Source organism: Pseudoxanthobacter soli DSM 19599 (genome assembly GCF_900148505.1).
GTDB lineage: Bacteria > Pseudomonadota > Alphaproteobacteria > Rhizobiales > Segnochrobactraceae > Pseudoxanthobacter > Pseudoxanthobacter soli.
The window spans coordinates 1-56,478 of the sequence record NZ_FRXO01000010.1 but is presented as its reverse complement, the minus strand read 5'-3'; the positions used below and the strand labels follow the sequence as shown (position 1 = coordinate 56,478).

At 67.8% G+C, this 56,478-nt stretch carries 49 protein-coding genes and 2 tRNA genes (1 of these 51 only partly in view); 23 read left to right on the top strand and 28 right to left on the bottom strand.

What is annotated here, in order from left to right:
* Positions 1–84 carry the beginning of a hypothetical protein gene (locus BUF17_RS18630; protein WP_073631542.1) on the bottom strand. It extends 294 nt beyond the left edge of the window, so only the first 84 of its 378 coding nucleotides appear in the window; its start codon is at positions 82–84; the stop codon falls past the left edge of the window.
* Here BUF17_RS18630 and BUF17_RS18625 point away from each other — a divergent pair.
* The 3 genes from BUF17_RS18625 (at position 74) to rpoH (ending at position 3,624) form a co-directional block, all read left to right on the top strand.
* A complete protein-coding gene (locus BUF17_RS18625) occupies positions 74–1,171 on the top strand; it encodes an RluA family pseudouridine synthase (protein ID WP_244530952.1) in 1,098 nt (365 codons plus the stop codon). The genes BUF17_RS18630 and BUF17_RS18625 overlap by 11 nt on opposite strands.
* 306 nt (positions 1,172–1,477) lie before the next feature.
* Positions 1,478–2,398, top strand: a complete 921-nt coding sequence (locus BUF17_RS18620; RefSeq protein ID WP_073631540.1) for a GGDEF domain-containing protein — start codon at positions 1,478–1,480, stop codon at positions 2,396–2,398.
* Positions 2,399–2,718: 320 nt separating this feature from the next.
* Entirely contained in the window at positions 2,719–3,624 is a 906-nt protein-coding gene (gene rpoH / locus BUF17_RS18615) for an RNA polymerase sigma factor RpoH (RefSeq protein WP_073631538.1), read from the top strand.
* 164 nt (positions 3,625–3,788) lie between these two features.
* Here the strand turns inward: rpoH and BUF17_RS18610 are convergent, their stop codons facing one another.
* The 3 genes from BUF17_RS18610 to BUF17_RS18600 all read right to left on the bottom strand — a co-directional run bounded on the left by BUF17_RS18610 (position 3,789) and on the right by BUF17_RS18600 (position 6,167).
* On the bottom strand, positions 3,789–4,190 hold the full coding sequence (locus BUF17_RS18610) for a DUF1398 domain-containing protein (protein ID WP_073631536.1): 402 nt from the start codon (positions 4,188–4,190) through the stop codon (positions 3,789–3,791).
* Between the two features lie 105 nt (positions 4,191–4,295).
* Positions 4,296–4,748, bottom strand: a complete 453-nt coding sequence (locus BUF17_RS18605) for a MarR family winged helix-turn-helix transcriptional regulator (protein ID WP_073631533.1) — start codon at positions 4,746–4,748, stop codon at positions 4,296–4,298.
* Positions 4,749–4,865: 117 nt separating this feature from the next.
* Positions 4,866–6,167: a DUF3422 family protein gene (locus BUF17_RS18600; protein WP_073631531.1), complete on the bottom strand. Its 1,302-nt coding sequence runs from the start codon at positions 6,165–6,167 to the stop codon at positions 4,866–4,868.
* Between the two features lie 521 nt (positions 6,168–6,688).
* Here BUF17_RS18600 and BUF17_RS18595 point away from each other — a divergent pair.
* Entirely contained in the window at positions 6,689–7,705 is a 1,017-nt protein-coding gene (locus BUF17_RS18595) for a glucokinase (protein WP_073631529.1), read from the top strand.
* A 31-nt stretch (positions 7,706–7,736) separates the two neighbouring features.
* Here the strand turns inward: BUF17_RS18595 and hrpB are convergent, their stop codons facing one another.
* From hrpB to BUF17_RS18580, 3 genes are read right to left on the bottom strand one after another with little or no spacing between them, the layout of a single operon-like run.
* Positions 7,737–10,229, bottom strand: coding sequence for an ATP-dependent helicase HrpB (hrpB, locus tag BUF17_RS18590; RefSeq protein WP_073631527.1), 2,493 nt, complete (start codon positions 10,227–10,229; stop codon positions 7,737–7,739).
* Positions 10,229–11,137 carry a PhzF family phenazine biosynthesis protein gene (locus BUF17_RS18585; protein WP_073631525.1) on the bottom strand — a complete coding sequence of 303 codons (909 nt, stop codon included), beginning with the start codon at positions 11,135–11,137 and terminating at the stop codon, positions 10,229–10,231. The genes hrpB and BUF17_RS18585 overlap by 1 nt, the downstream gene beginning before the upstream one ends.
* Before the next feature lie 44 nt (positions 11,138–11,181).
* A complete protein-coding gene (locus tag BUF17_RS18580) occupies positions 11,182–11,943 on the bottom strand; it encodes an NUDIX hydrolase (RefSeq protein WP_073631523.1) in 762 nt (253 codons plus the stop codon).
* 382 nt (positions 11,944–12,325) lie between these two features.
* Between BUF17_RS18580 and BUF17_RS18575 the strand changes: the two genes are divergently transcribed.
* Positions 12,326–13,057 carry an LOG family protein gene (locus tag BUF17_RS18575; RefSeq protein ID WP_073631658.1) on the top strand — a complete coding sequence of 244 codons (732 nt, stop codon included), beginning with the start codon at positions 12,326–12,328 and terminating at the stop codon, positions 13,055–13,057.
* A 203-nt stretch (positions 13,058–13,260) separates the two neighbouring features.
* Positions 13,261–13,352: transfer RNA gene (locus BUF17_RS18570), tRNA-Ser, on the top strand.
* 103 nt (positions 13,353–13,455) lie between these two features.
* Here the strand turns inward: BUF17_RS18570 and BUF17_RS22740 are convergent.
* Both BUF17_RS22740 and BUF17_RS18565 read right to left on the bottom strand, forming a co-directional pair.
* Positions 13,456–15,102, bottom strand: coding sequence for a hypothetical protein (locus tag BUF17_RS22740; protein ID WP_139282599.1), 1,647 nt, complete (start codon positions 15,100–15,102; stop codon positions 13,456–13,458).
* Positions 15,103–15,251: 149 nt separating this feature from the next.
* Positions 15,252–15,695: a helix-turn-helix domain-containing protein gene (locus BUF17_RS18565; protein ID WP_073631521.1), complete on the bottom strand. Its 444-nt coding sequence runs from the start codon at positions 15,693–15,695 to the stop codon at positions 15,252–15,254.
* A 118-nt stretch (positions 15,696–15,813) separates the two neighbouring features.
* Here BUF17_RS18565 and BUF17_RS18560 point away from each other — a divergent pair, with 118 nt between their 5' ends.
* Entirely contained in the window at positions 15,814–17,004 is a 1,191-nt protein-coding gene (locus tag BUF17_RS18560) for an MFS transporter (protein WP_244530951.1), read from the top strand.
* Positions 17,005–17,070: 66 nt separating this feature from the next.
* On the opposite strand, the gene BUF17_RS18555 is transcribed toward BUF17_RS18560, so the two are convergent.
* A complete protein-coding gene (locus BUF17_RS18555; RefSeq protein WP_073631518.1) occupies positions 17,071–17,541 on the bottom strand; it encodes an Lrp/AsnC family transcriptional regulator in 471 nt (156 codons plus the stop codon).
* 125 nt (positions 17,542–17,666) lie between these two features.
* Here BUF17_RS18555 and BUF17_RS18550 point away from each other — a divergent pair, with 125 nt between their 5' ends.
* Positions 17,667–20,054, top strand: coding sequence for a transketolase (locus BUF17_RS18550; RefSeq protein ID WP_073631516.1), 2,388 nt, complete (start codon positions 17,667–17,669; stop codon positions 20,052–20,054).
* Positions 20,055–20,148: 94 nt separating this feature from the next.
* On the opposite strand, the gene BUF17_RS18545 is transcribed toward BUF17_RS18550, so the two are convergent.
* Both BUF17_RS18545 and BUF17_RS18540 read right to left on the bottom strand, forming a co-directional pair.
* Positions 20,149–20,835: a DUF899 domain-containing protein gene (locus BUF17_RS18545; protein ID WP_073631514.1), complete on the bottom strand. Its 687-nt coding sequence runs from the start codon at positions 20,833–20,835 to the stop codon at positions 20,149–20,151.
* Positions 20,813–21,124 (bottom strand): hypothetical protein, encoded by a 312-nt coding sequence (locus BUF17_RS18540; protein ID WP_073631512.1) that lies wholly within the window; start codon positions 21,122–21,124, stop codon positions 20,813–20,815. The genes BUF17_RS18545 and BUF17_RS18540 overlap by 23 nt, the downstream gene beginning before the upstream one ends.
* A gap of 103 nt (positions 21,125–21,227) precedes the next feature.
* On the opposite strand from BUF17_RS18540, the gene BUF17_RS18535 reads away from it, so the two are divergent.
* Together BUF17_RS18535 and BUF17_RS18530 are read left to right on the top strand one after the other, a co-directional pair.
* Positions 21,228–22,448 carry an HTH domain-containing protein gene (locus BUF17_RS18535; protein WP_073631510.1) on the top strand — a complete coding sequence of 407 codons (1,221 nt, stop codon included), beginning with the start codon at positions 21,228–21,230 and terminating at the stop codon, positions 22,446–22,448.
* Between the two features lie 141 nt (positions 22,449–22,589).
* The gene (locus BUF17_RS18530) at positions 22,590–23,327 is read left to right on the top strand and encodes a Vgb family protein (protein ID WP_139282598.1); all 738 of its coding nucleotides are present in this window, start codon (positions 22,590–22,592) and stop codon (positions 23,325–23,327) included.
* Between the two features lie 156 nt (positions 23,328–23,483).
* Here BUF17_RS18530 and BUF17_RS18525 read toward each other — a convergent pair whose 3' ends face one another.
* From BUF17_RS18525 to BUF17_RS18495, 7 genes are all read right to left on the bottom strand, one after another.
* Positions 23,484–23,993, bottom strand: coding sequence for a phage holin family protein (locus BUF17_RS18525; RefSeq protein WP_073631508.1), 510 nt, complete (start codon positions 23,991–23,993; stop codon positions 23,484–23,486).
* Between the two features lie 378 nt (positions 23,994–24,371).
* Complete coding sequence (locus tag BUF17_RS18520; protein WP_073631654.1) at positions 24,372–24,728, bottom strand: DUF883 family protein; 357 nt, start codon at positions 24,726–24,728, stop codon at positions 24,372–24,374.
* A gap of 409 nt (positions 24,729–25,137) precedes the next feature.
* Complete coding sequence (gene gatB, locus BUF17_RS18515) at positions 25,138–26,607, bottom strand: Asp-tRNA(Asn)/Glu-tRNA(Gln) amidotransferase subunit GatB (protein WP_073631505.1); 1,470 nt, start codon at positions 26,605–26,607, stop codon at positions 25,138–25,140.
* Positions 26,608–27,245: 638 nt separating this feature from the next.
* On the bottom strand, positions 27,246–28,514 hold the full coding sequence (locus tag BUF17_RS18510) for a porin (RefSeq protein WP_073631503.1): 1,269 nt from the start codon (positions 28,512–28,514) through the stop codon (positions 27,246–27,248).
* A 710-nt stretch (positions 28,515–29,224) separates the two neighbouring features.
* Positions 29,225–31,894 carry an alanine--tRNA ligase gene (gene alaS, locus BUF17_RS18505; protein ID WP_073631501.1) on the bottom strand — a complete coding sequence of 890 codons (2,670 nt, stop codon included), beginning with the start codon at positions 31,892–31,894 and terminating at the stop codon, positions 29,225–29,227.
* 285 nt (positions 31,895–32,179) lie between these two features.
* A complete protein-coding gene (gene recA / locus BUF17_RS18500; protein ID WP_073631499.1) occupies positions 32,180–33,262 on the bottom strand; it encodes a recombinase RecA in 1,083 nt (360 codons plus the stop codon).
* Positions 33,263–33,437: 175 nt separating this feature from the next.
* The gene (locus BUF17_RS18495; RefSeq protein ID WP_073631497.1) at positions 33,438–36,260 is read right to left on the bottom strand and encodes an ATP-binding response regulator; all 2,823 of its coding nucleotides are present in this window, start codon (positions 36,258–36,260) and stop codon (positions 33,438–33,440) included.
* 296 nt (positions 36,261–36,556) lie between these two features.
* On the opposite strand from BUF17_RS18495, the gene BUF17_RS23415 reads away from it, so the two are divergent.
* Positions 36,557–37,264 (top strand): flagellar biosynthetic protein FliO, encoded by a 708-nt coding sequence (locus tag BUF17_RS23415; RefSeq protein WP_073631496.1) that lies wholly within the window; start codon positions 36,557–36,559, stop codon positions 37,262–37,264.
* Positions 37,265–37,496: 232 nt separating this feature from the next.
* Here the strand turns inward: BUF17_RS23415 and dksA are convergent, their stop codons facing one another.
* Entirely contained in the window at positions 37,497–37,913 is a 417-nt protein-coding gene (gene dksA / locus BUF17_RS18485) for an RNA polymerase-binding protein DksA (protein ID WP_073631494.1), read from the bottom strand.
* A 311-nt stretch (positions 37,914–38,224) separates the two neighbouring features.
* On the opposite strand from dksA, the gene BUF17_RS18480 reads away from it, so the two are divergent.
* Both BUF17_RS18480 and BUF17_RS18475 read left to right on the top strand, forming a co-directional pair.
* A complete protein-coding gene (locus BUF17_RS18480) occupies positions 38,225–38,770 on the top strand; it encodes a SixA phosphatase family protein (RefSeq protein WP_073631491.1) in 546 nt (181 codons plus the stop codon).
* Positions 38,771–38,985: 215 nt separating this feature from the next.
* Entirely contained in the window at positions 38,986–39,573 is a 588-nt protein-coding gene (locus BUF17_RS18475; RefSeq protein WP_073631489.1) for a DUF1131 family protein, read from the top strand.
* 159 nt (positions 39,574–39,732) lie between these two features.
* On the opposite strand, the gene gatA is transcribed toward BUF17_RS18475, so the two are convergent.
* From gatA to BUF17_RS18460, 3 genes are all read right to left on the bottom strand, one after another.
* Positions 39,733–41,211, bottom strand: a complete 1,479-nt coding sequence (gene gatA / locus BUF17_RS18470; RefSeq protein ID WP_073631487.1) for an Asp-tRNA(Asn)/Glu-tRNA(Gln) amidotransferase subunit GatA — start codon at positions 41,209–41,211, stop codon at positions 39,733–39,735.
* Between the two features lie 97 nt (positions 41,212–41,308).
* On the bottom strand, positions 41,309–41,596 hold the full coding sequence (gatC, locus tag BUF17_RS18465; RefSeq protein WP_073631485.1) for an Asp-tRNA(Asn)/Glu-tRNA(Gln) amidotransferase subunit GatC: 288 nt from the start codon (positions 41,594–41,596) through the stop codon (positions 41,309–41,311).
* Between the two features lie 218 nt (positions 41,597–41,814).
* Positions 41,815–42,525: a metal-dependent hydrolase gene (locus BUF17_RS18460; protein ID WP_073631483.1), complete on the bottom strand. Its 711-nt coding sequence runs from the start codon at positions 42,523–42,525 to the stop codon at positions 41,815–41,817.
* 479 nt (positions 42,526–43,004) lie between these two features.
* Between BUF17_RS18460 and ruvX the strand changes: the two genes are divergently transcribed.
* Together ruvX and cbiB are read left to right on the top strand one after the other, a co-directional pair.
* A complete protein-coding gene (gene ruvX / locus BUF17_RS18455) occupies positions 43,005–43,493 on the top strand; it encodes a Holliday junction resolvase RuvX (RefSeq protein WP_073631482.1) in 489 nt (162 codons plus the stop codon).
* A 162-nt stretch (positions 43,494–43,655) separates the two neighbouring features.
* The gene (cbiB, locus tag BUF17_RS18450) at positions 43,656–44,630 is read left to right on the top strand and encodes an adenosylcobinamide-phosphate synthase CbiB (protein ID WP_073631480.1); all 975 of its coding nucleotides are present in this window, start codon (positions 43,656–43,658) and stop codon (positions 44,628–44,630) included.
* Between the two features lie 36 nt (positions 44,631–44,666).
* On the opposite strand, the gene BUF17_RS18445 is transcribed toward cbiB, so the two are convergent.
* The 4 genes from BUF17_RS18445 to cobU all read right to left on the bottom strand — a co-directional run bounded on the left by BUF17_RS18445 (position 44,667) and on the right by cobU (position 47,965).
* A complete protein-coding gene (locus tag BUF17_RS18445; protein ID WP_073631478.1) occupies positions 44,667–45,059 on the bottom strand; it encodes a VOC family protein in 393 nt (130 codons plus the stop codon).
* 69 nt (positions 45,060–45,128) lie between these two features.
* Complete coding sequence (locus BUF17_RS18440) at positions 45,129–45,851, bottom strand: helix-turn-helix transcriptional regulator (RefSeq protein ID WP_073631476.1); 723 nt, start codon at positions 45,849–45,851, stop codon at positions 45,129–45,131.
* A 24-nt stretch (positions 45,852–45,875) separates the two neighbouring features.
* Positions 45,876–47,351, bottom strand: a complete 1,476-nt coding sequence (locus BUF17_RS18435; protein ID WP_073631652.1) for a cobyric acid synthase — start codon at positions 47,349–47,351, stop codon at positions 45,876–45,878.
* Positions 47,352–47,383: 32 nt separating this feature from the next.
* The gene (gene cobU, locus BUF17_RS18430) at positions 47,384–47,965 is read right to left on the bottom strand and encodes a bifunctional adenosylcobinamide kinase/adenosylcobinamide-phosphate guanylyltransferase (protein WP_084564928.1); all 582 of its coding nucleotides are present in this window, start codon (positions 47,963–47,965) and stop codon (positions 47,384–47,386) included.
* A gap of 204 nt (positions 47,966–48,169) precedes the next feature.
* Between cobU and BUF17_RS18425 the strand changes: the two genes are divergently transcribed.
* Both BUF17_RS18425 and BUF17_RS18420 read left to right on the top strand, forming a co-directional pair.
* A tRNA-Asn gene (locus BUF17_RS18425) sits at positions 48,170–48,245 on the top strand.
* Between the two features lie 432 nt (positions 48,246–48,677).
* Positions 48,678–50,606 carry an acyltransferase family protein gene (locus tag BUF17_RS18420; protein WP_073631474.1) on the top strand — a complete coding sequence of 643 codons (1,929 nt, stop codon included), beginning with the start codon at positions 48,678–48,680 and terminating at the stop codon, positions 50,604–50,606.
* On the opposite strand, the gene BUF17_RS18415 is transcribed toward BUF17_RS18420, so the two are convergent.
* Positions 50,603–51,523 carry an AraC family transcriptional regulator gene (locus BUF17_RS18415; protein ID WP_342186225.1) on the bottom strand — a complete coding sequence of 307 codons (921 nt, stop codon included), beginning with the start codon at positions 51,521–51,523 and terminating at the stop codon, positions 50,603–50,605. The two genes, BUF17_RS18420 and BUF17_RS18415, sit on opposite strands and share 4 nt — an antisense overlap.
* Positions 51,524–51,629: 106 nt before the next feature.
* Here BUF17_RS18415 and BUF17_RS18410 point away from each other — a divergent pair, with 106 nt between their 5' ends.
* The 6 genes from BUF17_RS18410 to BUF17_RS18385 all read left to right on the top strand — a co-directional run bounded on the left by BUF17_RS18410 (position 51,630) and on the right by BUF17_RS18385 (position 56,236).
* Positions 51,630–52,460, top strand: a complete 831-nt coding sequence (locus BUF17_RS18410) for an SDR family oxidoreductase (protein WP_073631649.1) — start codon at positions 51,630–51,632, stop codon at positions 52,458–52,460.
* A 35-nt stretch (positions 52,461–52,495) separates the two neighbouring features.
* Entirely contained in the window at positions 52,496–53,161 is a 666-nt protein-coding gene (locus tag BUF17_RS18405; RefSeq protein ID WP_073631470.1) for an HAD-IA family hydrolase, read from the top strand.
* A gap of 125 nt (positions 53,162–53,286) precedes the next feature.
* A complete protein-coding gene (locus tag BUF17_RS18400; RefSeq protein ID WP_073631468.1) occupies positions 53,287–54,081 on the top strand; it encodes a class I SAM-dependent methyltransferase in 795 nt (264 codons plus the stop codon).
* Between the two features lie 156 nt (positions 54,082–54,237).
* Positions 54,238–54,840: a peptide deformylase gene (gene def / locus BUF17_RS18395; protein ID WP_073631466.1), complete on the top strand. Its 603-nt coding sequence runs from the start codon at positions 54,238–54,240 to the stop codon at positions 54,838–54,840.
* 76 nt (positions 54,841–54,916) lie between these two features.
* The gene (locus BUF17_RS18390; RefSeq protein WP_073631464.1) at positions 54,917–55,414 is read left to right on the top strand and encodes a hypothetical protein; all 498 of its coding nucleotides are present in this window, start codon (positions 54,917–54,919) and stop codon (positions 55,412–55,414) included.
* A gap of 84 nt (positions 55,415–55,498) precedes the next feature.
* Entirely contained in the window at positions 55,499–56,236 is a 738-nt protein-coding gene (locus tag BUF17_RS18385) for a phosphatase PAP2 family protein (RefSeq protein ID WP_073631462.1), read from the top strand.
* Positions 56,237–56,478 lie beyond the last annotated feature (242 nt).

Genomic DNA, 56,478 nt, shown 5'->3' with positions numbered 1-56,478 from the left:
CAGGCGCTTCTGCAGCCGTTCGGCGGCAGGGTCGAGCGGCTTCTCGGGGGCGTCTGCGGAATCGGAGTCTTTGGTGAGCGGCATTGCTGAAAGTGGGTCCGGCAACGATCTTGCGCAGGATCGCGTGTTTGAGGACTGGGACGAGGACGGCGAAGACGCCTCGGGCCGGCAGATCGAGGTCACGGTCGACGACGCGGCGGCCGGCGGTCGGATCGATGCCGTTCTGACGGCGCTGCTCGCGGAAGCGATGGGCGCCGAGGCGCCGAGCCGTGCCCGAATCCAGGCGCTGATCCGCGCCGGCAATGTCGGCATCGACGGGCGGACGATAGGAGAGCCGGGACGCCGGGTCAACGCGGGCGCCCGGATCGCCGTCGAGATGCCGCCGCCGGAACCGGCCGAGCCGGAGCCCGAGCCGATCCCGCTCGACATCGTCTATGAAGACGAGGCCGTGATCGTGCTCGACAAGCCGGTCGGGCTTGTGGTGCACCCCGCCGCCGGCCACGCCCGGGGGACGCTGGTGAACGCCCTGCTCGCCCATTGCGGCGACCGCCTTTCCGGCATCGGCGGCGTGCGCCGGCCTGGCATCGTCCACCGGCTCGACAAGGACACCAGCGGATTGATGGTCGTGGCGAAGTCCGACCGCGCCCACCGCTCGCTCGCGGCGCAGTTCGCCGACCACGGCCGCACCGGCGCGCTGGAGCGGGCCTATGTCGCGCTCGTCTGGGGCCAGCCGCTTTCGGGCGGCGGCACCGTGGACGCACCGCTCGGCCGCTCACCCCAGAACCGCCAGCGCCAGGCTGTGGTGCGCTCCGGCGGACGCCATGCCGTGACCCACTTCACGGTGCTCGAACGCTACGACCTCGGCGACGAGCCGATCGCGAGCCTGATCGAATGCCGGCTGGAGACCGGGCGCACCCACCAGATCCGGGTTCACATGGCCCATATCGGCCACCCGCTCGTGGGCGACGCGGACTATGGCGCGGGCTTCCGCACCAAGGCGAACCGCCTGCCCGAGCCGGCGCGCTCGGCCGCGGCCGGCTTTCCGCGCCAGGCGCTCCACGCGGCGGTGATCGCGTTCGAGCATCCACTGACGGGCGAGGTGATGCGGTTCGAGAGCGAGCCCCCGGCCGATTTCGAAGCGTTGATCGAGGCATTTCGCGGGGTGCGGTGACAAATCCACCGCCGATTCATCCAGAACCGCGTTGCGCTCGTAGAAGCCCTTGAAGCACCGGGATCCGGCTCTGGTCGATCGTACCGGAGACCGGCGCTTCCGTGGGCCTCGGAAAACGCCGGGCACGAGCGCACCGAAGGGCCGTCGGCACACAGAAGCCGAGACTTGAGAAGCCGTGGCGTGAAAAGCCGAGATCGGGCGGGACCGGAAACGTGCAGACGTAACGTGGGCGCCTTGGCGTTCGATTTTCAGAGGAGACAGGCACGCGTCTGGCCGCGGGTTGGTCAAGCCGCGAACGAGTGACACATGACAGCCTTTGAAGGTGATCTGACAGCCAAGCTGGCGCTTTATTCCATCGACGCGATCGCCGACATGATCATCTGGACCGATCGCGACGGCCGGTACGTTTCCGCGAACAAGGCGGCGCAACGTCTTCTCGGCTTCACGATGGAAGAGTTCCGTCTGCGCAGGGTCTGCGATGTCGATCCGCTGTTCAGCGAGGAGCGGTGGCGCGAGCACTGGGCGGAACTGGAGCGGTTGGGCACTGTCACCCTTGAAACGGTCAACACCCGCAAGGACGGCGTCGAGGTGCCGATCGAGGTCACGGCGAACCTGGTGTGCGTCGACGGGATGCGTTTCAACTGTTCGATCGTGCGCGACATCACCGAGCGGCGGCGCAACGAGGCGAAGCTGAAGGCGCTCAACGAGCGCATCTACCAGATGAGCATCACGGACGGACTGACCGGCATCGGTAACCGCCGCCGTTTCGACGAGGCGCTCGCCGGCGAAGTCTCTCGCCATGCCTGTTCCGGGGAGCCGCTGGCACTGATGCTGATCGACATCGACCATTTCAAGGCATTCAACGACCGCTACGGCCACCTCGGCGGAGATGATTGCCTGCGGCGCGTCGCGGCCACCATCGCCGCGACGGTCGATGGATCGGCCGGGCTCGCGGCGCGTTTCGGAGGGGAGGAATTCGCGTGCCTGCTGCCGGGCACGGCACTGGCCGAAACGACGATGGTCGCGGACCGGCTGCGCCTTGCCGTCACGGATCTGGCGATACCGCACGCGCTCGCCGATGCCGGCATCGTGACTGTCAGCGTGGGTGCGGTGTGCTCGGAACGGGTCATCGCACAGACGTCGAACAGCCTGCTGGCGGCCGCCGACACCCTGCTCTACCGCGCCAAGCGCGAAGGCCGGAACCGCATCGCGGTCGGGCAATACTGAGCGTGCCGAGGTGACACGGCAAGGCCGTGCGATCCGGCAAGCACCCGCACGGAACACGGAAGCGCCCTGACGCGCTTTGGACATAATGGACTTCGATAGTCGGCAAAGCCGGCCCGCCTGCGTCGTCGCGGAACACCCATCGTCGAATGGCGATGAAAACCTCTTCCCTTTCCATCGCCATTCGACGATGATGGTGGGGACGAGGTGTTCGCACCCCGACCGGGCGGCTTGGCTGAGCGTCCGGACGCGTTGAGGCACGCTCTCCGGTTCCGCTCACGCCGAGGGAACTGCAGCAGGCACCTGAAGGAAAGGGCGCTCACATGGCCCAGGCATCGCTTCCCGCAATTGCAGCCGGCGAAGGCGGGCTGTCCCGCTACCTGGAAGAGATCCGTCGGTTCCCCATGCTGGAGCCGCAGGAAGAGTACATGCTCGCCAAGCGCTACCGCGAGCACGAGGATCCGGCAGCGGCCCAGAAGCTGGTGACGTCGCACCTGCGCCTCGTGGCGAAGATCGCGATGGGCTACCGCGGCTACGGCCTGCCGATCGGAGAGGTGATCTCCGAGGGCAATGTCGGCCTGATGCAGGCGGTGAAGCGTTTCGATGCGGAGAAGGGCTTCCGGCTCGCGACCTACGCGATGTGGTGGATCAAGGCTTCGATCCAGGAATATATCCTGCGGTCGTGGAGCCTCGTGAAGATGGGCACCACCGCGAACCAGAAGCGGCTGTTCTTCAACCTGCGCAAGGTGAAGGGCCAGATTCAGGCGCTGGAGGATGGCGACCTGCGGCCCGAACAGGTCGCCCAGATCGCGCAGAAGCTCGGCGTTCCAGCCGAGGACGTGATTTCCATGAATCGCCGGCTTTCCGGCGACGCCTCGCTCAACGCGCCGCTTCGGGCGGATTCCGAAGGCGGCGAGTGGCAGGATTGGCTGGTGGACGAATCCACCAACCAGGAAGAGATGCTGGCCGAGAGCGAGGAACTGGAGAGCCGCAAGCGCCTCCTCACCAATGCGCTCGGCGTGCTGAACGACCGCGAACGCCGCATCTTCGAGGCGCGCAGGCTGGTCGACGATCCGATCACGCTGGAGGACCTCTCCACCGAGTTCGGCGTCAGCCGCGAGCGCGTGCGCCAGATCGAGGTGCGCGCGTTCGAGAAGGTGCAGGAAGCCGTTCGCGCAGCCGCCGTGGCGCAGGAGCGGCCGCGGGCGGGCGCACACGCAGGCGCCTGAGCCCGCGCAACCGACAGACGATCCGGGGATGTCCGCGGACCTCCCCGGCCGCGACGTGACGCGGCAGGATATGGCCGGCCCTGAGGCACATCCCGCTCGGATCGAGGCGATCCTGGGGGAAAGTGCGCTCCAGGGACCGGCCTTTTTGCTGAGTGACAAACCGCCTATCGCGGGAAATGTTCGACGTGTGTCTCGGCCGTGCGGCCGTAATAGAGCACGCGGCGGCCTGGGAACGAGACGAGATAGCCGGCGCACCCCGCAGCCTTCGCGCGGGTGCAGAACCCCGCATAGCTGTAGTCCGGCCCGTTCGCCTGCGCCCAGCGCACGAGCGCCGCCACACGATCCGCGTCAAATTCGGGCGCCGCCCCCCCCGGCGAAGGCGGCATCGGCAATTCCACGCCGTCGCCGTCCGGCAGGTAGTAGAGCTGCGTGTTCCGGCGATAATCCACCGCGTAGCCCTCGAAGCCGGCGGCGATCAGCCGGCCGACGATTGTGGGGAAGCTCTCCGTCCCGTCGTGGGCGGCATCGAGGCAGCTTCGGGCAATAGCAATCCGTTCCGCGTCCATGGCGGCGGTCCTTTCGGTTGGTGTGCAGGTCAAATCAGGCCGGCCGTTTGCGACGCCCGGCGAGATGCGCCGTTGTCGGTTGGTACCGACCTCGGGTGGCGCCGGTCAGTCCAGCGGCATCGCCTTCAATCCGCGCCGCTCCGCGAGATGCCTCAGGATACGGCCCAGCGCGTCCTGCTCATCGGCGGACAGCACGCCGAAATAGTCCGCGTCGTTGCGGTCGGCGAGCGCGGCCAGCACCGGCACCCTTGCTCGCCCGGCTTTGGTGAGGGACAGGCTGTGGGCACGCCTGTCGTCGGGATTGTCGACGCGGTCGATCAGCCCCTTCTCGATGAGCCGGTCGGCGAGCTTGCTGATCGCCCCCCGGGTCATCCCCATCCTCCCGGCAAGCGCCGACGGCGCCATGCTGTCGACATCGTAGAGCGCGCGCAGGAACACCCACTCGGCCACCGTCACGCCCTCCGCCGCGAGCTTGCGCGCGAAATCCTGCGACACGGCGTTGGAAACCATCCTGAGCCAGTAGCCCGTGTGGGCGGTGAGATCGGAAACAGACTGCATGCGGCGCCTCGCCTTTTGTTGACTAGGAAACTAGATGGATGAAGTTTCCTAGTCAACCGAATCCAGCGCGGACCGTGAGGGCGAAAGCGGACGGATTGGGGCGGACGGGAGCCGCGTTCAGTGCACGTCCGAGCGGCTGCCGGCGTGGTGGCGGCGGATGCGGCGCACCACCAGCCAGATCGCCACGACGACCAGCGGCACCGACAGCGCGGTGACGAGCTCCGGATGGAACGGCAGCCCCTCGACGTGGGCGCCCTCGGCAAGCTTTCCGATCAGCGACACCACATAGTAGCTGATCGCCGCCACGGACAGGCCTTCGACCGTCTGCTGCAGACGCAATTGCAGGCGCGCGCGCAGGTTCATGGAATGCAGCAGGTCGCGGTTCTGGCGTTCCAGTTCCACGTCCACCCGCGTGCGCAGCAGGTTCGCCGCCCGCGCCAGCTTCGTGGCGAGATCGGTCTGGCGGTTTTCGATGGCGAGGCAGGTGCGCATCGCCGGCCCGAACCGCCGTTGCAGAAAACCGCGCCAGCTGCCGTAGCCCTGGACATGGACCTCGCGGATGGCATCGAGCCGTTCCTCGACGATCTCGTGATAGGCCCGGGTGGCGCCGAAGCGGTAGGCGGTCGCCGCGGCATCGGCCTCCAGCGCGGCGGCAAGATCGGTGAGCTCGGCGAGAAGGCGCTGGTTGTCGGTCAGCCCGCGCGTCTCCTTCATCGCCTCCAGCGAGGCGACGAGACCGGTCTCGATGCGCCGGATTCCCGGGCCGAGCCGCTGGGCTTCCGGCAGGCCGAGCAGCGCGAGCGTGCGATAGGTCTCGATCTCGATCAGCCGCTGCACCAGCGTTCCTGTCCGCGACGGCGACATGCCGGCGTCGAGCACGCGGATGCGGGTGAAGCCGTCGGCGTCCTGGCGGAAATCGGTGGCGACGACGGCCTCGCCCTCCGCCACGCGCGACACGCACAGGCTGATGGGATCGAAGCCGTCGAGCCCGTCCTCGGTCCGCACCGGCGCGGAGCGGACATCCACCCGGACGGCAGCGATCAGCGGGCCCGGCTCGCGGAAGGCGACACCGAAGGGGTGCTCCGGCAGGCGCCCCGTGCCCGGGGGCGCGTCGAAGGTGTAGGTGGTGAATTCGGTATGCTGCTCCCAGCGCAACACGCCGCCGAGAAGATCGAACCGGCAGTGCTTCATCTCCGGCCCGGATCCGCCGACGCCGAGACTGAGCGCGAGACGGTCGAGCGCGAGGCGGTCGGCGGCGGCTTCCTCCGGGCCGGTGAGGAAGGCGAGATGGAGCACCGTGCGCGGGCGATCCAGCGGATGCGCGGGCCGGGCGTGAACCTCGCCGAGCACGGCTGCCCGCAATATATGGGATGAAAAACCGAACGTCGCGCTGCCGCCGTCCTGTTCGTCTTCGCTCATCACCCGCTCCCCGCCAGCGTCGTCGGTTCCGGTGCCGCCGCCCGCGCGCCGACCGGGCCGCGGGAGGTCTTGAGCGTTTCCCTTCGGACCGGATCGTGCGGCGGCCCCACAAGGGCGGCGCCTATCCGATCTCTTCCGCCGGACTGTGCCAGACAACAGCGCAGACTGCCATCTCTGCCAGCGCGGCTTTTCGCTGCGCCGATCCTCTCATCCGGTCATGGCCGTGATGCGACAGGCGGGCGTCACCGCGCGCCCTCCCGGCATGATCTTGTCCGAAAACCGCTTCGCACTTTTCGGGATCATGCGCGCTCCGCGCGCTTCCCCCTCAGCATGATCTTGTCCGAAAACCGCTTCGCACTTTTCGGGATCATGCGCGCTCCGCGCGCTTCCCCCTCAGCATGATCTTGTCCGAAAACCGCTTCGCACTTTTCGGGATCATGCTCTAGTCTCCGGCACGGGCGGACCTGCCGTTGCCGGCAAGCCGAGGCCCCACGAAACGCCACGAACCGGAAGACAACGACATGACGGCATCGTCCGCCAATGAAGCCCTGCCCTTCCCCGTGCTGCTCGCCGACATCGGCGGCACCAACGCGCGGTTCGCCCTTGTGGAAGATGCGCAGCGCCCGATCCAGGTGTTTCCCACCGTGGCGACGCATCATTATCCGAGCCCGGACGCCGCCGCGCTGGATGTGCTGAAGACCGCAGGCGCGCCCCATCCCCGCGCCGCCGTGCTGGCCTTCGCCGGGCCGATCGAGGGCGAGCGGCCCGTGCTGACCAATGCCTCGTGGGCATTCGATCCCCATTCGCTGATTTCCGCGCTGCGGCTCGACGAACTCGTGCTCGTCAACGATTTTGAAGCCCTGTCGCTGGCGCTGCCGGTGCTTTCCGGCGATGCGATCCTGTCGATCGGCGGCGGCACCGCCCATCCGAGCGCGCCGCGCGTCGTGGTCGGGCCGGGCACGGGACTCGGTGTCGGCGGTCTGGTGCAGTCCGGCGAGCGGTGGATTCCGCTGCCGAGCGAGGCCGGGCACATGGATCTCGGCCCGGTCACCGATGAGGACTTCGAACTCTGGAAGGTGCTGGAGCGCGCCCACGGCCGCATCACGCCGGAGACGCTGATCAGCGGTCCCGGCCTCTTGCGGCTCTACCGCGCCGTCGCCCGGCTCGCCGGCGTCGACCCGACGCTCGAAAGCCCGGCCGCGGTCACGGAAGGGGTCGAAGCCGGCAACCCGCTCGCGATCCGCGCGCTCGGCTTCTTCGTGACGCATTTCGCCCGTTTCGCCGGCGACCTGGCGCTGACCTATCTCGCGCGCGGCGGCGTCTATCTCGCCGGCGGCATCGCCCCCCGCATCGCGAGCCACCTCAACGACGGCCGTTTCCGGGCGATGTTCGAGGACAAGGCCCCGCACACCGCGCTGGTGCGGGAAATCCCGACCTTCCTCATCCAGCATCCGCTGCCGGCTCTGGAAGGGCTCGCCGCCTTCGCCCGCACGCCCGAGCGGTTCTACGTGCCCGCCGGACACCGCTTCCGGCCGTGATGCCCGCCAATTCCGGACGCGGCCGGAACGGTCAGCTTCTCGGCCGCGAATAGCGCACCGGCGCGGCCGTGACCGGGTCTTCCGGCCACGAGTGCTTCGGATAGCGGCCACGCAGGTCCGCACGCACGTCGGCCCATGTTCCGCGCCAGAACCGCGGCAGGTCGGCGGTGAGTTGGATCGGCCGATCGGCCGGCGACAGCAGTTCGAGCAGCACAGGCACGCTGCCACCCGCGACGGCGGGATGGCAGTCCAACCCGAAAAGATCCTGCACCCGGACGGACGCGGCCGGCGGCTCTCGGTCATAGTCGATCGGCACGCTGCGGCCGGCGGGCGTCTCCAGGGTCGCGGGGGCGAGGCGATCAAGCTCCGCCTTGCCGCCGGCCGGGATCAGCCCTTCCAGCGCGAGCCCCAGCACCGCCGGCGTGATGTCGTCGAGCCGGAGAGCCCCCGGCGCATAGGGCATCAGCCAATCTTCGAGGCTGGAGGCGAGCGCCTCGTCGGACACATCCGGCCACGGCGCGCCGCGCGCCTTCGCCAGAAAGCGCAGGCGGCCGCGCAGCCGTGTCAGCCCGGGCGTCCACGGCAGCGCGCCGACGCCGAGGGTGGCGATGCCGGCGGCGAGCGCCTTGGTGCCCTCGTCGGCGGGAACGGGCACCGCCTCCTCGGCGAGCACCAGCCGGCCCAACCTTCGCACCCGCCGCGCCCGCACCGCACGGGCCGGACGGTCGAACGTCACTTCCGTCGCGGACGTGGTCGCCTCGGCGAAATCGGCCTCGATCTCCTCCCGGCTGATCGGCGCGGCGAGCAGGATGCGGGCGTTCTCCGCGGCGCCCTGGAGTTCCGCCACCGCGAGGAACGGCTCGCGCGCAAGCGCATCCGCCGCATCGATCCGCCCGCCCCGCCCGTTGGCGAGGCGGAAGCCGCCGGTCGCGCCGCGCGCCTGGGCGACACGCTCGGGAAAGGCGAAGGCAAGCAGCGCGCCGGCGTGGTCGACGTCGCCATCCTCTGACTTGCCGGCCGCGCCAGCGAGCGCCGCCCACCTAGTTGCGAGGCGGCGGGCTTCTTCCGCCCGCCGGCCGCGTTCGCCGCGCAGACGCCGGACACGCTCCCTGAGATCGGCATCGCGGCCGCCGAGGCCATGTTCGGACACGACCACCGCGATTTCGGCGGCGAGCATCGCTTCGCCCCGCGCGGCCGCGCGCAGCACCATGTGGCCGAGGCGCGGATGCAGCGGCAGCGCCCGCAGTCGCGCCCCCTCCTCCGTCAGCCGGCCGGCCTCGTCGACAGCGCCGAGCCGGCGCACCAGATCGGTCGCCTCGGCCCAGGCCGGAGCGGGCGGCGGATCGAGGAAGGCGAGGCCCGAGGGATCGGCGACGCCCCACGCCGCGAGATCGAGCACGAGACCGGCGAGATCGCTTTCCAGCATCTCCGGCCGGTCATGCGGCGCCATCGCCGCGGTCTGCCCTTCATCCCACAAGCGGATGCAGACGCCCGGCTCGATGCGGCCGGCGCGGCCGCGACGCTGGTCGGCGGCGGCGCGGGATTCGCGCACGGTTTCGAGCCGCGTGAGCCCCGTCGCCGGCTCGTAGACCGGGCGACGCGACAGCCCGCCGTCGACCACGATGCGGACGCCCTCGATGGTGAGCGAGGTTTCGGCGATTGCGGTGGCGAGCACCACCTTGCGCCGCCCCGTGGGCGCGGGGCGGATGGCGGCATCCTGCGCCGCGGGATCGAGCGCGCCGTAAAGCGGGGCAAGGTCGACATCGGGCGGCAGACGGCCGGCGAGACGCTCGGCCGTGCGCAGGATTTCCGCCTGGCCGGGCAGGAAGGCGAGCACCGAGCCCCCCTCGTCGCGAAGCGCGGCGAGGATGGCCGCGGCCATGGCGTCCTCGATCCGCTCGCCTGCCGGACGCGGCCGATAACGGGTTTCGACCGGGAACATGCGGCCGGCGCTTTCCACCACCGGCGCGCCGCCGAGAACGCCGGCGAACCGCGCGGCATCGATGGTCGCGGACATCACGACGACGCGCAGGTCGGGCCGCAGCGCGTCGCGCGCCTCGACCGCGAGCGCGAGACCGAGGTCGCCGTCGAGGCTGCGCTCGTGGGCCTCGTCGAACAGCACCGCCGCGACGCCCTCCAGCGAGGGATCGTCGACGATCATGCGGGTGAACACGCCCTCGGTGACGATCTCGATGCGGGTCGCGGCGGAAATGCGGGCCTCGCCGCGCACGCGGAAGCCGACCGTGCGGCCGACGGGCTCACCGAGCGTCGCGGCCATGCGCGCGGCGGCCGCGCGGGCAGCGAGCCGGCGCGGCTCCAGCACGACGATGCGGCCGTCCTGCCGCCAGGGCGTACCGAGGAGCGCGAGCGGCACCCGCGTGGTCTTGCCGGCGCCCGGCGGGGCGACCAGCACGGCCCGCCCCTGCCCCGCCAGCGCATCGAGCAGCGCGGGCATGGCGGCCTCGACCGGCAGGACCGCGCTTGTGGGATCGGCCGCGCCCCGGGCGGCATCCGGAACCGGCATCAGAGCAGGAGTTCCCCTTCCTGCACGATCACGGCATTGCCGCCGATCCGCGCGCCGGAGATGGCGCCGCCGTCGACCGCGATCTCGAGCTTGATGAACGAAGGCCGCTTCATCTCAACGCCCTGCTCGATGGCGACCTCGCGCACGCCATCCGGCAGCGCATCGAACCGGTGCACCACGCCGGCGAAGGCCGAAGCCGCGGAGCCGGTTGCCGGGTCCTCGCCGATGCCGAGATCGGGCGCGAACATGCGGGCGTGGAAGCCGGCGTCGGCCCGCACGGTCTCGCGGCAATAGAGGTAGACGGAGTGCGCCTCGCTGGCGAAGGCCCGCGCCCAATCCGACGCGACCGGCTTCGCCCGCGCGGCAGCCTCAAGGCCGGCGACCGGCACGAACACGAACGGACCGCCGACGGCGAAGGCGCTCGGCACATGGTTCTCGAACCCGATTTCGCGGGGCAGCAGCCCGAGCGCTGCGGCGATCGCCTCGTTGTCGGCCACGAACGGGATTTCCACCGGCACGCGCGGCACGTCGAACGCGGCATAGCCGACACGGTCGGCGCCGAGCGCGACGCCGCACCGCACCGGGCCGATGCGCTCTTCCAGCACCACCACGGATTCCTGTCCCGCCGCCTCGATGCCGAAGCGGTCGAACGCCAGCAGCACGGCCGCGCCGACGGTCGGATGGCCGGCGAACGGCAGTTCCTTGGCGGGCGTGAAGATGCGCACGGAGGCGGTGTGGGCCGCGCCTTCCGGTGGCAGGATGAAGATCGTTTCCGACAGGTTGAAGCCGCGGGCGATGGCCTGCATCGCGTCGTCGTCGAGGCCCTCGGCATCGCGAACGACGGCAAGCCCGTTGCCGGTGAGCGGCTGGTCGGTGAAGACGTCGAGAACGACGAAACGGCGCGGCATGGCAACCCCTGGCAACGCGAACGGAACTGACGTGCCCCGCACCGTCACCGCGGCAGCAGGGCGTCGAGCGCGACCCGGTTGTAGCATGGAATATCGAGGCCGGCGGCATCGGACACCCGGGAGAGCGCGACCACCGCCTCGATTTCCGCATTCGGATCGGCGGCGATGAAGCGCTCGATGCGGCCCACCAGGTCCGCCGCGTTCCAAGGGAAGCGCAGCACGCCGACGAGGCCGACGAGCGGGCCGTCGGCGACGACGAGGAAGGACGGCGCGCCCACCGCATCGGCGGCATCGAGGCCGGTTTCCTCGGCGCATTCGCGCGCGATCGAGCCGACGAGATCGACCCGACCGTCTGCCGTGACGTCGCTGTCATCGGGCGTGCCGCCGACGAACTTGACGTGGCCGGGATTGGCAGTCCAGCCGTTCATGCGGCCGAGCACGAGGCGGCCGTCGCTCGACAGGATCGCCGCCGCGCCGAACAGGTTGAAGAGGTCGACGCCGGCCGGGCGCCAGTCGAGCAGCGCGAGGAGCGTGGCGAAATCCATCCGCCGCGCGACCGCGGAAAGCCGCCCGCCGGCGACGGAGACGCGCTCGAAGCCGAGCACGGCGCCGTTGAAGAGCGCCGGGTTGGCGGCAAGCCGCGCCTGCCAGTGGGCCTCGATCTCCGCCCGGCGGGCCGTGGCGAACGCCGGCAGGCCGGGTCCCAGCCCGATCTCGACGGCCGAGACTTCGCCGATCACCCTGGCCTGCCCGGCCGTGCCGGCGCCGTCGTTCCGCAAACCGCTCATCGCATCGCCGCCGGACATGCCGGCGCCTCCTCATCCCCGCGAGACTGGAGCATATCCCGGTTCCGGCCGAAACGGCCCGCGCGGGATGTGCCCGAACGCCTGGAGCGCGGGCGATGGCCTGTGGACCGGATGAGACCATGCGGTGGAAACGCGCCCATCGCCGCGCCGATGCGCGTCGACGCATGTACCGGAAGACGTCTGCACCGGAAGACGTCCGCGCCGGAATCGGCCTATGCTCCGGACCGGCCGAGCGCCCCGCCACGACAACGAGAGGGCCGGCCGGGACAGACGAGGACGCGCCATGACCGATCCGAACGCCACCGAACCCTCCCTTGCCGGCGGAGCGGAATCCGGCATCGAGCCGGTCGGCGCGCCCGCGGCGAAGCCCAATGCGGCGCAGATGGCTTCGCCCTCCTATCGGCTGCCGGCGCTCGACCAGGACTATCTCCTCGGCGATTCGATGCGCGGCCTCCGCTTTCTGCTGGAATATGCCAAGGCGGAGGAGGAACTGCGCGCCTGGGGCATCCGCTCCACCATCGTGGTGTTCGGCAGCGCGCGGGTGCGGCCCGACACCGGCGACCGCCACGCCCGCTGGTACAACGAGGCGCTGGCCTTCGGCCGCATCGCCTCCGAGCGCGGCGGCGCGCTCCGGGTGCAGGACGGCCTGCGCGACAACGTGATCGCGACCGGTGGCGGACCAGGCATCATGGAGGCGGCCAACCGCGGCGCACGGGAAGCCGGGGCGCCGACCATCGGCTTCAACATCTCCCTGCCGCGCGAGCAGGAGCCGAACGCCTACCAGACGCCGGACCTGACCTTCCGCTTCCACTATTTCGCGATGCGCAAGATGCACCTCGCGATGCGCGCCAACGCGCTGGTTGCCTTTCCCGGCGGCTTCGGCACCTTCGACGAACTGTTCGAGGTGCTGACGCTGCGCCAGACCAACAAGTCGCCGCCGATCCCGATCGTGCTGTTCGACCGGGCCTACTGGTCGGCCGCGATCAATTTCGACCGCCTCGTCGAGGACGGCATGATCGACGCCGCCGACCTCTCGCTGTTCGAATATGCCGACGATGCCGAATCCCTTTGGAAAACATTGGTCGCGCGCGGCGTCTGCGAGATCGAGCGCTGAGCCGCGCCAATGCCGGCAACGGCCTAAGGCCACCCGAAGTCGCGAACGGCATCGCCACCGCGGGGTGTCGGTCCGCCCCTCATATCGCGGCGGGCCAGTGCCGGCTTTCCGGCCGGCCGGGGCGGCGTTGTTCCCCGTTTCACACGTTTTCGACAACCGGGCTATTGCGCCCACGGGATGGAGCGGCTAGGGATTTCCGCGCTGGAGACGTGGCCGAGAGGCTGAAGGCGGCGGTTTGCTAAACCGTTATACGAGGAAACTCGTATCAGGGGTTCGAATCCCCTCGTCTCCGCCATCGACCTAGTTGAGCCACAGCATTGTCGCCAGCCGTGTTCGCGGTAACCATACTAAGGCGGATGTTTTTCGCAGTCGGACCACATATGACCGACGGTTGATGGCTATCTACGAACGCCACTTGAATATGCTATCCATGGGGCGACGTCATTAAGGCGATCTGCAAATGGATCAGGCTTGGAAATAACCGCCGCGTCCGTCAACTCATGATAAATGCCCTCCAAGGTCCAGCCCTGCCTCTCCGGCGTCGAGGCGACAGCAAGTGTCCGCAGAACGTCCTGGTCTGAAGCGCACGCCAATAGAGCTTCCAGATCTCTCACATGGCATAGGGCGATTGGGCACCGGTCCTCCCCTATTATGTTGCCCTCCAAGTCAGCCAACTCCCCTGCCCTTCGTCTTACTTCCGCACGCTGACCATCCGATGCCTCTAACCAAGTGTCGAGCGTAAGCAATAGTCCGATCACTGACTTTTCCACCCCGTGAGCACACCGCGCAATTCCCCGCCGAACGTGAGATAAGAAGCGCCATATCTGAAATATTCCCTTTGCCAAATCGTCTATTCCCGGCGAATGCAATGCCTCTTTCTCCTCGCCGAATTTTGCGACAATTGGTTCCTTTTTCGCCTTGCACTCTATCGCGACAGCAATTTTTCCTTTCTGAAGCATCATTAGATCGGGGCTGTGTCGCCCATTATACTGGAATTCTTTAATAATATCAAATTCACTCAGATATCCAATAAGAATATCGTAACAATATTTCTCAAAAACTTTTCCTAATTTAGCGGATATATCTCTAGCCGTAGCCCCATCCGCTTTAGTTATAATATCGTAGTATAGTCCCTCTGTAATTCGCTCGATTATGAGATCGGGGACTGGGGCAACAAGTACCTTTGGAAATCGAACAATCGGCGAACTTCGAAAAACACTCGCGGTGTAACTGGTATGGGTACTAATCGCCTTGAATTTTCTCACAGCCGCCTGCGCTTCAGGCAAACTGACGGTCAAAAGCTGCAGCGCTCTTTCGCCAGCGGCTCGATCGATCCCAATTTTGCTTACATCGAATGGGAGTTTTACACCCGAATATTCTTCGAAGAGGGCATAAAGTGAAAATGCAACTAAAGAAAAATCACAGATTGAAATTCCGTATCGTTCTTGAAATTGCTCCTGAGCCTCAGGAAAAGTGTAGAGAAACGATGATCTGTAAAAAGCGCGGCGCGTGACCTTTCCACGCTGCCACGGAAACTGACGTTGGGCCATTCGGTGCATCTGGGTGAAGACGCTAACTCGTCTAAGGGTGAGGCCATCTTCCGCGTCCTCAAGCTTGTGAAGCAGATTAACAGCTTGGACTGCCGCCTCTAGCCTATGACAATCTACTATCTTGCTTGGCCTTCCTGGAATATTGCGAGCCTTATTTACGACAATTAATTCATTGGCGAGAGTCTCGATCAGCCATTTATGGAAGAATTTCCCCCTGACGTTCAAAATCTCTAAAAGCTCTTGCGGCGGCCTATAAAACCAACTCCATCCCGCTTGGCTCCTATCATCACCATCTTCTATCGCGTCCATAGCCCATAACATTCGCAGAAAGGCCTCGTCGTCATGAACGCGCGATAGAAATTCATCTAACTGCCTTCGACGGGATTCTAGACGTCGCCGTTTTAGCACCGAATCAGCCAGCTTATTTTCGGATTTTCTTCTTGATTTTTTCATCATAAAAGCTCTGGCTCGACTATCGTCGACGAACATAACCATCCATGTACATCACAACACAGAATAGACGTCAATACTTATATTAACTACCGCAATATACCCCCTCCCGTCTTGTCCGCCACTGCGTCTCTCGCCAGCAATAGAAGCGCTTGGCTGATCCCGGGCCATCAATGACATCGCGCGCCTTCATCTCATCCGGGAGCTGGCGTCTTCCTCCTCCTTGCCGTTGTTCCCCGCCTTTCGCCGCGTTTGCCGGCGAGGTCGACGAGGCGTCGGAAGGTGGGGCATTCCATGTGGGTGGGGGCGCGGCAGTCGGCGACGTGGCGGAGCGTGTCGCGGAGCGCCGTCAGGTCGTGGATTTGGCGGTCGATCTCGTCGGCCTTGCGGTGGAGCACGTCGCGGGGCAGATCGGGCGTGCCGGTCCGGCCGAACATGCCGGCGATCTCTTCCAGCGTGAAGCCCGCCTGCTTGCCCATGGCGATCAGCTTGAGCTGCAACAGCACCTCCGGCGGAAACTGCCGGCGCAGCCCGTGCCGGGACACGGACGCGATCAGCCCGGCTTCCTCGTAGTAGCGCAACGCCGACGGCCGTACGCCGCTTCTTGCCGCGACCTCGCCGATATCGAGAAATTTCATGCTTGACCTCAAGTCGGCTTCAAGTGGCAAGCCTGCTCCCGAACCGACATTCCGGCAAGAGGGCAGCATTATGGAAACGACTGACGAGGGCTTATCGACGAAGAAACGGACGGCGAGCATGGCCACGCTTTCTCTGGCAATGCTGCTGGCGTCACTCGGCACCAGCATCGCCAATATCGCGCTGCCGACGCTGGCCGCGGCGTTTTCCGCGCCGTTCGCGCAGGTGCAGGCGGTCGTCGTCGCCTATCTTGCGGCGCTGACGATTTCGGTTATCGCCGCCGGGCGGCTCGGCGACCGGTATGGGCTGAAGCCGTCGCTCGTCGCAGGCTTGATCGTGTTCGCCGCCGCGTCGCTGTTTTGCGCGATGGCGCCGAACCTGTGGTGGCTGATCGGCGCGCGGAGCCTGCAGGGCATCGGCGCCGCGTTCCTGATGACGCTCGCCATGGCACTGATGCGCCAGACGGCGAACGAGGCGCGCGTCGGGCGGGCGATGGGCCTGCTCGGCACGGTCTCGGCACTCGGAACGGCGCTCGGTCCCACGCTCGGCGGCGCGCTGATTCCGCTGACGGGATGGCGCGGCATCTTCTGGGTGCAGGTGCCGCTGGCGGTTCTCGCCCTGACGCTGGCGGTGACGACCCTGCCGAACGAACGGGCGAAGGCGAAGACGACGCGCGGCCGGCTGCTCACGGCGATCGACCGGGCCCTCGTGTCCAACTTGGTCGCCAACGTGCTCGTCGCCGCGGTCATGATGACGACGCTGGTTGTCGGCCCGTTCTATCTCGGCCTCGGACTCGGCCTGGAGGCACGGACCGTCGGTCTGGTCATGGCGGTCGGCCCGCTGATCTCCATCTTAAGCGGCATGCCATCCGGCCGGCTGGTCGATGCGTGGGGTAGCCACCGGGTGCTCGCGACCGGGCTCGTGCTGCTGATGGCGGGGGCGTTTCTGCTGGCGTTCGTGCCGAACATGGCGGGCGTTGCCGGCTATGTTCTCGCCATCGTCGTTCTCACGCCGGGCTATCAGCTTTTCCAGGCTGCCAACAACACGGCCGCACTGGCTGACGTGCCCGGGGAGAGCCGCGGCACCGTGTCGGGCGCGCTCAACCTGTCGCGCAATATCGGCCTGATCGCGGGGGCGTCGCTGATGGGCGCGGTGTTCGCCTTCGGCGCCGGGACGGAGGACATCGCCGGCGCGTCCGCGCAGGAAATCGCCGCTGGAATGCGGCTGACCTTTCTCGCCGCCGGCGGGATGATGCTGGTGGCGATCGTGGCGTCGTTCGGACGTCGCAAGCCTGCCGTTCAAGGCCGCTGACGCCCGGACGCGCCGCCTTTGCGGGTGCAGGCATGAGGCGACGGATCGGTGACGGGTCGGCGCCGGTCACGACAGCGGCAGCACTTCCGAGCGCTTCACCTGGCCGAGGGCGAAACTGGTCTCGATGGAGGCGATGTTTTCGAGGCGGGTCAGCTTGTCCTTGATGAAGCGTTCATAGGCTTCGAGATCGGCGGCGACGATGCGCATCAGATAGTCGCGCTGGCCGGTCATCAGGTAGCAGTCGAGCACTTCCGGCCAGCGGGCGACGATCTCCTCGAAACGGTCGAGGTCTTCCTCGCGCTGGCGTTCCAGCTTGATGGAGGCGAACGCGCTGATCGGCAGGCCGACCTTCTTCTGGTCGACGATGGCGGCGTAACCCTTGATGATGCCCGCCTTTTCCAGAAGCCCGATGCGCCGCGAGCAGGGAGACGGCGACAGGCCGACCTTCTGCGCGAGCTCCGCCACGGAGATCTTGCCGTCCGTCTGCAGGACGCGGAGGATCTTGCGGTCGATGGCATCGAGCTGTGGATCTGGCACGATTCGTCACCTTGAGAGCGATCTGTGGTGAATCCAGCTAATCACGCGCGGCAGCGAAGGCAAGTTTGGCCGGTTTCGCCTTCGTGCGCGGTCTAGGATCCGCCCAAAATGACGGGAGCGAGACGATGGCCGACCTGAGGATGCTGGGCGAGCTGGAACGAAAGGTTCTGTGGCTCGGCACATGGATGATCCACAATGCCAACCACCTGCGCGACAACGGCGACGGCCTGAAGGTCGGCGGGCATCAGGCCTCGTCGGCATCGCTCGCGACCATCCTGACCGCGCTCTATTTCCACGCGCTGCGGCCGGAGGACCGCGTGGCGGTGAAGCCGCATGCGAGCCCGATCTTCCACGCGATCCAGTACCTCTTCGGCAACCAGACGCGCGAGAAGATGGAGAACTTCCGCGGCTTCAAGGGCGTGCAGTCCTATCCCTCGCGCACCAAGGACGTCGACGACGTGGATTTCTCCACCGGCTCGGTCGGGCTCGGCGTCGCGCAGACGCTGTTCTCGGCGCTGGTGCAGGACTACGTGCAGGCCAAGGGCTGGAAGCCCGACATGCCGGCGGGCAAGATGGTGGCGCTGGTCGGCGATGCCGAGATGGACGAAGGCAACATCTTCGAGGCGCTGCTGGAAGGCTGGAAGCACGGCGTGCGCAACACCTGGTGGGTGGTCGACTACAACCGCCAGAGCCTCGACGCCGTGGTGCGCGAGGGGCTGTGGGCGCGCTTCGAGGCGATCTTCCGCAATTTCGGCTGGGATGTGGTCGTCATCAAGCACGGCAAGCGCCAGCAGGCCGCATTCGCGGAGCCGGGCGGCGACAGGCTGCGGGACTGGATCGACGCGTGCCCGAACCAGCTCTATTCGGCGCTGACGTTCCAGGGCGGCGCCGCCTGGCGCAAGCGGCTGATGGACGATCTCGGCGACCAGGGGCCGGTCTCGGCGCTGATTGGCCGGCGGAGCGATTCGGACCTCGCCGCGCTGATGGGTAATCTCGGCGGCCACGACCTGCCCTCGCTGATCGAGGCGTTCGAGGCGGCGCGCGGCCACGACCGTCCGGTCTGCTTCATCGCCTACACGATCAAGGGGTTCGGCCTGCCGCTCGCCGGCCACAAGGACAACCACGCCGGCCTGATGACGCCGGCGCAGGTGGAGGGCCTGCGCGCGGCGATGAACGTGCGGCCGGGCCACGAATGGGACAAGTTCGAGGGGCTCGACTTTGACGAGGCGGCGGTACAGGCGTTCCTGGATACCGTTCCGTTCACGCGGCGCGGCCGTCGCCGGTTCACGGCCGCCGAGATCGCGGTGCCGGAGGCGCTGGACTTCGCCGCTCAGCCTTCGATGTCGACCCAGCAGGGGTTCGGCCTCGTCATGCACGAGATCGGCAAGTCCGGCACCGCGCTCGCCGAGCGCATCGTCACCACCTCGCCGGACGTGACGGTCTCGACCAATCTCGGCGCCTGGGTCAACCGGCGCGGGCTGTTCGCGAAGGAAGCGATGGCGGACCTGTTCAAGGCCGAGCGGATTCCGTCCACCTACAATTGGGAGTTCTCGCCGAAGGGCCAGCACATGGAGCTCGGCATCGCCGAGAACAACCTCTTCATCATGCTGTCCGCGCTCGGGCTGTCGCATTCGATCTTCGGCGAGCGGCTGCTGCCGGTCGGGACGCTGTACGACCCGTTCATCGAACGTGGCCTCGATGCGCTGAACTATGCCTGCTACCAGGATGCGCGCTTCCTGCTGGTCGCGACGCCCTCGGGCGTGACGCTTGCGCCTGAAGGCGGCGCGCACCAGTCGATCGCGACACCGCTGATCGGCCTGGCGCAGGACGGCCTCGCGAGCTTCGAGCCGGCCTTCGTCGACGAACTCGCGGTGATGATGCGCTGGGCGTTCGCCTACATGCAGCGCTCCGGCCAGGGCGAGCCGGACGGCTCGACCTGGCTGCGCGACGCCACGGGCGGTTCCGTCTATCTGCGGCTCTCGACCCGCAGCCTCGAACAGCCGCGGCGGGAGATCACGCCGCAGCTGGCGGAGGACATCGTCAACGGCGGCTACTGGATGCGCCGGCCCGGACCGAACGCGCAGGTGATCGTCGCCTATACCGGTGCGGTCGCGCCGGAGGCGATCGAGGCCGTCGGGATGATGGCAGAGGACCGCCGCGACATCGGGCTTCTGGCCATCACCTCGGCCGACCGCCTCAATGCCGGCTGGACGGCGGCGCAGCGCGCCCGCGAAGGCGGCACCGCCCATGCGACGAGCCATGTGGAACGGCTGCTGGAAGGCGTTCCCTCCCATTGCGGCATCGTCACGGTCATCGACGGCCATCCGGCGACGCTGGCGTGGCTCGGGTCGGTTCATGGTCACCGCACCCGCTCGCTCGGTGTCGAGCATTTCGGGCAGACGGGCTCGATCGCCGAACTCTATCGCCACAACGGCATCGACGCCCGCAGCATCGCCGCGAGCGCCGAAGCGCTGACGCCCGGCCGGCCGATCCGGACCCTGCGGGCGGTGTGACGGACGGGCGGGACCGCCGGGACTGAACCGCACACCGACCGGGATGCTGGCGGTCGGGCGGCCGGCTCTACCGGTGCCCGGTCCTGCCGGTGGCTCAGTATTCGTCGTGCAGGCGCACCCAGCTCATCGTACCCGCCTCGTTGCGGCCCTTCGGGGCGAGATCGAGCCAGTTGAAGGCGCCGATCAGCAGTTCCGCACCGCGATGGTAGGTCGAGTAGGTGTGGAACACCGCGCCATGTTCGTCCCGCGCGAAGATGCTCGCGCCGAACATGTCGGTGCTCCGGCGGATCGGTGTGCCGTAATTGTAGATCGCATGACCGGCGGCGATGTCCTCGGGCGTGAAGGAGACGCCGAAGTCGAAGTTGAAGTCGCTTCCCTCCGACGAGACCCACGGGAAGCCCCAGCCCATGCGGGCACGGACGGCGTCGATCCGCGCCAGCGGCACCCGCGAGACGGCGGCGAACGACAGGTCGGCCTGCTCGAAATGCTGCCGCGCGGCGTCGATGTGGTCCGAGATGAACGAGCAGCCAGGGCAGATGTGGTCCGAGCCCGGCGTCAGCATGAAGTGATAGATCGCAAGCTGGCTGCGATCGCCGAACAGATCCGCCAGGGTGCAGGGGCCTTCGGGACCGGAGAATACATAGGATTTTTCAACGCGCGTCCACGGCAGGTTCCGCCGTTCGGTGCGCAGCGCATCGAGTTCGTGCGTCAGCGCCCGTTCGCGCGCGAGCAGCGCCTTGCGGGCATCGATCCAGGCTTCACGGGAGACGATCTGGTTCATGGTCGTTTTCCTTCCGGTTTGGAGGTGTGTCATTGCGACTGAAGCGGGCCGCGAGCTTTAGCCAGGGCGGCAGGTGGAACAGGCTCATCAGCAGGTACATCGCAGCCATGCCGTCGAGGGGCAGAACGCCCTGCCCCGCGGAACAGAACGGGGCGGGAGAGGCATTGCCCGCAGCGATGCCCGCCATGGCCGCGAAGACCGGTGAGGCGGCGAGCGCGAGCCAGCCGGACAGATTGCCGGCCGCTCCGGGGACCCGCCGATCCGCGCCTGCTGCCGGGACCGTTGTCATTTGCCGCCTCCCGTCCGATTGTCGATGTGCCGCGCTGCGGCGACGCATGAACCCTAGGCGAGCGGGGCGACCGGGCGGGAGTGACAACCGTGACGGGATTGCGATGGATGCGCTGATGGTACAGGCGGCCCGCGCGCTCGCGGCCGGCGACCCGTTCGCGGCGCTGAAGCGGATTGCGCTGCGGGACGAGCCGGAGGCGCTCGCACTGCGCGGCATCGCCATGGCGCAACTCGGCGACCTCGCGCGGGCGAAGGCTCTGCTGCGGCGCGCCGCGCAGGCGTTCGGGGCCTCCGCACCGCTCGGACGGGCGCGTTGCCGCCTCGCCGAGGCGGAGATCGCCCTCGTCTCCCGAGACCTCACCAACCCGGCCATATCGCTTCCCGCCGCGCAGGCGGCACTCGCGGCACACGGCGACAGCGCCAATGCAGCCCACGCCGGCTATCTGGAGGCACGTCGGCTGCTTCTGATCGGCCGGCTCGATGCGGCGGAGGCCATGCTGACCGCCCTCGATGCCGCGGCGCTGCCCCAAGCCTCCCGACCCGGCTACTGGCTCGTGGCGGCCGGCATCGCCATGCGGCGCATCCAGGCGGAGCCGGCGCGAAGGGCGCTCGACAGGGCAAGGGATGCCGCCGTCGCGGCCCGCATTCCCGCCCTGGAGGCGGAGGTCGAACGGGCACGGCACATGCTCGACGCCCCCGCCGCCCGGCTGATCTCACGCGATGGAGAACGCGACCTCGCGCTTTCGGAGGTGGAGGACCTGCTGGCATCCGATGCGCTCGTGATCGATGCCTGCCGGGGTGCCGTGCGGCGGCGCGGGACCGCCATCTCGCTCGCGGGACGGCCGGTTCTGTTTGCGCTTGTCCGGGCACTCGCCGAGCACTGGCCGGGCGACGCCTCGCGAGAGGCGCTCGTCGCACGCGCCTTCCGGGGCCGGGAGGCAGACGAATCGCATCGCGCTCGGCTGCGTGTCGAGATGGGCCGCCTGCGCAAGGCGCTCGCGCCGCTCGGCGCGCCGAGCGCCACCAGACGCGGCTTCGTGCTGAGGCCGCGCGCCGCCGGATCCGTCGCCGTCATTGCACCGCCGGTGGAGGGAGACCACGGCGCTGTGCTGGCGCTCCTCGCCGATGGCGAAGCTTGGTCCAGTTCCGCGCTGGCGCTCGCGCTCCACATCAGTCCCCGAACCGTTCAGCGCGCGCTCGAGGCGCTCGCAGCGGCCGGCAAGGTGCAGTCGTTCGGCGGGGGTCGCGCCTGCCGGTGGACCATGGCGACCGTGCCGGGTTTCCCGACAAGCATGTTACTCTCGGCACCGCTCGCGGACGGATAGAGCAGGACCCGGCGGGCGCTCTGCTCGACAGGCGAGCCGAAGCCACGGGCGCAAAATGCCGTGGCGCGGGCAACTGCCGGATGGTCTCCTCCCTCGGATCGGATCGATCCCGGAGGATCTGGCGAGGGAGGGCCGAGCGAGATGCCGACCGGAGACGAGCGGACCGGGGACGTCGAAAGCCTTTCGGCGGACGATCGCCGCGACGAGGCCGAGAACCAGACGGACGAGATCGAGATTCTGCGCGAGTACGGCCCTTTTCCGGGCGTCGCCAGCGTCCATGGGGTCAGCTTCGACGGCCGGCACATCTGGTTCGCCTCCGGGGACAGGCTGAACGCGCTCGACCCGGACACCGGGGAGATCGCCGGCGCGCTGAACATCGCGGCCGACGCCGGCACCGCGTTCGATGGCACACACCTGTTCCAGATCGCGGGCGCCATGATCCGGAAGATCGACCCCGATAGCGGTGCGGTGTTGAACACCATTCCGGCGCCGGGCGGTGGCATGGCTTCGGGCCTCGCCTGGGCGGAGGGAACGCTCTGGGTGGGCCAATATCGCGACCGCACGATCTGCCAGATCGATCCCGAAACGGGCGCGGTGCTGCGCACGGTCCACTCGGATCGCTTCGTGACCGGCGTGAGCTGGGTGGACGGCGAACTCTGGCATGGCACGTGGGAGGACGAGACCAGCGAGGTGCGCCGCATCGATCCTGAAAGCGGCGCGGTGACCGCGCGTCTCGCCTTGCCGGTGGGCCAGATCGTCTCGGGGCTGGAATCCGATGGCGCAGACCGGTTGTTCTGCGGAGGCGGCAACAGCGGGAAGATCAGGGTGATCGGCCGGCCGCGCGCGGACCGGGGCACCATGAGGAACCGCCGGGCTTAGAGCATATCCCGTTCAGATCGGATCGATCTGAACGACAAGGATATGCTCAAGCTTTTGACTCTGGAGCGATTTCTTGTCGACCTGACAATTCCATCAGATCGGAAAGCGCTCTAGCGCGTTCTCGCGGGACACCATCCCACCCCGAGTGGGCTTACGCTATCCCCGCAACCCGACGATAATGCCCGCCACGAGCGCCGCAAGCGCCAAGCCGACGGCGGTCGACGACTTCGCCGTTCGGGCCGCATCGCTGTCCGCCACCTTTTCCGCCTTCTCGCGGACCGAGCGCCCGAGATCGCTGGCGGCGGCGAACACTGCGTCGACCCCCGCCGATGCGGCCGGAGGTGGCGGGGGCGCGCGTCGACGCGACGTCACCGCAAGGATCACGATCAGGCCCACGACGAGCGCACCGCCTCCCGTCGCAGCCGCCGCGCCGGCCGGCCCGAGATGGGGCGTCGCGTAGATCGTCACCGCCAGCAGAAGGAAAACGACGCCGATCGCCGCCAGCACACCGCCGACAGCGATGCCGATGGCAATCGTGATCGCGCGCTGCGCCATGGCCTCGGCGCGCGCCCGACCCAAAGCGATGATCGGTCCGACCGCCCGGTTCAACGCCGCACCGAGCAGTTGCCCGATCATGCCCTGCTTCGTCATGCCGATGATCCCCAATTCCGATGTGACGGATGATTGTTCCGCCGAGGAGCCCGCAGCCTCCAAACCCCATCCCCTGTCCGGTCCGAACGGTCAGACCGGCCGGGCGACGCTCAAGCTGTTTAATCCGGAGCGCGTTGCTGCGGACCGAATGGCCGACCCAACCTCAAAGCGATCCGCTCTACCGCCACCGAGACCGCCGCGCCTGCCGCCGAACACAGCCCGCTCGGGCGTGGGCGGCGACCTAGAGCATTTCCCGTTCAGATCGAACGGATCTGAACGACAAGGATATGCTCAAGCCATTGAATCTGGCGCAATTTCTTGTCGACCGGACAATTCCATCCGATCGGAAAGCGCTCTAACGGGGGCGTGGCGGCGATGCGGGCGCCGTTCGGCTCAGTTGCGGCGCGTGAGCAGGCCGATAAGAAAGCCGATGCCGAATGCCGCGGCGACCGAACCGATGGGATTGCGCTCGACGAGATGCGTGAGATCCGTCGCCGCCTCGCCGGCCTTGATCTTCGCTTCCCGCGCTGCCGCCTGGCCTTCCGTCGCCAGCCGGTCAACCGCCTCCCCCGCCTTGGTCGCGGCGGCGCGGGCGTGGCCGCGCACGGTGCCCGCCGCATGTTCGGCTTCGTTGGCGATAAGGGCGCGAACCGTTTCCGTAAGCCGTGCAATATCGGCCTTCAGGGTGGCGAACTCGGCCGCCACGTCTTCCGCGCTCACGCCTTCGGCCGCGCCTTTTTGATCCGCCATCATCATCTCCTTGCGTTCCAGGACGGGCCGACGCCGGCCGGCCGCATGTCGCAGTTGCCTCCATTAACGCAGCTTGGCCGTCATCGGTTCAATCGATATGTGCGCTTGCGGACGGGTGGACCAAATATCCGCGCGCACGTGGGGGAACCTCGCCCGACCGCTGACAGATGCTGCCCCGTCTGAATAGCACCAGCCGGCTGGCGCGTGCCCCGGATAGATCAAACTTTCGGCGTCCGCCCGCGGGTTGCACCCGCGGCGCCGGCCGGCCAGGCCCCACGGCGCCATGGCCGGGCATCGGCCCCAACTCGGCGGGAGTTGAACCGGCACGGCCGGCCGGCAGCGCACCCGCCTCAGCGAAAAAAAAGGCCCGCCGAGCGCGGCGGGCCTTCCACCAAAATCGCGGATCGGCTTACTCGATGCCGAGCTTCGCCTTCACGATGGCATTGACCGACTGCGGATTGGCCTTGCCGCCGGTCGACTTCATGACCTGGCCGACGAACCACCCTGCCAGCGTCGGCTTCGCCAGCGCTTGCGTCACCTTGTCCGGATTCGCGGCGATCACGGCATCGACCGCCGCCTCGATGGCTCCGGTGTCGGTGACCTGCTTGAGCCCCCGCGCCTCGACGACCGCACGCGGATCACCGCCTTCCTGCCACACGATCTCGAACACATCCTTGGCGATCTTGCCGGAAATGACCTCTTCGGAAATCAGGTCGAGGATGGTGCCGAGCGAGGCAGCGTCGATCGGACTGTCCGCGATGGCGCGCCCTTCCTTGTTGAGGCGCCCGAACAGCTCGTTGATCACCCAGTTCGCCGCCTGCTTGGCGTCGCGCCCCTTCGCCACGGCCTCGAAATAGTCCGAGGAGGCCTGATCGGACACCAGGACGCTCGCGTCGTAGCCCGAGAGGCCGTAATCGGCGATGAAACGCGCCCGCTTCTCGTCCGGCAGTTCCGGCAGGCCCGCCGCGACATCGGCGATGAACGCCTCCGTCAGTTCGAGCGGCAGCAGATCCGGGTCGGGGAAGTAGCGGTAGTCGTGCGCCTCTTCCTTCGACCGCATGGAACGGGTCTCACCGAGCCGGGCATCGAACAGCCGCGTTTCCTGGTCGATGGAACCGCCATCCTCGAGAATCGCGATCTGGCGGCGCGCTTCGTATTCGATCGCCTGGCCGGCGAAGCGGATGGAATTGACGTTCTTGATCTCGCAGCGCGTGCCGAGCGGCCCGCCGGGGCGGCGGACCGAGACGTTGACGTCGGCGCGCAGGTTGCCCTTTTCCATATCGGCGTCCGACGTGCCGAGATAGCGCAGGATCGTGCGCAACTTCGACAGATAGACCCGGGCCTCTTCCGACGAGCGCAGATCGGGCTTCGACACGATCTCCATCAGCGCGACGCCGGAGCGGTTGAGGTCGACGAAGCTCATCGTCGGGTGCTGATCGTGCAGCGATTTACCGGCGTCCTGCTCGAGGTGGACGCGCTCGATGCCGACGACGACCGTCTCGCCGCTCAGCATGTCCAGCACGACTTCGCCTTCGCCGACGATCGGGTACTTGTACTGCGAGATCTGATAGCCCTGCGGCAAGTCCGGATAGAAGTAGTTCTTCCGGTCGAACACCGACCGACGATTGATCTCCGCCTTCAGCCCCAGACCGGTGCGCACGGCCTGCCGAACACAGGCCTCGTTGATCACGGGCAGCATGCCGGGCATCGCGGCGTCGACAAGAGAGACCTGGGAATTCGGGGCTGCGCCGAACCGCGTCGCGGCGCCGGAGAACAGCTTCGATTCGGATGTGACCTGGGCATGGACTTCCATGCCGATCACGACCTCCCAATCGCCCGTCGCCCCCTTGATGAGGCTCTCAGCCTTGGCTTCCCGCACGTCCGTCGTCTCCTGATCATGTCCTGGCAAGACGCAGCCCGTCCGCATCACTCGCCCATCGGCGCGTGTGGCGATGCTTCAGCCGGCTGGCGCCCCGACCGCGCCTCCGGGCATCGGTGTCACGGCCATCCGCCGGCCGCATACCAACCGCTCCGGACCGCGGATCTCGCGGCTCGTCCGCGTGGCTTCGATTGACGATTTTTTCCCCGCCGGGTCAAGCCTCGCCCGGCTGTCTGGCGTGTCCGCCGACACCGCCCTTCTCATGGCGCTCTCCCGGGCCGCCCTCCCCCGCCGTGCTCGTCGCGACGCGGGTTGGCCACCGGCATTCGCGGCATCGCCCAGACCATGCAAGCTCCCGGACCGCACGGAAATCTTCCTGAACGCCGGGAACCGTCGCGGACATAAGGAACACCTTGCGGACCGCATCCGCCGCACGACCGGCAACCGCCGTCGCGTCACGGGGGATCGGCGCACCAGCGAACGATATCGACCTCGCCAGCGGCGGCTTCTGCGCCGGCCGGGCAGGAAGGCTCCAAAGTGAGCGACAGAGACGGGCCGTAGAAACGGAAAGAGCCCGGCGGATTTCTCCGCCGGGCTCCTGTAACAGAGCTGAACTTGGGTTCAGCCGATGGCTTGGATCAGAAGTTGCGCTGGATGCGCAGCAGACCGATCAGGGAGTTCTCGCTCTTCAGGATACCCGAGAGGTCGTTGTTGGAGGGCGAGATGTTCACGTACTCGAGGGCGGCACCGAACTCGAGGCCAGCGACCGGCTGATAGCCGATGGTGCCGGTCACGTTGTAGTTGTTCAGGTCGACCTTCGAGGCGGTCGGCAGGTCCACGTTCGAGCCGAGGTAGGAGGCATCGATCGCGGCGTAGATCTGCGGGGTGAAGTAGTGCTGGATGCCGGCGGCAACCGACCAAGCAGTGGTCAGCTCGACCTCACCCGAGAACGGGTTCACGAAGGCGTCCGGGATCTGGGTGGTGTAGGTGGAGCCACCGCCCGTGTTGAACACCGCGTAGGACTGCGGCGAAGCGTACTTCACGGCGCCCTGGGTGAAGACGCCCTGCAGGTTGAAGGTGTCGCCAGCGCCGAGGAACGGCAGGTTGACGGTCACGCCAGCGCCGACGGCGTAGCCGTACTTGGAGCCGGTGCCGACAGACGCCAGGGCGGTGTCGACGTTGACCGAGTGGCCGGCAGCCATGATCTGAGCCGAACCCCAGCCCTGATCGACGCGGACGTTCGCGACGACGTCCGGATACTTCTGGCCACCGTAGTAGTTGGTGCCCGGAGCGGTCGGGTCGACGAGAGCGGTCTCGCGGTTGCCGGCGTCTTCGAGCGACAGCGTGGCGGAGAAGCCGTTGCCGAAGGCGTAGGTGTAGGCCAGCAGGTTGGTGCTGGTATCGGAGTGGGCCGGCTCGTAGATCGAGTTGTAGCCAACACCGGTGAAGAAGTCGAACATCGACTGAGCCTGACCAGCGGTCAGACCACCGAACTGGATGTAGCCCTTATCGAGCCAAACGGACGAGCTGTTCGCATTGTCCATCTGGAAGTTGGTCTCGATGTATGTGCGCAGCAGGCCGAATTCGGTGTTGGTGCGCGTGTCGAAGCGGACGTTGCCACGGGCACGGAACCGGTAGCCGTTCACATCCTTGTCGTTGTACTGCAGGTTGCCGAACGAAGCGGTGTCGCTCTGCGTGATACCCACGTCGTACTCGGCGCGGAGGTAGCCGGAAATCTTCAGGCAGGTCTCGGTGCCGGGGATGTAGAAGAAGCCCGTGCCGAACGCGTCGCAGACGCGAACGTAGTCAACCGGCTCCGGAGCAGCAGCGACGGGAAGGTCCGCAGCCTGCGCACCGGTCACCGCGAACGCGCCGGCAACGCCAAGGACGACGCCTTTGATCTTCATGTGACGATCTCCATTCATTTCGTTTCTGGCATTCGGTCGCCACCCGCGCCGGACAAGCCGATGGATGGTTACGCTGTTGCCGCACTTTCGCGCGTCAGGATCGATGACGACAGACCGGACCAAAACCCGTGTTGCCGCAGCAGCGAACGCTTCCGCTGAGAGAGACCATACCGGTGGCCCCGGCCCGTTCAATCGCAAACACAGGCCCGGCCGGGTTTGTGGAACCGATCTGAAACGAGTGTTGCGACGAGGCAACAAAATGGCGGCCCCAAGGCGGATTATGACGACAAAGGGACGTCACGAACGCGCCCGCCACCGCGATAAGTCGCCGGATTTGCTGGTTAATAAGAGATTAATGGCTGGGGATAAAGGCACCGCCACCACCGCGGGAGCCGAATCGAACCGCACGAATCATGGCGATTCGCCTGGGCCAATGCCCGATCGCGCGACGGCATCGGCGCTTCGCCGGCTGGGATAGCCCGGACTGGTGGCAACCCGGCATGGAGCAAGGAATAGGCGACAGGGTCAGCGACGCCGGCGGCCAGTGGTCCGGGTCTCACCGCGCGGGGCGGGAGGATTGTGGTCGAATCGCGCCGGACGAGCGTGTTTGACATCGCCCAAGCTGGGCCTGCCAGCCGCAGCGGCGGGGAAGCGGCCCCGTCCGCCCGCGATGTCGGCGCCCTCCCGCAGCGGTCAGGCGAAGTCTCGTGTCAGGCCGCTTCCGCGGCCTGACGAATCTCGGCCTCGATGGCGGCGATCGCAGCAGCAGCCTGCTGTCCATCTGGGCCGCCGGCCTGGGCCATGTCGCGGCGTCCGCCGCCGCCCTTGCCGCCGAGCGCGGCGGCGCCGGCCCGCACCAGTTGTACGGCGTCGAAACGGCCGGTCAGATCGTCCGTCACAGCGACCACGACGGCGGCCTTGCCGTCGTCCGCGACACCGACGATGGCGACGATACCGGACTCAACCGCCTTCTTGCTCTCGTCGGCAAGGCTCTTGAGGTCCTTGGGGGCGATTCCGGTCACGACGCGGGCATCGAGCCGCGTGCCGGCGACGTCCCGCAACGCGGAGCCGCTGCCGGCCTCCCCACCACCGAGGGCGAGCCGCCGACGGGCGTCGGCCAGTTCGCGCTCGAGCCGCCGGCGATCCTCGACGACGGCCGACGCGCGCTCGACCACCTCGGCGACCGGCGCCTTCAGGATGGCGGCGAGCGCCTTGAGCCGGCGGTCCTGCTGGGCGAGGTGATGACGCGCAGCATCCCCTGTCAGCGCCTCGACCCGGCGCACGCCTGCCGCAACCGCGCTTTCGGACACGAGCGAAACGAGGCCGATATCGCCGGTGCGCGAAACGTGGGTGCCGCCGCAGAGCTCGACCGAATAGGGGCGTCCCGTGCCGCCGGTGCCCATCGACACCACGCGGACCTCGTCGCCGTACTTCTCGCCGAACAGCGCCATCGCGCCCGATTCGATCGCCTCGTCCACCGCCATCAGCCGCGTGGTGACCGGTGCGTTCTGAAGTACGGCCGCGTTGGCCAGATCCTCGATCTCCGCGAGATCGTGATCCGAGATCGGCATCGGATGAGAGAAGTCGAACCGCAGGCGATCCGGCGCAACGAGCGAACCTTTCTGGGCGACGTGATGACCGAGCACGCCGCGCAGCGCGGCATGAAGCAGATGGGTGGCCGAATGGTTGGCGCGGATCGCCGAGCGGCGCGCGCCATCGACGACGAGTTCGATCGCCTTACCGACGGTGAGTTCGCCTTCCTCGACGCTGACGGCGTGGACGAAAAGGCCACCTGCCCGCTTCTGCGTGTCCGTCACCTTCGCGACGAGGCCGGAGGCGCGGAGCATGCCGGTATCGCCGACCTGACCGCCGGATTCGCCGTAGAACGGCGTCTGGTTGACGACGACGAAGCCGGACTGCCCGGCCGACAGCGTCTCAACCTCGCGGCCGTCGACCACCAGCGCGGACACCACGCCTTCCGCCTGCTCGGTCTCGTACCCCAGGAACTCCGTCGCCCCGAGCCGCTCCTTGAGCACGAACCAGACGGTTTCCGTCGCCGCCTCGCCCGATCCGCTCCAGGCCGCACGCGCCTCGGCGCGCTGGCGCTCCATCGCGGCATCGAAGCCGGCAAGATCGACCCCCACGCCCCGCGCCTTGAGCGCGTCCTGCGTGAGATCGAGCGGGAAGCCGTAGGTGTCGTAAAGCCGGAACGCCGTCTCGCCATCGAGCGAGGCACCGGGCGTGAGGCCGCTCGAGGCCTCGTCGAGCAGGGTCAGGCCGCGGTCGAGCGTGCGGCGGAAGCGGGTCTCCTCAAGGCGCAGCGTCTCGGAGATCAGCGCCTCCGCGCGCACGAGTTCCGGATAGGCCTGCCCCATCTCGCGCACCAGCGTCGGCACGAGGCGGTACATCAGCGGCTCGCGCGCGCCGAGAAGACGGGCGTGACGCATGCCGCGCCGCATGATCCGCCGGAGCACGTAACCGCGTCCCTCGTTCGAAGGCAGCACGCCGTCGGCGATCAGGAAGCTGCTCGCCCGGAGATGGTCGGCGATGATGCGGTGGCTAGCGGTATTCGGACCCTCGGCGCGCACGCCGGTCACTTCTTCCGACGCGCGGATCAGCGCCCGGAACAGGTCGATGTCGTAGTTGTTGTGCACGCCCTGAAGCACGGCGGCGACACGCTCGAGGCCCATGCCCGTGTCGATCGACGGCCGCGGCAGCGGCACACGCTTGCCACCGGGCAGTTGCTCGAACTGCATGAACACGAGATTCCAGATCTCGATGAAGCGATCGCCATCCTCGTCCGGCGATCCGGGAGGACCGCCGGCGACCTCCGGACCGTGGTCATAGAAGATCTCGGAACAGGGACCGCACGGCCCCGTGTCGCCCATCGCCCAGAAATTGTCGCTGGTGGCGATGCGGATGATGCGCTCGTCCGGCAGCCCGGCAATACGCCGCCACAGCGACGCTGCCTCCTCATCCTCGTGGTAGACGGTGACGAGCAGCCGGTCCCGCGCCAGACCGAACTCACCGACGACGAGGTTCCAGGCAAGTTCGATAGCCCGTTCCTTGAAATAGTCGCCGAACGAGAAATTGCCGAGCATCTCGAAGAAGGTGTGATGCCGCGCGGTGTAGCCGACATTGTCGAGATCGTTGTGCTTGCCGCCGGCCCGCACGCACTTCTGCGCGGTCACGGCGCGCGGCGTCGCACGCGTCTCGAGCCCGGTGAACACGTTCTTGAACTGGACCATGCCGGCATTGGTGAACATCAATGTCGGGTCGTTGCGCGGCACGAGCGGGCTGGAATGCACCGGCTCGTGGCCGTGACCGGCGAAATAATCGATGAAGGTCGATCGGATTTCGTTGACGCCGCTGCCGCTCATGTCGTGGACCGCGCTCCAAAAGTCAGCGCGCGGCAGGCATGCCGCGCGCATTCAGGCCAAGGACAGGTCCGCGATCGGGAGCGCCGGGATAAGGACGCCAGCCGCTTCTAGGAAGCACGCGCGAGCCCGGCCCGGCGACCGGAAACGATAACCAGCCGGGGCGGTTGTAGCGTCCCGCCGCCGGCCTGTCACCCCTGCCGGCGGGACCGCCGCACGGCAATTCGGCTCGACGACGCCGCAGGTGCCGGCACGCGAACGCAACCGCCATCCCAACGACGGTCGCCGTCATTCCTCCGGCGGACCGTCGTCCTCGGCCTCAGGGGTTCCGTGACCGACGATCGACTCGGCGATCAGGCCGGCATTCTGGCGGATCGCCGCCTCGATGGCGTTGGCGACCTGGGGGTTGTCGCGCAGGAACTGCTTGGAATTCTCGCGGCCCTGCCCGAGGCGCTGGCTGTCGTAGGAGAACCAGGCACCGGACTTCTCGACGATGCCGGCCTTCACGCCGAGATCGAGCAGCTCGCCCGTCTTCGACACGCCGGCCCCGTACATGATGTCGAACTCGACCTCGCGGAACGGCGGCGCGAGCTTGTTCTTGACGACCTTCACCTTGGTCTGGTTGCCCACGACCTCGTCGCGCTCCTTGATCGCGCCGATGCGGCGGATGTCGAGGCGGACCGAGGCATAGAACTTGAGCGCATTGCCGCCGGTGGTGGTCTCGGGGCTGCCGAACATCACGCCGATCTTCATGCGGATCTGGTTGATGAAGATCACCATGGTCTTCGAGCGCGAGATCGAGCCCGTGAGCTTGCGCAGCGCCTGGCTCATCAGGCGGGCCTGGAGACCCGGAAGCTGATCCCCCATCTCGCCCTCAAGCTCGGCCTTGGGCGTCAGCGCCGCGACCGAATCGATCACCAGCACGTCGACCGCGCCGGAGCGCACGAGGGTATCGGCGATCTCGAGGGCCTGCTCGCCGGTATCAGGCTGCGAGATCAGGAGGTCGCCGATATCCACGCCGAGCTTGCGGGCATAGAGCGGATCGAGCGCGTGTTCCGCGTCCACGAACGCACACACGCCGCCCTTCTTCTGTGCCTCCGCCACCACATGGAGCGCCAAGGTCGTCTTGCCGGACGATTCCGGTCCGTAGACCTCGACGATGCGCCCCTTCGGCAGGCCGCCGATACCGAGCGCGATATCAAGTCCGAGCGATCCGGTGGAAATCGACTCGACCTCCACCGCCTGGCCCTGACCGAGCCGCATGATCGATCCCTTGCCGAAGGAACGTTCGATCTGCGACAGCGCCGCATCGAGCGCTTTTCTCTTATCCATCGACGATCCCTCAATCAGGCGCAGATTCGCTTGGCTCATAGCGCGTTCCTTATTTCACGGCGGAGGGGCGGTTTCAAACTGCGTTCAGTGTACCTCTTTTGTTCCTGTTCGCAATATGTTCTCATCACAGCGACGGCGCTTTTTCGGCGATCCCTGCAAACGACACGCCATCCGCGGCTGGAACTCGGCCCATCCGGAGGCCGGCGGGCGGCAATCAGTCCGCCAGCGCGGCCTTCACGGCGGTGGCGAGCTGCTTCAGCGTGAAGGGCTTGGGCAGGAAGCTGAAGTGCTCGTTTTCGGGCAGGTTGCGGGCGAAGGCTTCCTCCGCATAGCCGGAGACGAACACGATCCTCAGGTCCGGTCGCGTCTTGCGCAATTCGCGCAGCAAGGTCGGCCCGTCCATCTCCGGCATCACGACGTCGGAGACGACGAGGTCGATGCCGCCCGATGCCGCCGTCATGACCTTGAGCGCCTCGGCGCCCGTCGACGCCTGATGGACGGTGTAGCCGCGCGACGCGAGCGCGCGAGCCGCGAACGCCCGCACCGCCTCCTCGTCCTCGACGAGAAGGATCGAGGCACTGCCGGTGAGATCGGCCGCGGCTTTTTCGGCGTCGGAGGGGGTGCTGGTCGGGGCCGTCGCGGCGCCGCTGGCGGCCGGCGGCTCGATGCCGGACTCCTGTGGCGTCGGTGTTGCGGGTTCCTTCGTCCGAGCCTCGATGCGCGCAGTGCCTGCCGCGTCCGCGTGCGTCTGCGCGACCTCGACCGCCTCGGACACCGGACGCCGGACCCGGCGGGCCGCGGCGATCTCGCCTGCGCCCGTTCGCTCCCCATCGGCCCGCCCAGCTTCGGCGCGCGCCCGCGGCAGGAAGATGCGGAAGACCGTTCCGGCGCCGACTTCGCTCTCGACGGTGATGCGCCCGCCGGACTGGGTGACGATGCCATAGACCGTCGAAAGGCCGAGGCCGGTGCCCTTCCCGACTTCCTTGGTGGAGAAGAACGGCTCGAAGATCTTGTCCATCACCTCGGCGCTCATGCCGGTGCCGGTGTCGGAGACTTCGATGAGAATGTGGTCGGCCGCGGGCAGCGGCTGGCCGCCGAAGCTGCGCCCGCCCTGGAACGCCTTCGTCTCGACTGCGGGAAGGTTGGAGGTGCGGATCGTCAGCGTGCCGCCTTCCGGCATCGCGTCGCGGGCGTTGACGGCAAGGTTGATGACGACCTGCTCGAGCTGGTTGACGTCGGCCATCACCGGCCAGAGATCGCGGCCGTGGATGACTCTGAGATCGACCTGCTCGCCGAGCAGCCGGTCGAGGAGGATGGTGAGATCGGCCAGAACGTCGGTCAGGACGATGCGCTCCGGGCGCAACGTCTGCCGGGTGGCGAACGCCAGAAGCTGGCGCACGAGGCCGGCCGCCCGGTTGGCGTTCTGCTTGATATTCATGATGTCCTGGAAGAACGGATCGGTCGGCCGGTGGCTCGCCAGCAGGAGATCCGAAAAACCGATGATGGCCGTCAGGACGTTGTTGAAATCGTGGGCGACGCCGCCGGCCAACTGGCCGATGGCCTGCATCTTCTGGCTCTGGGTGAACTGGGCCTCCAGGGCGCGCTGCTCCGTCGTTTCCAGCGCATAGACGATGGCCACCTCGTCGTCCGCGTCCCGGTCTCCGCCCTGCACCGCCTCCTGCACGGCGGAGACGTAGAAGCGCACCGAGCGCTGGCCGGCCCCGGCGAGCGTCGCATCGACGGGCGCAACGGCAACCCGGCCGCGGACAGCCCCGTCGAGGGCTTCGGCAAGGCCGCGCCGGTCTCGCTCCACGACGGCATCCGCTAGCCGCGGACGCTCCTCGCCTGGCACCGGATGCGCGAGTACGCCGAACAGCTTCAGGAACGGTGCGTTGGTGCGGCCGATGCGGCCATCCTTGTCGAGTGAGGCGATCGCGACCGGTGCGTTGTTGAAGAAGCGCGCGAACCGCACCTCCGCCGCCCTGAGCGATTCGGAGGCCTCCGCCCCCGCCGCCCGGCTCACGACGAGGGTGCGCGAGTTGTCGGGACGTCCGTCCGGCCCGAAGGTCACCCGGTGCAGCAGCCGGACCGGCAGCGGATTGCCTGCGCGGGTGACGAGATCGAGATCGACGGTCTCGGTGCGGCTGTCCCCCGGGCGACCGGAGAGGGACGCGAGAAGCGCGACGCCGTCGCCGCGCACCAACTGCCCCAACGGAATCATGCCGGCTTCGAAGTGCGCGAGATCGTAACCGAGCCAGTCGGCGAGCGTGGCATTGAGGAAGACGACACGGCCGGCGGCATCGACCGAGAAGAAGCCGGCCGGGGCTCGATCCAGGAAGTCGATGGCGTTCTGCAGGTCCAGGAAGCCGATTTCCGGATCCTGTCGCGAATCCGGCCGGACGTCTTGCCGGGGACCTTGCGACACCGCCGCGCCCGCTTCCAGCCGCCAGACGTGCAGGCCCAGCCGCTCCAGGCCGCCGCGCAGCGGCGCAACCGCGAGGTGATAGGCGTGCGGCGGCCCGCCCGCGGGGTCGGCGATGCGGGAGAGACGGATTTCCGCCTCGGCGGGCTCGCCCGCCTGGCCTGCCGCCGTGAGCCTGTGGATCGCCTCGACGGTCTCGTCATCGGCGGCCGGCAGCCGGTCGAGCGGCGGGAGTGCGCCCGCCGGTGCGGATGGCGCGGCCTGGCAGAGCGCGCGATAGGCGGCATTGCCGTAGACGGGCCGCCCGACGGCATCGCACACGAGCACGGCCTCGCCGACGGCATCGGCGACGGCCGCGGCGAGGGCCGACACCGGCTCGGCCTCACCGAAATGCAGAAGCCCGACAGACGCCGCGAACAGCGAGAACACGCCCACGACCGCGAGAATGCCGAGCACCGTCAACAGGTACGGCTCGGCCTCGTCGGCCGACATCAGCAGGAGAAGCGCCGCCGTCGCTGCCAGTACGGCGGCGAGGCCGAACGCAAGGAGCAGGCTGCCGCGTCGCCCGGCATGGTCGATCCCGCGGCCTGCCGCTCCGTGTCCGGCGCTCGTCATGATGCCTCTCCGCCCTCGACTTGCCGCCGTCGCACGCCACGGCGCGCGTGGCTGCCGGGCCGCCTCGCGCGGCCGGCGATGCCGCACTGCCTCGCCCCGACGGGCACGAGATGCGCCGGCCGACAAGAAATCGCCCCGATTTCAATCTCTTGAAGGAATGTCGGTGTTTTCCGCCGCATCGCCCCAGCAGCCTCTAGCATGCCGTCTTTCGATTCGGTTAGCTGGTCCGGCCGGGAACGCGCCGGCCGGACATCAGGATACCGTGCGGCACTTCCGTTGGCGATGGAGCATCGGACATGAGCGGCTGGTTCGAGGAATTCGGCTTTTCGCCCGCATCGGCGCGGCTGCTGCAGATGGTGGTCGCAGCCGCCATCGCGCTCGGCGCGATCTATGTCGTGTTCCGGCTGATTGGCTGGCTGCAGGGCGCACGATCGTCGTTCCGCAGCGGCCGCCGGCTCTCCGTGGTCGAGGTGCTGCCCGTGGACGACCGCCGCCGCCTCGTGCTCGTGCGGCGCGACGGCGCCGAGCACCTGCTGCTGGTCGGAGGCCCGGGCGGCGATCTGGTGGTCGAGAACGTCGCAGCGTCCGAGATACCGGCGGGCGTGACGCCGGAGGCGCGGGCCTACAAGCCGCCACCCGTTGCGAAGCCGGCGTCTGCAACGGTTCAGGCACCGGTCGCGCCCCCTGCGGCGCCGCGGCCGGCCAGCATGGCGAAGCCATCGCATCAGGCGCCGCCGCCACCATCATACCCGGAGGTCCCGCCGCCGGCCGGTTCGCAGCCTGAAACGCCGGACTGGCCGCCGAACCCCTATGCGCCACCGCGTCCGCCAACCGCCGAACAGGCGATGCCTGCACCGGGCGACGGCATCCCCCTTCGCGCCACCCGACCGGATCCGGGACCGCCGCCGCTGCGCAGGCCCAGCCCCGCGGCTGCGCCGGAGCCGGCGGCAAAGCCGGCCGAAACCCCGCCCGCCGGAGGCCGCTCCGAACCGCGCTGGCCCTGACAGGCCGGCGGCCGGACAACAACGGACGGCCCGACGACGGCTTCGATCCATCTCGCCCGATCACGCACCCGCGGATCGAGGGCTGACCGAGCGGCGGCATCGCCATCGGTCCACATAAAGAAACCGCCTGCCCCGACCGGACAGCTCCATCCGGTCGGGGCAGGCGGCTCAAGCATTCAGGCCGGACCGATTTCCCGTCGTTCAGATCGGTTCGATCGGAACGGGATATCCTCTAGTCGTCGCGATAGACCCGCTCGCGGCGTTCGTGACGCTCCTGCGCCTCGATGGACAGCGTCGCGATCGGACGGGCGTCGAGGCGCTTGAGCGATATCGGTTCGCCGGTCTCCTCGCAGTACCCGTAGGTCCCGTCCTCGATGCGCTTCAGGGCGGCATCGATTTTCGCGATCAGCTTGCGCTGGCGATCACGGGCCCGGAGTTCGATCGCACGGTCCGTCTCCGAGGATGCACGGTCGGCGAGGTCCGGATGGTTCTGGTTTTCTTCCTGGAGGTGGTTGAGCGTCTCGCGGCTTTCCTTGAGGATCTCGTCCTTCCAGGTCAGCAGCTTCTTGCGGAAATATTCCCGCTGGCGCTCGTTCATGAACGGCTCACCCTCGATGGGGCGATAGTCGTCATCGATTTCTACAGCCATGGCGCTCCTCGGCTCGGGCTCAAGGCGCGCTCCTTATAGCGACGACATCGCCCCGGCACAATGTTGCAAAAGCGGCCATCGCGCAGGAATTGCAGAGCGACGCTTATCGCTGGACAGCGCCGCCCAGTCCTGAGACCTTCAAATGCAGGAGCCGGCGGCGAGCATCGGGGCGGCCGGACCACACGCCTGCGCCGGAATCGAATGTCCGGTGCAAGGCTCCGGGCCCGGGCCGTCCGGTCCCGAGAGACGCGGACCCGAGGTCCCGGACCCGAAAATCCCGGCCGGCAGCCAACGAGAGGACCATCGTCCGTATGCCCCGCCTTCTGCTGCTTCGTCATGCCAAGTCCTCGTGGGACGTGCCGGGCCTCAACGATCACGACCGGCCGCTCAATTCGCGCGGCCGCCACGCCGCGCCGCTGATGGGCCGCCATATCGCCGCCCATGCGCTGCTGCCGGAACGGATCGTGTGCTCCACAGCCCGGCGCACCCGCGAGACGCTGGCGGGTCTGCTGCCCTATCTCGACAGGGAAATGGATATCCGCCTGTCGCGCGATCTCTACGACAGCGGCCCGGCGGACTATATCGACGTGATCCGCGCCTTCGGCGGCACCGCGCGCGTGCTCCTCATCATCGGGCACAACCCGACGCTGCAGGAGACGGCCGTGGAGCTCGTCGGCACCGGCAATCCGGCGCTGATCGACACCATCGCGACGGAATACCCCACGGCGAGCCTCGCCGTGATCGATTTTCCGGAAAAGAAGTGGTCCGAGATCACCCCTCATGGCGGGCGCATCGTGGCGTTCTTCCAGCCGCGCGAACTTGAGGCGATCGATTCCGGCAATGGCCCGGGCGGCTGACACGCACCGGCGCTCATCGTTCGTTAACCAAAGAACAACCGTGGCCGTGCATGATCGCGCGGCGTCCCGGCCGATCGCCTGGCCGGGAAAAGACGTTTAAACGCAAAGCCTTGAATTTGATCGCGTCCCCGCTGCAGCCCGCGTCGGCCCCGGCCGAACGGCGGACGCGGCCGACGTCCGCGATCGCGAAGTCCAACCCTTTACGGAGTCGCCCCATGCGGCGCAAAGCCTTCTGGCGCACGACCATCGTCCTTGCCGGCCTGCTGATGACCGCGGCCTGCACCACGGAGACGGCGACCTCGCCCGTCGCCGAAGCCCCCGTTGCCCGCGGCCACGCGGTCCGGTTCACCGCCGCCTCCGCCGGCCCGGTCACGGCCGAGACCGCCTACAGCGCATCGTCGCTCGGCGCGCTGATGCCGCAGTTCCAGATCAAGCCGATCGAGACGGCGAACGAGAACAACACCACGAGCGCGCTCGCGGCGTTCTCCAACGGTCTCCAGGTCATGCAGTTCCTGCGGGGATCGAACGGCCGGGTCGGCGAGGTGTTCGGCGTCAGTGAGAACATCGTCGGCCCGAACGGCGAGCGCCTGGGCATGACGTTCCGGCAGGCCCGCGTCTCCCATGGCAGCTGCCGCATGGGCGGCGAACTGTGGACGGACATGGCGATCTGCCCGGCGCCCGGCACGCGGAACGTGTTCCTGGTGTTCGCCGTGCCGCAATATCGCGGTCCGCTCGACAAGCTGCCGCCGCCCGCGGAGCTCGATGGAGCCGAGCTTCAGCGCATCGTCTGGCGCCCTGCCTGACGGTGCGAGCGGCTGCCGGCTAGAGCGCTTTCCGATCTGATGGAATCATCAGATCGACAAGAAATCACTCCAGATTCAAAAGCTTGAGCATAACCCGTTCAGATCGGTTCGATCTGAACGGGTTATGCTCTAACCGGCAGCCGCGCTTCATGCGGCCGATCAGGCCCACCAGCGGCCGGGCGTGAACCGGCCGGCCGCGGCCTCGATGGCGGCGCCGAGCGAGAACAGCTGCTCCTCGCCGAACGGCCGGCCGATGAGCTGGAGCCCGAGCGGCAGACCGTCGGAAGACAGGCCCGCCGGCACCGACAGGCCCGGCAGGCCGGCGAGGTTCACCGTCACGGTGAACACGTCGTTCAGGTACATCTCGACCGGTGACATGCTCGAGGTGGAGCCGATCGGGAAAGCCGGCGACGGCGTCGCCGGTGCCAGCACGGCATCGACGCCGGCATCGAAGGCGGTCTCGAAATCCCGCTTCACCAGCGTCCGCACCTTCTGCGCCCTGGCATAATAGGCGTCGTAATAGCCGGCCGAGAGCACGTAGGTCCCGACGAGCACGCGGCGGCGCACCTCGGCGCCGAAGCCGGCTGCACGGGTCTGCTCATACATGTCGGTGATGTCCGAGCCGTCGACCCGCAGGCCGTAGCGCACACCATCGTAGCGGGCGAGGTTCGAGGAGGCCTCCGCCGGCGCAACAATGTAGTAGGCCGGCAGCGCCGCCTTGGTGTGCGGCAGCGAAATTTCCACGATCTCGCAGCCGGCGTCCTTCAGCCACGCCGCGCCCTTGTCCCACAGCGCCTGGATTTCCGAGGACAGCCCGTCCATGCGGTACTCGGCCGGGATGCCGATGCGCAGGCCCTTGAGGCTGGCGCCGACCGCCTTCTCGTAGTCCGGAACCGGACGGTCGACCGACGTCGAATCCTTCTCGTCGAACCCGGCCATCGCCTTGAGCAGCACCGCGGCATCGCGCACGTCGCGGGCGATGGCGCCGGCCTGGTCGAGCGACGAGGCGTAGGCGACGATGCCCCAGCGCGAGCAGCGGCCGTAGGTCGGCTTGATGCCCACGGTGCCGGTCAGCGCCGCCGGCTGGCGGATGGAGCCACCGGTGTCGGTCGCGGTCGCCGCGGCGCAGAGCCTTGCGGCGACGGCGGCCGCCGAACCGCCGGACGAGCCGCCGGGCACCAGCGGCGTGTCGTCGCCGGCGCGGCGCCACGGATTGATCACCGGGCCGAACGCGGAACTCTCGTTCGACGAGCCCATGGCGAATTCGTCGCAGTTGAGCTTGCCCAGCATCACCGCGCCTTCGGCCCAGAGCTTCGACGTCACCGTCGATTCATAGGGCGGCACGAAGTTGCCGAGGATCTTCGAGCAGGCGGTGGTGCGCACGCCTTCGGTCGCGAACATGTCCTTGACGCCGAGCGGCACGCCTTCGAGCAGCCCCGCCTCGCCCCGCGCGATCCGCGCGTCGGAGGCTGCCGCCATCTCGAGTGCCTTCTCCGGCGTCTCCAGCACATAAGCGTTGAGGCCGCGGGCGGCCTCGATCGCGGCGATGTGCGCCTCGGCGACTTCGACGGCCGAGAAGGTGCGCTCGTCGAGACCGGCGCGGAGGGCGGCGATGGAAAGTTCGGTCAGCTCTGTCATGGTGTTCGGGTCCGGCACGGTCGGCGGGGAAGGCGGGGCTTGCGATGTGCGGCGCGCGCGTGAGGCCCTGCCCGGTCGAATGGCGGCGGCTGCCGGCCTATTCGACGACCTTCGGCACGAGATAGTAGTCGTCTTCCGACAGGGGCGCGTTCGCGAGAACCTTGTCTGCGATGCCGCCGTCGGTGATGACGTCCCGCCGCATCCGCATGCCGAGAGCCACCGCGGAAGTCATCGGCTCGACGCCTTCGACGTCGACCTGCGCCAGTTCGTCCACCAGGCCGAAGATGGCGTTGAGCTCATCCTCCAGGCGGACGGCTTCCTCCGGGGTGACGGCGATCCGCGCCAGGCGGGCGACCTTGGCGACGGTGCTGGCATCGACCGACATGAGACGTGTCTCCGATGGTGCGGACAGCCGCCATGCGGCCGATCCGGAGCCTTGAAATAATGCGGCGGCCGATCCTCGCGACCGACCGCCCGCCTAATAGCATCCCGGTTTCGGGCGAAACAACTGCGCGTCGCATCCGATCGGCGGGAACCACACGTCCCGCCGGCCGAATGGCCGTCTTCCGGCGTCCTTCAGGACCGGCGACGGCCGTGGGCGCCTCAGAAATAGTCCCGCGGCGAGAAGCGCTCGTTCTTCTCCGGCACATGCACGACCGTGCGCGATCCCGACATCTCCTCGACGAAGACATCGGCGCTCTGGGCGAGCAGCGGGAAGGTTCCGTAGTGGCAGGGGACCACGAGGCGGAAGCTGAAGAACCGCGAGCAGGCGAATGCCGCGTTGTGGGCACCCATGGTGAAGCGGTCGCCGATCGGCACCAGCCCGATCTCGGGGCGATAGAGGTCGTCGATCAGGCGCATGTCGCCGAACACGTCGGTGTCGCCCATGTGGTAGAGCACCGGTTCGCCCGCGGCCTTGATGATGACGCCGAGCGGATTGCCGAGATAGACCGGAAGCCCGTTCTCCTCGACCGCCGAGGAATGCAGCGCCTGCACGAAGGTGACGGAGAAGGCGCCGAGATTGATGGTGCCGCCGGTATTGCCCATCTCCAGCGACTTCACGCCCTTCGACGCGAGCCAGCCGCACAGTTCGGGGTTGGCGACAACGGTCGCGCCGGTGCGGGCGGCAAGGGCGACCGTATCGCCGATGTGGTCGGCGTGGCCGTGGGTGAGAACGATGTGGGTCACGCCCTCGGCAACCTCGTCCACCGATCCGGTGAACACGGGATTGCCGGTCAGGAAGGGATCGATCAGCACGGATGCCTCGGAGAGGTCCACCCGGAAGGCGCTATGTCCATACCAAGTAAGGTGCATGTGATACTCCTGTGCTTCGCAGCGAGGCCGGGCGCGACGACGGCAGGCACGAGGTCCGCCTGCGACGATCGGCATCGGCGGGCTGATCCCGCCTCTCGCGGCGCGTGGTGAAGACAAAAGGCGTGGCTGCAAGTTTTGCCGACAGGCGAAATTGCGGTCTGTCCCGGATCGACGGCAGGCTGGCAGAGCGCGTGTCTGCCCGCCGGGTGGGGGAATCCCGCAGCGACACGGTGGCGCCCGGACCGGCGCCGGCCCGCCCGAACCGAATTCCCGAGGCGGGCCGGCGCACTATAAGCCACAATCCGGTCGTCGCAACTCTCCCCATCCATGATCGTCTGTTTCACATATAATTGGCCGGCGAGCCCGTCAGCGGGCGAGTTCGTCTCGCGAAGAGGCCGGACCCGTGATACCGATTCGCAACGTGCGGGGAATCATCCCGATTCCCTCGATTGCTTGATTGTCGGAGCCAGGACGCGGCCATGAAGACCCCTGAGACCCGGATCGAGGAACTGGTCCCTCTCCTGGCAGGTGAATCCCGGCTCCTCGGTGTCGATCTTGGAACCAAGACCATCGGGTTGGCGCTTTCCGACGTCGGCCGGCGGATCGCGACGCCGATGGAAACCATCCGCCGCACCCGGTTCGCGGCAGACGCGGACCTGTTGCTCGACATCATCGACGAGCACGGCATCGCGGCCATGGTGATCGGTCTTCCGCTGAACATGGACGGATCGGAAGGGCCGCGCGCCCAGTCGACGCGGGCGTTCGTCCGCAATCTCGCGCAATTGACCGACGTTCCCGTCGTCTACTGGGACGAGCGGCTTTCGACAGTCGCCGTGACCCGCACGCTTCTCGAGGCGGATGCCTCCCGAGCGCGCCGCGCCGACGTCGTCGACAAGATGGCCGCCGCCTATCTGCTGCAGGGCGCGCTCGACCGGCTGAGCGCCCTTGCCACCGACGAAGGCGAGTGAGGATCGGCGGCCTAGAGCATATCCCGCTCAGATTGAGCCGATCTGAACGGCGAGGATATGCTCAAGCTTTTGAATCTGGAGCGATTTCTTGTCGATCTGATGAGTCCATCAGATCGAAAGCGCTCTAGCCTTGCGGTCCCGACGCCGCGGACGGAATGAACGATGTTCGGCCTCGAAGACGCCCTTGCCGTGCTCGTGGTGGCGCTCGCGCTCGACGGCTTCGTCGGCGATCCGCCCTGGCTGTGGCGCCGCCTGCCGCATCCGGTCGCGCTGTTCGGCCGCCTGATCGGCCTGCTCGACCGTCGCCTGAACGACCCGGCCCTGCCGGAGGCAAGCCGGCGTGCCCGGGGCTTCGCCGCCGCCGTGGTGATCGCGGGCGTACCGGCGGTGATCGCAGCCGCGGTGCAGGGCGCGCTGCTGTTGTTGCCGTGGCCGCTCGGCCCGCTCGCCGTTGCCACCGTCGCCGCGGTGTTTCTCGCCCAGCGCTCGCTCTATGACCATGTCGCCGCGGTTGCCGATGCGCTCGCCGGCGAGGGACTGGAGGCCGCCCGCGTCGCGGTCTCTCACGTCGTCGGGCGGGACCCGGCCGCGCTTGACGAAACCGGCATCGCCAGGGCGGCGATCGAGACCACGGCAGAGAGCTTCTGCGACGGTATCGTCGCTCCGGCCTTCTGGTTCGCCCTGTTCGGGCTGCCCGGCATCGTCGCCTACAAGGCCATCAACACCGCCGATTCGATGATCGGTCACAAGACGCCGCGCCATGCCGCGTTCGGCTTCGCCGCCGCGCGGCTCGACGATCTCGTCAACCTCATCCCGGCCCGGATCGCCGGCGCGCTGATCGTGCTGGTGAGCCCGCTGACCAAGGCATCGCCGGCCGCAGTCGCGCGCACCATGCTGCGGGATGCGCCGCACCATCCCTCGCCGAATGCCGGCTGGCCGGAGGCCGCGATGGCCTCCGCCCTTGGCGTCGCCGTGCTCGGCCCGACCGTCTATGACGGCGAGGTCTATCCGAAGCCGTGGCTCAATGCCGCCGGACGCCGCATCATGACCGCCGGCGACATCCGGCGCGGGCTCGACCTCCTGGTGGCGGCCTGCCTCCTGCAGGCCCTCATCCTCGTCGCGCTGTCATGGCTTTGAGCGGGCGGGCCTGAACGCCTCACCCGCCTGAAGGCCTCAACCGGCGGACGGCTGGGCCAGATCTTCGGCCGGTGCGAACACCCGCAGCCGATGGCCGTCCGGATCGCTCGCGACGAAGGTCCGGCCGAAATCCTTCTCGACGGGCTCCATCAGCATCGTGACGCCCCTCGCCTTCCAGTCCGCGAACGTGGCATCGACGGCATCCCGGTCGTCGACGCGAATGCAGATCTCGACGCTGCCGCTGACCGGGGCCGATGCCGGTTCGACGCCCTCGCGCGACCAGAGCCCCAGCTTCAGCCCGGTCTCCAGGGCGAACAGCACGAAGGTCGGCGCCGATTCCACCGGCGCACAGCGCAGGAGATCGCCGTAGAACTGGCCGCTTTCGAGCGGGTCGGCGACATGCAGCAGCAGATAGGTCGGATGGGTCATTGTCCGGCTCCCTTGTGTTGGACGGACGGAGAATGAACCGCACCACTGTCAGTTTATGGCAGCATGACATCAGGTCTGCGGGGTTCCGTTTGCCGGGCCGCCCTTCCGACCACGGCTTGCCTGATCGGCGCGCCACCGCTTGAGCAGCACCGCGCGGCGTTCCGGATAGCGGCGCTCCAGAACCGACAGGCTGGCAATGCGGTCGGTGCGGAAATGGCGGATGTCGTTGCGCAGTTCGCACCAGCCGACCGCAACGCGCACGGTGTCGAAGAAACCAAGCGCGAACGGCCAGATGATGCGGCGCGTGGTTTCCCCACTGCCGTCGAGATAGACGATGTCGAGCTTGCGCTCCGCGCGGATCGCCTTGCGGATGACGGCCACGTCGACGACGCCGGCTTCCGGTCCTGGAGCCGGCCCGACAAGAAGCGTGTTGGCATCGAGCGCCTGTCTCAGGTCCGCCGGCAGCACCGCCGCGATCTTCGCCAGCGCGCTTTCGGCGGCGGAGCCGAGCCGTTCATCGGCGCGGCTCGCAACCCAGCGCGAGCCGAGCACGAGCGCCTCGATCTCATCCTCCGCAAACATCAAAGGCGGCAGCATGAAGCCCGGCTTCAGCACGTAGCCGACGCCGGGCTCGCCCGCGATCTCCGCGCCCTGGGCCTGGAGGCTGGCGATATCGCGATAAAGCGTCCGCAGGCTGACACCGGTCTCCTCCGCCAGCCGCCGGCCGCTGACCGGCCTGCGGTGATGGCGCAGAACCTGGAGAAGATCGAGCAGACGTTCGGATCGCGACACCGCGGTTTCCCTGCCGGAGGCTCGTCAGCGCGGGCATGGCGGCCGGTCCGCCGCGATGGCCAGCAGAGCCTCGATATCGAGATGCTGTTCCAGATGGGCGGCGAGGCCGTCGAGCGCAGCCTCGACGCCTGCTTCGTAACCGGCGGTGGAGGCAGTGCCGAGGCCGGCGAGGAAGCGGCGCCGGAAGCCGTCCGACGCGAACAGCCCGTGCACATAGGTACCGGCGACGAGGCCATCGGGCGAACGCGCACCGTCCGTCCGCCCGCCGAGATCGATCAGAGGCCTTGCGCGGTCCGGCCCCTCGGTGCGCCCGAGGTGGATCTCATACCCGGCGACCGTCTCGCCCGATGCGATGTCGCGCGCGGAGACCGGCCGCGTCACCTTGTCACCGGAAAGCACGGTATCGACATCGAGCAGTCCGAGGCCCGCCGCCGTGCCGGCCGGCCCCTCGACGCCCTCCGGATCCGCGATGGTCCGGCCAAGCATCTGGTAGCCGCCACACAGGCCGAGCACCCTGCCGCCGCGCCGGACATGGGCGCGGATATCGATGTCCCAGCCCTGCGCCCTGAGCACGGCCAGATCCGCGATGGTTGCCTTCGAGCCCGGCAGCACGACGAGATCGGCATCGCCCGGCACCGCCTCGCCGGCCTTCAGAAACCGCACCCGAACCTGCGGCTCGGCGGCAAGCGGGTCGAGATCGTCGAAATTCGCCATCCGCGGCAGCCGCAGGACGACCACCTGCAATGCCCGGCCGGAGCCGTGCGATTCTGGCCCGCCCGCGGCGGAGCGCTCCAGGGAAAGCGCATCCTCGGCCGGCAATGCGGCCGCGGCGGCGAACCAGGGAACGAGCCCGAGCGCACGCCAGCCCGTGCGCGCCTCGATCGCCGCCATTCCGCTCGCAAACAGCGCCGGGTCACCGCGGAAGCGATTGACGAGGAAGCCGCGGATCAAAGCCGCATCGGCTTCCGGCACCACCGCACGGGTGCCGACGAGGCTTGCGATCACCCCACCGCGGTCGATGTCGCCGACCATCACGACGGGCACGCCGGCGGCATGGGCAAAGCCCATATTGGCGATGTCGCCGCCGCGCAGGTTGATCTCGGCCGGACTTCCCGCCCCTTCCACCAGAACGAGGTCGGCCTCCGCCTCGATGCGCGCGAAGCTGTCGAGCACGGCCGGCATCAGCGCCGGCTTCAGCGCCTGATAGCCGGCGGCGCCGATGCTCTCCCGGCGCACGCCTTGCACCACCACCTGGGCGCCGCGCTCGCTTTCCGGCTTCAGCAGCACCGGGTTCATGTGCACGCTCGCCGGCGCGAAGGCGGCGCGGGCCTGCAGCGCCTGCGCGCGGCCGATCTCGCCGCCATCGGCCGTCACCGCGGCATTGTTGGACATGTTCTGCGGCTTGAACGGCCGGACGGTCAGGCCACGTCGGGCGAACAGCCGGCAAAGCCCGGCCACGACGAGCGACTTGCCGACATCGGAGCCGGTTCCCTGGAACATCACCGCCGGCACGCGGGCACTTCCGCCGCCGCTCACCACGCGATCTCCACATCGGGCGCGGGCTTGAGGCGCAGCGGCCGCCCGGCCGCGACGAACACCACGTCGCTCGCAACCTCGGCGACGAGCCGGTTCAACCGTCCCTGCGCATCGCGGAACGCGCGTCCGAGCGGCGTTTCCGGCACGAGGCTGAGCCCGACTTCGTTGGAGACGGCGATCAACGGCCCGGATGCCGAAACCATGGCGGCGACGACCTCATCGATGGCCGCTTCCACGGTGTGGCCGGCGAGCATGACATTGGAAAGCCAGAGCGTCAGGCAATCGGCGAGCACCACCGTGCCCGTCCCTGTCTCGCGCCGGACCGTTTCGGCGAGCTCCAGAGGTGCCTCGACCGTGCGCCAGTCCGCGCCGCGGTCGGCCCGGTGACGGGCGATCCGGGCCTCCATTTCGGCGTCGAACGCCTCGGCGGTGGCGACATAGGTACGCGCAAGCCCGCTCGCCCGCGCCAGACGTTCCGCGAACGCGCTCTTGCCCGAGCGCGCCCCGCCCAGCACCAGAACGAGGGCCGAGGGCTTTCCGACCGTACCCGTAGCGTCCGTGCCCGCAGCGCTCTCGATGCCGCCTTCTTCCTGCCTCACGCGGCTTTCCCCCTGCCCGGCCAAGCCCGCCCCCTTGGGGCACGAGCCCTACCTTTGCCCCGGCAAGGGCTTTCGCGACAAGCCTGTGAACAACTCGACGAAACGATTCAATCTCACCGAAGGGGCTTGGCAAGCCGGAACGACCCCGTTATATGCAACGCCGAGCCGGTCAGCCGGCTCTACTCCCCGGTAGCTCAGTCGGTAGAGCAAGCGGCTGTTAACCGCTGGGTCGCTGGTTCGAGTCCGGCCCGGGGAGCCATTTTCTTAAACGAAACCGCAGGCGCTTGGCGTCGCTGTTTCGGCCAACCCTTCGGCCCGTCTGTGGATGCTTTAAAAGCATGATCCGCGGGGCCGTTGGGAAGGCAAGCCAGACAGCTGGTGAACCCACCGTCGCAAATTCCCCCTTGTTATCCGGTTGATCTCGCCGCTTTGCCCCGCGCAGTGCGACACATGCCGACAGCATAGCAGTCGGCATTCGCGCGGCCCCTTCCCTGTTGCGCCAGACGATCTCTTCCGGAGCGTTGTGTTAAAGCGCCTGTCGCACACGGGACAGCCTGATGACCGGCGACATATCTCCGTCTAAAACGGCTGCGGCTTGCTTCGCCGCCCCGTCAGGCGCGGCAAGGCGGCTGCCCGCCGCTGGCGCGAAATGGCGCTGGACACGCAGACAACACGCATCCGGTAAGCGATCTTGGATAAAAGCAATCCTGCGACCGGCGGCTACATCGCGCCGCTGGACGGACTGAGAGCGGTCGCGATCCTCGCCGTCCTGCTGTTTCACGTCGAAAGCCCGTTCTTCAAGGGCGGCTTCGTGGGCGTGGACGTGTTCTTCGTCATTTCCGGCTTCATCATCACGCGAGGCATCGCGGCGGAACTCGATCAGGGCCGTTTCTCATACCGCGGCTTTCTCGCCCGCCGCATGGCCCGGCTCGTGCCGGCCCTTCTGGCGACCATCACGGCCAGTGCCGCCGCAGGCTACTTCCTGCTGACGCCCCGCCAACTGGTGGAGTTCGGCAACTCGGCGCTCGCCGCGGCCTTCTCCGTCTCCAACATCTTCTTCTATTTCCACACCGGTTATTTCGACGGCAATTCGGCCCTGAAGCCGCTGCTGCACACGTGGTCGCTCGGGGTGGAGGAGCAATTCTACCTGGTGTGGCCGCTCATCGCGATTCTGGCCTACCGCCTCGCGAGGCTGCGCGGCCTCGTCGGCGCGATGGCGGCGCTCGGCGTGGTTTCGCTGGTGGCGGCCGTTGTGGCCGAACCGCGATCGCCGGACGCGGTGTTCTATCTGACGCCGTTCCGGGTGTTTCAGTTCAGCCTCGGCGCGGTCGTCGGCGCAACGGGCTGGCGGCTGTCGGGCGCTGCCGCCACGGCGGCCACGGTTGCCGGGTTCGCGGCAATCCTTGTCGTCTCGATGATCGCGCCCGGCGCCGGCTCCGTATTGCTCGACATGCTGCTGCCATGTGCCGGGGCCGCGTTATTTCTCGTTGGCATGTCCTCGCCGGTCGCACGGCTCGCCTTCGGGAATGCGGTCGCAACGGCCGTCGGCCGGCGGGCCTATTCCGTCTATCTCGTTCACTGGCCGCTCATCGTGTTCACCCGCCCGATCTGGACAAAGCAGCCGGAGTGGATCGCGGTGCCCGCGCTGATCGCCGCCAGCTTCGCGCTCGGCGAGATCCTGCACCGCGCGGTCGAAGAGCGCTTCCGCTTCCACAACGCCGTGCCGTCCCCGACGCGGAGACGGCGGCTTCTCGGCGTCGGCGCCGCGCAGGCGGTGGTGGTCGCGGTCTGCGTGATCTTCCCGTTGTCCGGCGGCCTGCCGTTCCGCTTTGACGCGAACGTGGTCGCCCTCGTCGAGGCCACACAGATCGAGCGGGTGGAGATCGGCGAAGCGTCGGACTATGGCCGCTGCATCCTCAACACCGATATTCCGCTGGCCAAGTTCGACCCCGCCTACTGCGTCTCCGTCGATCCGGCCAAGCCCACTGTTGCCGTGCTCGGCGACAGCTTCGGTATCGACACCGTGACGGGACTGAGAGACCGATTCGGAAGCCGCTACCATTTCGCCAATGCGAGCTATGCCGGCTGCCCTCCGTTCCAGCCGGGGCCATTCAAGGCCGGGCCGCCTGACTGCGAGCGGTTCAACCGCCTCCGCCTCGATCTCGTCGCGAAAAGCGGCATCCGCACCGTGCTTCTCACCGGGAACTGGACCCCCGGACAGGACGTGCCGCTGGCCGAGACCATTGCCGGCCTGAGGCAGAAGGGCCTCACGGTCTATGTGGTGGGTGTCAGGGCGGCGTTCGACAGAAACGTGCCCGACCTCGTCGTCGAACTCGGCAATGTCGGCACGGCGAACGACGTGCTCCGCGAGCATTTGCTGCCGAACCGGTCGGCGTTCGATCAGACGATGAAAGCCGCCGTGGAAAAGGCCGGCGGCATCTACCTGCCCGTGCTCACGGCGCAATGCGGGCTGGCCTGCCCCGCGACCGCACCGACCGGCGAACTCGCCTATATCGATACAGCGCATCTGTCACGGGCGGGCATGGGCCTGCTCGCCGACACCATCCTGGAGCGAACCGGCGGCGGCTTCCGAATTCCGCAATCGACTCCGTCGCGTTAGAGCATATCTCGTCCAATGGCGCGGCTTTCCGATGCGGGGCCGCAGGCGCGCGCGAACGCGCCCGGAGGGCAACCGACGTGGCGGCGGAAGGCCGTGCTGAACGCGCTGGCCGATTCGTAGCCGATCTCGTCCGCCAGCCGGTCGAGAGGCGTCCCGCCCCGCGCGAGACTGTCCTTTGCCAGCGCAATCCGCCACTGCGACAGGTATTCGATCGGGCCGCAACCCACGATGTCGGCGAAACGCGCCGCGAACGCGGAGCGCGACATTCCCGCAATGTGCGCGAGGTCTGCGACCGTCCATCGGACACGAACGTCCGCGTGGATCGCGCGCAGCGCCTTGGCAACGGCGGCGTCGCGCATGCCGCCGAGCAGACCTGCACGGATGCCCGGTTCGGGTGATCCGTGGCGAAGCGCCTCGATCAGCATCACCTCCATGAGCCGCTGCAGGATCATCTCGCCACCCGGCCGCTCTTCGGCTGCCGTCTCATCCATGATCAGACCGATCACGCGCGACAAGCCGGTCGTATCCGCCTCCGCAGAGCGGATGTGGATCATCTCCGGCAGCAGCGATTGCATCAGCGCGGCGTTGGCGCGCTCGATCTGGAAGCCACCGCCAAGCATCCGGAAGTCGGGCGGGCCATCTGGATCGCCGTGGCGGAGAGGACGCGGCGACGGCTCCGAAGCAACACATGCCATGCCAACGCGGCTCGACATTTCGAAGGCGGGCGTCGCCGGCAGCAATACAAAGTCGCCCCGCTCGAGCCGGACGGGCGCCCGGCCCTGGAGCGCAAGCCAGCACCCGCCCTCGAGAACGATGGCGAAGCCGGGCTTGCCGTAGGCAGGATAACGCACGCCCCAGTCTCCGCGGCCGGAGATCGGCTTCGAGACGGCCGCGTGGGGGCTCAGCACGGCGATCACGGCACTGAGCGGATCCATTCTGGACGATCCATAAACAAAGAAAGACGATCAATTATAGCTCGTCCCGATCGCCTGTCTATGTTGGCTCGACAACATGGAGGCTCACGTGACCAAGACCATTCTCATCACAGGCACCTCGTCGGGCTACGGCAAGGCCGCCGCGGACCTGTTTCTCTCGCGCGGCTGGAACGTGGTCGCAACCATGCGCCGACCCGATCCGAACGTGTTCGACAGCGACACGCCGCGCCTGAAGGTCTTGCCGCTGGATGTCACCGACGGTGCCAGCATCGTCGCGGCGATTGACGAGGGCGTAGCCGCGTTCGGGGCCATCGACGTCCTCGTGAACAATGCCGGCATCGGACTCGCCTCGGCGTTCGAGGCGACGCCGGATGCGACCGTGCGCGAGATCTTCGAGACCAACACCTTCGGCGTCTTTGCCACCTGCCGTGCGATCATTCCGGTGATGCGGCGACAGGGACATGGCGTGATCGTCAACGTGACGTCGAGCGCGACCATCGGGCCGATGCCGCTCGTCGCCGTCTACACCGCCAGCAAGTCCGCGGTCGAAGGCTTCACCGAGTCGCTTTCCTATGAACTCCATCCGTTCGGCATCGCAGCGCGGCTGGTGGAGCCCGGTTACGGACCGACGACCAACTTCACCGCCAACGGGGGCGCACGCATGGCGGGGCTGATCCCTGCGGATTACGGCGCCTTCGCACAGGCCTGCTTCGGCAAGATGGCGCGCTATCCGACGCCTTACTGCACCGAGGTCGAAGTTGCCGACGCGATGCTCGCCGCCGCCAGCGACGACAGCCGCAGGGTGCGCTTTCCCGCGGGCGCCGACACCAGGATGCTGGCGGAGTTGCGCTGGTCCACGTCCGAGGAACACTATATCGCTCGGATGCGCGAGCTGTTCGATCCGGCTGGCGCGCGATAAAAAACAATGATCGAGCCAACCTCGGGGATCAGCCGATGCGGGACAGAACCTTCTCAGCCTTCCTGTTCGACATGGACGGCACCATCCTCGACAGCATCGCCGTGGCGAACCGCGTCTGGTCGCAATGGGCGGAGGGGCACGGCCTCGATCCGGCCGAGATCCTGAAAGTCATGCACGGCGTGCAGGCGGTGGCGACCATCCGCCGGTTCGCGCCGGCCGGCATCGACGCCGTGCATGAGGCGTCGCTGATCACGGAAGCCGAAATCGACGAGGTCGACGGCATCGTCGAGATCGCAGGCGCCAAGCGCTTTCTGGAGCAATTGCCGCCGGACCGCTGGGCGGTGGTGACGTCGGCGCCCCGGCGCCTCGCGATTCGCCGTCTGGAGGCTGCGGGCCTGCCCATCCCCACCGTTCTGGTCACCGCCGACGATGTGGCGAACGGGAAGCCGGCGCCCGATTGCTTCATCGCCGCGGCGGAGGCACTCGGCGTCGCGGTCTCGGAATGCCTCGTCTGGGAAGATGCTCCAGCGGGCATTGCCGCGGCGGAAGCGGCGGGCGCGTCGGTCATGGTCGTCGGTGCGACGCATCATCACGAGATGCGGACCCCGCATCCCGTCATTCGCAGCTACCACCGGCTGGGACTGGAGGCGGATACGGACGGCAGGCTGCGGCTGGTCGATATCGACGAGACCGCCGCCTGAGCCGGACCGCAGCGCCGCAGCCGGCCTTCCTCCCTACGCGCGACATTTTCGCCGAAGACGATCGGGGACTGCCGGCCGGAGATCGCTCCTGCGCAGATGGCGCCGGCTGCAGCGAGGACGGAACGGTGATCACAATCCCCTTCGAAGCCGGGCGGTTTCACTCGACAGCCGAATATTACGAACGGTTCCGCGTTCCCTATCCCGACGCCCTGATCGAGCGCGTGGCCGAACGCACCGGGCTGGCGCCGGGCGGCCGGCTCATCGATCTCGGCTGCGGCCCGGGTCAGCTCGCCATCGCGTTCGCGCGGCTCGCCGGCGCCTTGCCGACCGGAATCGATCCGGAGCCGGAAATGCTCGCGGCCGCCCGACGGGCCGCCGAAGCGGCCGGCGTCGATATCCGGCTGGTTCAGGGCTCGTCCTACGATCTCGCTCCGCACCTCGGTCCTGCCCGGCTCGTCGTGATGGGACGCTCGTTTCATTGGATGGACCGGGCGGATACGCTTCTGCGTCTCAACGCCATCGTTGAACCCGGCGGCGCCGTCGCGCTTTTCGACGACAGAAGCATCGCCGCCACGCCCGACTGGCGGCCGGTTCTCGACAATCTCTCACAGCTCTATTCGCCCGAACGCAGCGAAAGCCGCACCCTGCGCCGTGGCCCGGACTGGGTGCCGCACGAACGCGTGCTGCTCGCCTCCCCCTTTCCCGTTCTGGAGCGCATCAGCCGCATCTGCGTGCGCAGGCTTTCGGCCGACGACATCGTCGGACGCGCATTCTCGATGTCGGTGACGTCCCGCCAGAACCTCGGGCAGGAGGCGGTGGCGTTCGAGGCAGCGCTTCGGAAGGACCTGCAGGCGCTGTCGCCGGACGACAGTTTCGAGGAAACCGTCGAAGTACGTGCGCTGATCGCAACCCGGCCCTGAGCGGACCGGCGCGACCAATGCCCCTTCGCCGAAGGGGCGAAGCAGCCATATCTTCGCCGTGTTCGCAGGGTGCGAAAGCGTACGTTCGGCCACAGCGCCGCCCACCGCGCGATCCGTCTCCCGGATCGGGGATCACCGCAGCACCGGAGCGCATCGATGACTTCGCTGGAGATCGTCCAGGCCGGCGACCCGGTTCTTCGAGCCGTCGCCGTCCCCGTCGTGGACGAGGAGATCGTCTCGGCCGAGTTCCATGATTTCGTCGAGGCGATGATCGCCACGATGCGGGCCGCACCCGGCGTCGGGCTGGCGGCACCGCAGGTCGGCGTCTCCAAGCGTGTGCTCGTCGCGGAAGACCGCGACAGTGCCATCGCCGCGCTTCCGGCGAGCCGCATCGCAGACATGGAGCGGGTGCCGTTCGGGCCGCTCGTCATGATCAATCCCGAGATGCGGCCGGCGTCCGAAGAGCGACGCGTGTTCTTCGAGGGCTGCCTGTCGGTCGCCGGGTTCGCTGCCCTCGTCGCGCGATACCGAGAGATCGAGGTGCGCTGGACCGACGAAACCGGTGTGCACCATGGCTGGACGCGCTTCTCCGGCTGGCCGGCGCGCATCCTGCAACACGAAATCGACCACCTCGACGGCGTGCTCTATACCGACCGCATGATCGCACGCTCCTTCATGACGGCCGAGGCGATGCGGGCGAGGGCCGCGATGCCGGTCGCGGACATATTGCGCGAGGCCGGCATCACGGAACGGACCTGAGCCCGGCCGTCACTCTCTCCGCGCGGTCGCCTGCGCGGTCACCCCAAATGACCACCTCCGATCCGAGACCCCTGCGATGCACGCCCCCCAGATTGCCGCCTTCATCCTTGCCGCGGCGCTCGCCCTTCCTGCCGCCGCCGCCGCCCAGACACCCCAGCTGGTTCCTCCCGCCGCCGCAGTGTGCGAGGCGCTCGCCGTGAAGATGCGCAAGGCCGTCCGGCTGCCGTTCGTCACCGCCGATATCGACTTCACCGATCCGATCAGCGGCTGGCGTGGCCGGGCCTGCCGGATCGCGGGCAGCGGCCGGGGCCTCGCCTACACATCGCTGGAGACCGCGCTGGCCGCCATCCAGAAGCCGTTCGCCGACTGGCGGCTCGACAAGTCGCGCACGGCGACCAGCCCGAACGGCGAGATGAAGAGTTTCAAGAAGGACGATCTCATCGCCGTCGTTTCCGCCGAATGGAACCCGCCTCCCGGCGCCTGCCCGGCCGGCGAGCCCGTGGCGGATTGCACGGTGAAGTCGGCGCGCAAGGTGTGGTCCGTCACGGTCGATCTCATAGAGCGGGCCCGCTGAACGCGGTCACGACCGCGTCAGCCATCTCGCATTCGCCGGAAGGCTCCGCCATATGGTTCGGCGTCCGATTGCTCTGGAGATATGATGAAGATCGAACCGTCCCGGCCCGTTTCGTTTCATGGGCGCGTCGCCGCCTTCGCGCGGGCGGAAGCGGCACTGCTGATCGCCTTCCTCGCGGTCTGTGCGCTGATGTCGGTGTTCTGGATGGTCGCCGACGCCGTGGTGGAGGGCGAGGGCGCAGCGCTCGATGCGGGCATCATCACCGCCTTCCGCGATCCGGCCGATCTCGCCCGCGCCATCGGGCCGTTCTGGCTGCAGGAAGCCGCGCGCGATGTGACCGCCCTCGGCAGCACCGTCGTGCTGATCTTCGTGCTGGCGGTCGGCGTCGGCTATCTCTGGCTGACCCGCCGCAGAGGTGACGCGGTGCTCTTGCTAATCGCGGTCGTGGGCGGGCAGCTGCTGTCGTCGGGCCTGAAGTGGCTGTTCGCCCGCCCGCGGCCGGATATCGTGCCGCATCTCGTCGAGGTATCGACCGCGAGCTTTCCGAGCGGACATTCCACGCTGTCGGCCGTCGCCTACCTCACCATCGGCGCCCTGATCGCCCGCGTCCACACTCGCAAGCGCGTGAAGCTCTACGTGCTCGGCATGGCCGTGGTGCTTACCGTCGCCATCGGCATCAGCCGCGTTTATCTCGGCGTGCACTGGCCATCCGACGTACTGGCGGGTTGGGCGCTCGGTGCGGGCTGGGCGCTCGCCTGCTGGTCTGTCGCCGTCCGCCTGAGGCGTACGGTGACGGTCGACCCTCCGGAAATCTCGTCGTGACCGGGCACCGCAGAGCGCTTTCCGGTCTGATGAACTAGAGCATATCCCGATCAGATCGGATCGATCTGAACGACAAGGATATGCTCAAGCTTTTGAATCTGGAGCGATTTCTGGTCGATCTGATGATTCCATCTGATCGGAAAGCGCTCTAAGGCTTGTGGGGATTCACCGCGAGTTGATGACGGCAGCGGCGAGGTAGATCATGGCCTCGAAGCTGCGGTCGGTTTTGCAAGCGCGCATGG

Excerpts from the sequence above, each read along its gene's own strand:
- BUF17_RS18620 (WP_073631540.1), top strand. The coding sequence starts at position 1,478 with ATGACAGCCTTTGAAGGTGATCTGACAGCCAAGCTGGCGCTTTATTCC.
- rpoH (WP_073631538.1), top strand. The coding sequence starts at position 2,719 with ATGGCCCAGGCATCGCTTCCCGCAATTGCAGCCGGCGAAGGCGGGCTG.
- BUF17_RS18610 (WP_073631536.1), bottom strand. The coding sequence starts at position 4,190 with ATGGACGCGGAACGGATTGCTATTGCCCGAAGCTGCCTCGATGCCGCC.
- BUF17_RS18605 (WP_073631533.1), bottom strand. The coding sequence starts at position 4,748 with ATGCAGTCTGTTTCCGATCTCACCGCCCACACGGGCTACTGGCTCAGG.
- BUF17_RS18600 (WP_073631531.1), bottom strand. The coding sequence starts at position 6,167 with ATGAGCGAAGACGAACAGGACGGCGGCAGCGCGACGTTCGGTTTTTCA.
- BUF17_RS18595 (WP_073631529.1), top strand. The coding sequence starts at position 6,689 with ATGACGGCATCGTCCGCCAATGAAGCCCTGCCCTTCCCCGTGCTGCTC.
- hrpB (WP_073631527.1), bottom strand. The coding sequence starts at position 10,229 with ATGCCGGTTCCGGATGCCGCCCGGGGCGCGGCCGATCCCACAAGCGCG.
- BUF17_RS18585 (WP_073631525.1), bottom strand. The coding sequence starts at position 11,137 with ATGCCGCGCCGTTTCGTCGTTCTCGACGTCTTCACCGACCAGCCGCTC.
- BUF17_RS18580 (WP_073631523.1), bottom strand. The coding sequence starts at position 11,943 with ATGTCCGGCGGCGATGCGATGAGCGGTTTGCGGAACGACGGCGCCGGC.
- BUF17_RS18575 (WP_073631658.1), top strand. The coding sequence starts at position 12,326 with ATGGCTTCGCCCTCCTATCGGCTGCCGGCGCTCGACCAGGACTATCTC.
- BUF17_RS22740 (WP_139282599.1), bottom strand. The coding sequence starts at position 15,102 with ATGGTTATGTTCGTCGACGATAGTCGAGCCAGAGCTTTTATGATGAAA.
- BUF17_RS18565 (WP_073631521.1), bottom strand. The coding sequence starts at position 15,695 with ATGAAATTTCTCGATATCGGCGAGGTCGCGGCAAGAAGCGGCGTACGG.
- BUF17_RS18560 (WP_244530951.1), top strand. The coding sequence starts at position 15,814 with ATGGCCACGCTTTCTCTGGCAATGCTGCTGGCGTCACTCGGCACCAGC.
- BUF17_RS18550 (WP_073631516.1), top strand. The coding sequence starts at position 17,667 with ATGGCCGACCTGAGGATGCTGGGCGAGCTGGAACGAAAGGTTCTGTGG.
- BUF17_RS18545 (WP_073631514.1), bottom strand. The coding sequence starts at position 20,835 with ATGAACCAGATCGTCTCCCGTGAAGCCTGGATCGATGCCCGCAAGGCG.
- BUF17_RS18540 (WP_073631512.1), bottom strand. The coding sequence starts at position 21,124 with ATGACAACGGTCCCGGCAGCAGGCGCGGATCGGCGGGTCCCCGGAGCG.
- BUF17_RS18535 (WP_073631510.1), top strand. The coding sequence starts at position 21,228 with ATGGATGCGCTGATGGTACAGGCGGCCCGCGCGCTCGCGGCCGGCGAC.
- BUF17_RS18530 (WP_139282598.1), top strand. The coding sequence starts at position 22,590 with ATGCCGACCGGAGACGAGCGGACCGGGGACGTCGAAAGCCTTTCGGCG.
- BUF17_RS18520 (WP_073631654.1), bottom strand. The coding sequence starts at position 24,728 with ATGGCGGATCAAAAAGGCGCGGCCGAAGGCGTGAGCGCGGAAGACGTG.
- BUF17_RS18510 (WP_073631503.1), bottom strand. The coding sequence starts at position 28,514 with ATGAAGATCAAAGGCGTCGTCCTTGGCGTTGCCGGCGCGTTCGCGGTG.
- alaS (WP_073631501.1), bottom strand. The coding sequence starts at position 31,894 with ATGAGCGGCAGCGGCGTCAACGAAATCCGATCGACCTTCATCGATTAT.
- recA (WP_073631499.1), bottom strand. The coding sequence starts at position 33,262 with ATGAGCCAAGCGAATCTGCGCCTGATTGAGGGATCGTCGATGGATAAG.
- BUF17_RS18495 (WP_073631497.1), bottom strand. The coding sequence starts at position 36,260 with ATGACGAGCGCCGGACACGGAGCGGCAGGCCGCGGGATCGACCATGCC.
- BUF17_RS23415 (WP_073631496.1), top strand. The coding sequence starts at position 36,557 with ATGAGCGGCTGGTTCGAGGAATTCGGCTTTTCGCCCGCATCGGCGCGG.
- dksA (WP_073631494.1), bottom strand. The coding sequence starts at position 37,913 with ATGGCTGTAGAAATCGATGACGACTATCGCCCCATCGAGGGTGAGCCG.
- BUF17_RS18480 (WP_073631491.1), top strand. The coding sequence starts at position 38,225 with ATGCCCCGCCTTCTGCTGCTTCGTCATGCCAAGTCCTCGTGGGACGTG.
- BUF17_RS18475 (WP_073631489.1), top strand. The coding sequence starts at position 38,986 with ATGCGGCGCAAAGCCTTCTGGCGCACGACCATCGTCCTTGCCGGCCTG.
- gatA (WP_073631487.1), bottom strand. The coding sequence starts at position 41,211 with ATGACAGAGCTGACCGAACTTTCCATCGCCGCCCTCCGCGCCGGTCTC.
- gatC (WP_073631485.1), bottom strand. The coding sequence starts at position 41,596 with ATGTCGGTCGATGCCAGCACCGTCGCCAAGGTCGCCCGCCTGGCGCGG.
- BUF17_RS18460 (WP_073631483.1), bottom strand. The coding sequence starts at position 42,525 with ATGCACCTTACTTGGTATGGACATAGCGCCTTCCGGGTGGACCTCTCC.
- ruvX (WP_073631482.1), top strand. The coding sequence starts at position 43,005 with ATGAAGACCCCTGAGACCCGGATCGAGGAACTGGTCCCTCTCCTGGCA.
- cbiB (WP_073631480.1), top strand. The coding sequence starts at position 43,656 with ATGTTCGGCCTCGAAGACGCCCTTGCCGTGCTCGTGGTGGCGCTCGCG.
- BUF17_RS18445 (WP_073631478.1), bottom strand. The coding sequence starts at position 45,059 with ATGACCCATCCGACCTATCTGCTGCTGCATGTCGCCGACCCGCTCGAA.
- BUF17_RS18435 (WP_073631652.1), bottom strand. The coding sequence starts at position 47,351 with ATGTTCCAGGGAACCGGCTCCGATGTCGGCAAGTCGCTCGTCGTGGCC.
- BUF17_RS18405 (WP_073631470.1), top strand. The coding sequence starts at position 52,496 with ATGCGGGACAGAACCTTCTCAGCCTTCCTGTTCGACATGGACGGCACC.
- def (WP_073631466.1), top strand. The coding sequence starts at position 54,238 with ATGACTTCGCTGGAGATCGTCCAGGCCGGCGACCCGGTTCTTCGAGCC.
- BUF17_RS18390 (WP_073631464.1), top strand. The coding sequence starts at position 54,917 with ATGCACGCCCCCCAGATTGCCGCCTTCATCCTTGCCGCGGCGCTCGCC.
- BUF17_RS18385 (WP_073631462.1), top strand. The coding sequence starts at position 55,499 with ATGAAGATCGAACCGTCCCGGCCCGTTTCGTTTCATGGGCGCGTCGCC.